Source organism: Ectothiorhodospira shaposhnikovii (assembly GCF_016584105.1).
In the GTDB taxonomy this organism is placed as follows: Bacteria; Pseudomonadota; Gammaproteobacteria; order Ectothiorhodospirales; family Ectothiorhodospiraceae; genus Ectothiorhodospira; species Ectothiorhodospira shaposhnikovii.
Window position 1 is genome coordinate 1 of sequence record NZ_NRSM01000003.1, and the last position, 56,960, is coordinate 56,960.

54 protein-coding genes (1 of these 54 running past the window's edge) are annotated in these 56,960 nt (G+C 62.1%); 27 read left to right on the forward strand and 27 right to left on the reverse strand.

All coding sequences use genetic code 11. The annotated features are described in order from the left end of the window. Window positions 1-119: 119 nt before the first annotated feature. Genes CKO35_RS02345 through kdpF form a run of 6 tightly spaced genes read right to left on the reverse strand, consistent with a single transcriptional unit; the run spans window position 120 to window position 8,070 of the window. Window positions 120-848, reverse strand: coding sequence for a response regulator transcription factor (locus tag CKO35_RS02345; RefSeq protein WP_200172215.1), 729 nt, complete (start codon window positions 846-848; stop codon window positions 120-122). Then, entirely contained in the window at window positions 845-3,535 is a 2,691-nt protein-coding gene (locus CKO35_RS02350; protein WP_200172218.1) for a sensor histidine kinase, read from the reverse strand. Before CKO35_RS02350 ends, CKO35_RS02345 begins: the two co-directional genes overlap by 4 nt. Further along, the gene (gene kdpC, locus CKO35_RS02355) at window positions 3,532-4,137 is read right to left on the reverse strand and encodes a potassium-transporting ATPase subunit KdpC (protein WP_200172220.1); all 606 of its coding nucleotides are present in this window, start codon (window positions 4,135-4,137) and stop codon (window positions 3,532-3,534) included. The genes CKO35_RS02350 and kdpC overlap by 4 nt, the downstream gene beginning before the upstream one ends. 11 nt (window positions 4,138-4,148) lie before the next feature. Beyond that, window positions 4,149-6,209, reverse strand: coding sequence for a potassium-transporting ATPase subunit KdpB (gene kdpB, locus CKO35_RS02360; protein WP_200172222.1), 2,061 nt, complete (start codon window positions 6,207-6,209; stop codon window positions 4,149-4,151). Continuing rightward, window positions 6,209-7,981 carry a potassium-transporting ATPase subunit KdpA gene (kdpA, locus tag CKO35_RS02365; protein WP_200172224.1) on the reverse strand — a complete coding sequence of 591 codons (1,773 nt, stop codon included), beginning with the start codon at window positions 7,979-7,981 and terminating at the stop codon, window positions 6,209-6,211. The genes kdpB and kdpA overlap by 1 nt, the downstream gene beginning before the upstream one ends. Then, window positions 7,978-8,070, reverse strand: a complete 93-nt coding sequence (kdpF, locus tag CKO35_RS02370; RefSeq protein ID WP_200172225.1) for a K(+)-transporting ATPase subunit F — start codon at window positions 8,068-8,070, stop codon at window positions 7,978-7,980. The genes kdpA and kdpF overlap by 4 nt, the downstream gene beginning before the upstream one ends. Window positions 8,071-8,358: 288 nt before the next feature. On the opposite strand from kdpF, the gene CKO35_RS02375 reads away from it, so the two are divergent. After that, entirely contained in the window at window positions 8,359-8,940 is a 582-nt protein-coding gene (locus CKO35_RS02375) for an RDD family protein (protein WP_200172227.1), read from the forward strand. 506 nt (window positions 8,941-9,446) lie between these two features. Then, entirely contained in the window at window positions 9,447-11,051 is a 1,605-nt protein-coding gene (locus CKO35_RS02380) for a sensor domain-containing diguanylate cyclase (protein WP_200172229.1), read from the forward strand. Between the two features lies 1 nt (window position 11,052). Here CKO35_RS02380 and CKO35_RS02385 read toward each other — a convergent pair whose 3' ends face one another. From CKO35_RS02385 to CKO35_RS02395, 3 genes are read right to left on the reverse strand one after another with little or no spacing between them, the layout of a single operon-like run. Beyond that, on the reverse strand, window positions 11,053-12,420 hold the full coding sequence (locus CKO35_RS02385) for a sigma-54-dependent transcriptional regulator (protein WP_200172231.1): 1,368 nt from the start codon (window positions 12,418-12,420) through the stop codon (window positions 11,053-11,055). Next, window positions 12,420-13,877, reverse strand: coding sequence for a sensor histidine kinase (locus tag CKO35_RS02390; protein WP_200172233.1), 1,458 nt, complete (start codon window positions 13,875-13,877; stop codon window positions 12,420-12,422). The genes CKO35_RS02385 and CKO35_RS02390 overlap by 1 nt, the downstream gene beginning before the upstream one ends. Window position 13,878: 1 nt before the next feature. After that, on the reverse strand, window positions 13,879-14,751 hold the full coding sequence (locus tag CKO35_RS02395; protein ID WP_200172235.1) for a substrate-binding domain-containing protein: 873 nt from the start codon (window positions 14,749-14,751) through the stop codon (window positions 13,879-13,881). A 187-nt stretch (window positions 14,752-14,938) separates the two neighbouring features. Here CKO35_RS02395 and CKO35_RS02400 point away from each other — a divergent pair, with 187 nt between their 5' ends. From CKO35_RS02400 to mobB, 6 genes are all read left to right on the forward strand, one after another. Then, window positions 14,939-16,204 carry a 4Fe-4S dicluster domain-containing protein gene (locus CKO35_RS02400; RefSeq protein WP_200172237.1) on the forward strand — a complete coding sequence of 422 codons (1,266 nt, stop codon included), beginning with the start codon at window positions 14,939-14,941 and terminating at the stop codon, window positions 16,202-16,204. Window positions 16,205-16,231: 27 nt separating this feature from the next. Continuing rightward, the gene (locus tag CKO35_RS02405) at window positions 16,232-18,718 is read left to right on the forward strand and encodes a molybdopterin-dependent oxidoreductase (protein WP_200172239.1); all 2,487 of its coding nucleotides are present in this window, start codon (window positions 16,232-16,234) and stop codon (window positions 18,716-18,718) included. A gap of 30 nt (window positions 18,719-18,748) precedes the next feature. Continuing rightward, window positions 18,749-19,510, forward strand: a complete 762-nt coding sequence (locus CKO35_RS02410; protein ID WP_338031742.1) for a 4Fe-4S dicluster domain-containing protein — start codon at window positions 18,749-18,751, stop codon at window positions 19,508-19,510. Window positions 19,511-19,524: 14 nt separating this feature from the next. Continuing rightward, window positions 19,525-20,664: an NrfD/PsrC family molybdoenzyme membrane anchor subunit gene (gene nrfD / locus CKO35_RS02415; protein ID WP_200172241.1), complete on the forward strand. Its 1,140-nt coding sequence runs from the start codon at window positions 19,525-19,527 to the stop codon at window positions 20,662-20,664. A gap of 79 nt (window positions 20,665-20,743) precedes the next feature. Then, window positions 20,744-21,619: a TorD/DmsD family molecular chaperone gene (locus CKO35_RS02420; RefSeq protein ID WP_200172243.1), complete on the forward strand. Its 876-nt coding sequence runs from the start codon at window positions 20,744-20,746 to the stop codon at window positions 21,617-21,619. 56 nt (window positions 21,620-21,675) lie between these two features. Beyond that, a complete protein-coding gene (mobB, locus tag CKO35_RS02425) occupies window positions 21,676-22,206 on the forward strand; it encodes a molybdopterin-guanine dinucleotide biosynthesis protein MobB (protein WP_200172245.1) in 531 nt (176 codons plus the stop codon). 84 nt (window positions 22,207-22,290) lie between these two features. On the opposite strand, the gene CKO35_RS02430 is transcribed toward mobB, so the two are convergent. From CKO35_RS02430 to CKO35_RS02440, 3 genes are all read right to left on the reverse strand, one after another. Further along, complete coding sequence (locus tag CKO35_RS02430; RefSeq protein WP_200172246.1) at window positions 22,291-23,541, reverse strand: MFS transporter; 1,251 nt, start codon at window positions 23,539-23,541, stop codon at window positions 22,291-22,293. Window positions 23,542-23,649: 108 nt separating this feature from the next. Further along, on the reverse strand, window positions 23,650-24,264 hold the full coding sequence (locus CKO35_RS02435; protein WP_200172249.1) for a thioredoxin family protein: 615 nt from the start codon (window positions 24,262-24,264) through the stop codon (window positions 23,650-23,652). A 63-nt stretch (window positions 24,265-24,327) separates the two neighbouring features. Next, a complete protein-coding gene (locus tag CKO35_RS02440; protein WP_200172251.1) occupies window positions 24,328-26,421 on the reverse strand; it encodes a protein-disulfide reductase DsbD family protein in 2,094 nt (697 codons plus the stop codon). Window positions 26,422-26,615: 194 nt separating this feature from the next. Between CKO35_RS02440 and CKO35_RS02445 the strand changes: the two genes are divergently transcribed. From CKO35_RS02445 to pnp, 8 genes are all read left to right on the forward strand, one after another. Beyond that, window positions 26,616-27,110 (forward strand): disulfide bond formation protein B, encoded by a 495-nt coding sequence (locus CKO35_RS02445; protein WP_200172253.1) that lies wholly within the window; start codon window positions 26,616-26,618, stop codon window positions 27,108-27,110. Between the two features lie 315 nt (window positions 27,111-27,425). Beyond that, the gene (gene rimP, locus CKO35_RS02450) at window positions 27,426-27,881 is read left to right on the forward strand and encodes a ribosome maturation factor RimP (protein WP_200172255.1); all 456 of its coding nucleotides are present in this window, start codon (window positions 27,426-27,428) and stop codon (window positions 27,879-27,881) included. A gap of 68 nt (window positions 27,882-27,949) precedes the next feature. Beyond that, window positions 27,950-29,455: a transcription termination factor NusA gene (gene nusA / locus CKO35_RS02455; protein ID WP_200172257.1), complete on the forward strand. Its 1,506-nt coding sequence runs from the start codon at window positions 27,950-27,952 to the stop codon at window positions 29,453-29,455. 96 nt (window positions 29,456-29,551) lie between these two features. After that, window positions 29,552-32,302 (forward strand): translation initiation factor IF-2, encoded by a 2,751-nt coding sequence (infB, locus tag CKO35_RS02460; RefSeq protein WP_200172259.1) that lies wholly within the window; start codon window positions 29,552-29,554, stop codon window positions 32,300-32,302. A gap of 41 nt (window positions 32,303-32,343) precedes the next feature. Then, complete coding sequence (gene rbfA, locus CKO35_RS02465; protein WP_200172261.1) at window positions 32,344-32,733, forward strand: 30S ribosome-binding factor RbfA; 390 nt, start codon at window positions 32,344-32,346, stop codon at window positions 32,731-32,733. Continuing rightward, the gene (gene truB, locus CKO35_RS02470; protein ID WP_200172263.1) at window positions 32,730-33,656 is read left to right on the forward strand and encodes a tRNA pseudouridine(55) synthase TruB; all 927 of its coding nucleotides are present in this window, start codon (window positions 32,730-32,732) and stop codon (window positions 33,654-33,656) included. Before rbfA ends, truB begins: the two co-directional genes overlap by 4 nt. Before the next feature lie 104 nt (window positions 33,657-33,760). Next, on the forward strand, window positions 33,761-34,030 hold the full coding sequence (rpsO, locus tag CKO35_RS02475) for a 30S ribosomal protein S15 (protein ID WP_200172270.1): 270 nt from the start codon (window positions 33,761-33,763) through the stop codon (window positions 34,028-34,030). Between the two features lie 49 nt (window positions 34,031-34,079). Continuing rightward, entirely contained in the window at window positions 34,080-36,170 is a 2,091-nt protein-coding gene (gene pnp, locus CKO35_RS02480; protein WP_200172272.1) for a polyribonucleotide nucleotidyltransferase, read from the forward strand. 58 nt (window positions 36,171-36,228) lie between these two features. Here pnp and CKO35_RS02485 read toward each other — a convergent pair whose 3' ends face one another. Together CKO35_RS02485 and CKO35_RS02490 are read right to left on the reverse strand one after the other, a co-directional pair. Beyond that, a complete protein-coding gene (locus CKO35_RS02485; protein ID WP_200172274.1) occupies window positions 36,229-36,783 on the reverse strand; it encodes a glutathione peroxidase in 555 nt (184 codons plus the stop codon). A 55-nt stretch (window positions 36,784-36,838) separates the two neighbouring features. Further along, complete coding sequence (locus CKO35_RS02490) at window positions 36,839-37,198, reverse strand: cytochrome b5 domain-containing protein (RefSeq protein WP_242466971.1); 360 nt, start codon at window positions 37,196-37,198, stop codon at window positions 36,839-36,841. A 199-nt stretch (window positions 37,199-37,397) separates the two neighbouring features. Between CKO35_RS02490 and CKO35_RS02495 the strand changes: the two genes are divergently transcribed. The 5 genes from CKO35_RS02495 (at window position 37,398) to CKO35_RS02515 (ending at window position 39,605) form a co-directional block, all read left to right on the forward strand. Further along, a complete protein-coding gene (locus tag CKO35_RS02495) occupies window positions 37,398-37,580 on the forward strand; it encodes a type II toxin-antitoxin system HicA family toxin (RefSeq protein ID WP_200172277.1) in 183 nt (60 codons plus the stop codon). Between the two features lie 38 nt (window positions 37,581-37,618). Then, the gene (locus CKO35_RS02500; protein ID WP_200172279.1) at window positions 37,619-38,029 is read left to right on the forward strand and encodes a type II toxin-antitoxin system HicB family antitoxin; all 411 of its coding nucleotides are present in this window, start codon (window positions 37,619-37,621) and stop codon (window positions 38,027-38,029) included. 124 nt (window positions 38,030-38,153) lie between these two features. Next, complete coding sequence (locus tag CKO35_RS17860) at window positions 38,154-38,558, forward strand: hypothetical protein (protein WP_242466972.1); 405 nt, start codon at window positions 38,154-38,156, stop codon at window positions 38,556-38,558. 44 nt (window positions 38,559-38,602) lie between these two features. Next, window positions 38,603-39,205 carry a hypothetical protein gene (locus tag CKO35_RS02510; protein WP_200172281.1) on the forward strand — a complete coding sequence of 201 codons (603 nt, stop codon included), beginning with the start codon at window positions 38,603-38,605 and terminating at the stop codon, window positions 39,203-39,205. A gap of 46 nt (window positions 39,206-39,251) precedes the next feature. Beyond that, complete coding sequence (locus tag CKO35_RS02515) at window positions 39,252-39,605, forward strand: hypothetical protein (protein ID WP_200172284.1); 354 nt, start codon at window positions 39,252-39,254, stop codon at window positions 39,603-39,605. A gap of 94 nt (window positions 39,606-39,699) precedes the next feature. On the opposite strand, the gene CKO35_RS02520 is transcribed toward CKO35_RS02515, so the two are convergent. Genes CKO35_RS02520 through CKO35_RS02540 form a run of 5 tightly spaced genes read right to left on the reverse strand, consistent with a single transcriptional unit; the run spans window position 39,700 to window position 41,999 of the window. Next, a complete protein-coding gene (locus CKO35_RS02520; protein WP_242466973.1) occupies window positions 39,700-40,041 on the reverse strand; it encodes an alanine:cation symporter family protein in 342 nt (113 codons plus the stop codon). Then, a complete protein-coding gene (locus CKO35_RS18415) occupies window positions 39,942-40,469 on the reverse strand; it encodes an antibiotic biosynthesis monooxygenase family protein (protein WP_420870731.1) in 528 nt (175 codons plus the stop codon). Before CKO35_RS18415 ends, CKO35_RS02520 begins: the two co-directional genes overlap by 100 nt. Next, the gene (locus CKO35_RS02530; RefSeq protein WP_200172526.1) at window positions 40,447-41,043 is read right to left on the reverse strand and encodes a DUF2269 family protein; all 597 of its coding nucleotides are present in this window, start codon (window positions 41,041-41,043) and stop codon (window positions 40,447-40,449) included. The genes CKO35_RS18415 and CKO35_RS02530 overlap by 23 nt, the downstream gene beginning before the upstream one ends. Before the next feature lie 27 nt (window positions 41,044-41,070). Continuing rightward, window positions 41,071-41,532 (reverse strand): hypothetical protein, encoded by a 462-nt coding sequence (locus CKO35_RS02535; protein WP_200172288.1) that lies wholly within the window; start codon window positions 41,530-41,532, stop codon window positions 41,071-41,073. An 11-nt stretch (window positions 41,533-41,543) separates the two neighbouring features. Next, complete coding sequence (locus tag CKO35_RS02540; protein ID WP_200172290.1) at window positions 41,544-41,999, reverse strand: MarR family winged helix-turn-helix transcriptional regulator; 456 nt, start codon at window positions 41,997-41,999, stop codon at window positions 41,544-41,546. A 574-nt stretch (window positions 42,000-42,573) separates the two neighbouring features. Between CKO35_RS02540 and CKO35_RS02545 the strand changes: the two genes are divergently transcribed. Then, the gene (locus CKO35_RS02545) at window positions 42,574-42,768 is read left to right on the forward strand and encodes a hypothetical protein (RefSeq protein WP_200172292.1); all 195 of its coding nucleotides are present in this window, start codon (window positions 42,574-42,576) and stop codon (window positions 42,766-42,768) included. 58 nt (window positions 42,769-42,826) lie between these two features. On the opposite strand, the gene CKO35_RS02550 is transcribed toward CKO35_RS02545, so the two are convergent. Together CKO35_RS02550 and CKO35_RS02555 are read right to left on the reverse strand one after the other, a co-directional pair. Next, a complete protein-coding gene (locus CKO35_RS02550) occupies window positions 42,827-44,233 on the reverse strand; it encodes an alanine/glycine:cation symporter family protein (protein WP_200172294.1) in 1,407 nt (468 codons plus the stop codon). 119 nt (window positions 44,234-44,352) lie between these two features. Further along, on the reverse strand, window positions 44,353-45,315 hold the full coding sequence (locus tag CKO35_RS02555) for a hydrolase (RefSeq protein WP_200172296.1): 963 nt from the start codon (window positions 45,313-45,315) through the stop codon (window positions 44,353-44,355). 181 nt (window positions 45,316-45,496) lie between these two features. Here CKO35_RS02555 and CKO35_RS02560 point away from each other — a divergent pair, with 181 nt between their 5' ends. From CKO35_RS02560 to CKO35_RS02580, 5 genes are read left to right on the forward strand one after another with little or no spacing between them, the layout of a single operon-like run. Further along, window positions 45,497-46,189, forward strand: coding sequence for a class I SAM-dependent methyltransferase (locus tag CKO35_RS02560; protein WP_200172298.1), 693 nt, complete (start codon window positions 45,497-45,499; stop codon window positions 46,187-46,189). 49 nt (window positions 46,190-46,238) lie between these two features. Further along, window positions 46,239-47,690 (forward strand): circularly permuted type 2 ATP-grasp protein, encoded by a 1,452-nt coding sequence (locus CKO35_RS02565; protein WP_200172300.1) that lies wholly within the window; start codon window positions 46,239-46,241, stop codon window positions 47,688-47,690. Window positions 47,691-47,723: 33 nt separating this feature from the next. Continuing rightward, window positions 47,724-48,674, forward strand: a complete 951-nt coding sequence (locus tag CKO35_RS02570; RefSeq protein ID WP_200172302.1) for an alpha-E domain-containing protein — start codon at window positions 47,724-47,726, stop codon at window positions 48,672-48,674. A gap of 24 nt (window positions 48,675-48,698) precedes the next feature. After that, complete coding sequence (locus CKO35_RS02575; protein WP_200172304.1) at window positions 48,699-51,257, forward strand: circularly permuted type 2 ATP-grasp protein; 2,559 nt, start codon at window positions 48,699-48,701, stop codon at window positions 51,255-51,257. Then, on the forward strand, window positions 51,254-52,129 hold the full coding sequence (locus tag CKO35_RS02580; protein ID WP_200172306.1) for a transglutaminase family protein: 876 nt from the start codon (window positions 51,254-51,256) through the stop codon (window positions 52,127-52,129). Before CKO35_RS02575 ends, CKO35_RS02580 begins: the two co-directional genes overlap by 4 nt. Before the next feature lie 70 nt (window positions 52,130-52,199). Here CKO35_RS02580 and CKO35_RS02585 read toward each other — a convergent pair whose 3' ends face one another. From CKO35_RS02585 to CKO35_RS02610, 6 genes are all read right to left on the reverse strand, one after another. After that, complete coding sequence (locus CKO35_RS02585) at window positions 52,200-53,831, reverse strand: cation acetate symporter (protein ID WP_200172308.1); 1,632 nt, start codon at window positions 53,829-53,831, stop codon at window positions 52,200-52,202. Next, a complete protein-coding gene (locus tag CKO35_RS02590) occupies window positions 53,828-54,136 on the reverse strand; it encodes a DUF485 domain-containing protein (protein WP_200172310.1) in 309 nt (102 codons plus the stop codon). The genes CKO35_RS02585 and CKO35_RS02590 overlap by 4 nt, the downstream gene beginning before the upstream one ends. Before the next feature lie 183 nt (window positions 54,137-54,319). Continuing rightward, the gene (locus CKO35_RS02595) at window positions 54,320-55,126 is read right to left on the reverse strand and encodes a proteasome-type protease (RefSeq protein ID WP_200172312.1); all 807 of its coding nucleotides are present in this window, start codon (window positions 55,124-55,126) and stop codon (window positions 54,320-54,322) included. A gap of 93 nt (window positions 55,127-55,219) precedes the next feature. Then, window positions 55,220-56,014: a hypothetical protein gene (locus tag CKO35_RS02600; RefSeq protein WP_200172314.1), complete on the reverse strand. Its 795-nt coding sequence runs from the start codon at window positions 56,012-56,014 to the stop codon at window positions 55,220-55,222. Between the two features lie 148 nt (window positions 56,015-56,162). After that, window positions 56,163-56,483, reverse strand: a complete 321-nt coding sequence (locus tag CKO35_RS02605; RefSeq protein WP_200172316.1) for a high-potential iron-sulfur protein — start codon at window positions 56,481-56,483, stop codon at window positions 56,163-56,165. A 345-nt stretch (window positions 56,484-56,828) separates the two neighbouring features. Beyond that, window positions 56,829-56,960, reverse strand: the 3' portion of a protein-coding gene (locus tag CKO35_RS02610; RefSeq protein ID WP_200172318.1) for a DUF3833 domain-containing protein. The gene runs 438 nt beyond the window's last position; 132 of the gene's 570 nt are visible here — the last part of the coding sequence; its start codon lies beyond the right edge, outside the window; it ends in the stop codon at window positions 56,829-56,831.

A 56,960-nucleotide genomic window follows, 5' to 3' on the forward strand; every position in this document is an offset into this window, starting at 1 on the left:
GTCTTGGGAGGGTGGGGAGGGCGGCACCGTGCATAATGAAGGGGATCAGAAGGGAAGGGCCTGTTTGGTGTGGGCCACCGCCAGCATGTAGCCGAATACCAGGACCGCCAAGAGCCAAGCTACGGCCCGGCCGGCATCATGCCGGGCTCGGTCAAGCGATATCCAATACCGACTTCCGTGATCAGATAGGTGGGGCGGGCGGGATCCGGTTCAATTTTTTTTCGCAAGGTTCGAATAAATACCCGCAATGAATCGGATTGATGGGTGTTTGCGGTGCTGCCCCAGACAGTTTTCAGGATCTGCTTGTGAGTGACCACTTGGCCCTGGCGATGGGCCAGGCAGACCAGCAGATCATATTCGGTGGGTGTCAGGATGATTCGATGGTTATCCCTGTGCACTTCGTGCCGCGCCAGATGAATTTCCAGTGCCCCGCAGCGCAGTACCGGCTGTTCGGGGCGGGATTCATTCCGCTGGTCCCGGTGGCGGAGCGCCACCCGGATTCGGGCCAGCAACTCGCCGGTGCCGAAGGGCTTGGTCAGGTAGTCATCCGCTCCCAGGTTGAGTGCTGTCACCTTGTCATTTTCATGGCCACGGGCCGAAAGTACGATGATGGGCATCTGGCTCCAGGCGCGGATGCGAGGGATGACTTCAATACCATTCATGTCCGGTAATCCCAGATCCAGGAGTATCAGGTCCAATTGGCATTGTTCAAGCAGTGCCAGGGCATTCGAGGCTTTGGCGGCGTGGGTGATCTCAAAGCCGTGCATCTGCAGGGTGGACACCAGCACAGCGGCCAGGGATGCGTCGTCTTCCACGACCAGAATGCTGGGCTTGACCAGGGATTTCATGCGTTGGCTTCGGCGGCTTCGGTGGCATTGGTGGACGGCCGGGGCAGTGGCGGCCAGCCGCTGACCGGGAGGGAGAATCTGAACACCGCCCCGCCGCCGGGATTGTCTTCGATCCACAAGCGTCCACGATGGGCCTCGACAATGGCTTTGCAGATGTTCAGGCCGATACCCAGCCCGCGGCTGTCCGAGGCATTGGGACCCCGATAGAATTTCGTGAAGACCCGTTCACGGTCCTCCTCGGGGATGCCGGGCCCCCGGTCACTGATACTGAAGATGATCACGCCGCTTTCCTCGGTCACGCTGATACCGACCGGTGACCTGTCGGCAGAATAGGTGATGGCATTCTCTAGCAGATTGCTCAATACCTGTTGAATCAGCACGGGATCCATTGCGGTGGTAGGCAGGGACTCATCCAGAATGCAATGAATGGGGCGATTCGCCAGGTGGGATCGCATGCGATTGAGGGTGGCGTTGACCACATCATCAATCTCCTGCCAGCTCAACTGAACCATCCGCTCTCCCTGTGCCTCCAGTCGACTCATGCTGACCAGGTCTTCAATAAGCTTTTCCATCTCCACGGCTTCGTTAACGATACGATGTAAAAGATCCTGCCAGACTCCCGTGGGGCAGTCCGCCGGCATGGATTGTAGAGAAGAGGCCGCCCCGAGGATGGTGGACAAGGGAGTGCGAAGATCATGGGAGACCGAACTGAGTATCGCCGAGCGCAGCCGTTCCGTCTCAACCTGGACCTCGGTATTGCGGGAGATCTCGGACAGGTATTCCCGCTCGAGGGCGATGCTCACCTGTAACAGACAGGCCTTCAGCAAACGCCATTCTTCCGCGGGCCAGAGTGGGTCTTGAGAGTTATTGGTCCGGTGCAGTATGACCACTCCCAGGGTGCGCCCCGAGCCACCCAGAGGTAGTAGCAGGCCTGGGTTGCCCGGTAGGGTATCGGTCCCACGCCCCGCAGGTACGCCGTTGTTCAGTACCCACTCGGCCAGGGCCAGTTCGTCCTTGGTCAGATCCCGGATAGGCGGCAGGTTAACGGGGCCGGGGTTGATACGCCCTTGTCTGTCGGGCAGCAGCATCCTTACATGGATAGGAAATATCTCGCGCAGTTCGGCCTCGGCGACCTGTACGAGACGGGTTTGGCCACTTTGTCTGCTCAGTGTGCGAGCCAGCTTGGACAGGCGTTCCGCGCGCTGTTGGAGATCCTCGGCGATCCGGGCATGGCGACGGACGCGAGCGGTCAGGGTCGTGATCGTGAGGGCGACGAGACCCATGACACCAAAAGTGAAGAGGTACTGGATATCATCCACGACCACCGTGTAGAAAGGGGCAGTAAAGAACAGGTCGTAAAGCAGCACGGCAAGGCCTGAACTGATCAATGCCACCTTCAAGGGCGCGCGGACCGCAGCGAAGACGACGGCTGCCAGGTAGGCCATGATGATATTGGCCTCCGCCAGTCCCATCTCCCTGAACCCAAAGGCGATGCCCGTGGCTAGGGCCAGGGCGCTGCCGGCTTCCAGCCAGTGGTGAGGCAGGACCGGGTGGGTTTCCGATCTTTGTGTGATGGTGCGCGGAGGCCGATCATCCTTTCCCGCGCTGACCACATGCACATCGAAGCTGCCGCCTTGGCTGAGTAGACGTCGGGTTATGGAGCGACCGAACCGTCGCCGTCGGAGAAATGCCTCGTGGCATCCGACGATGATCTGAGTAAAACCATGTTGCCGGGCGTGGGCTACGATGCCATCCACTGCGTTCTCGGCGGATATAGTGACCGTATCCGCCCCAAGACGACCGGCATGGGCAAGGTGCTCATTGACCTTATGTTGAATCTCCGGGTCTTCCGAACTCAGGTCCGGCGTCTGTACGTACAGAGCGGTCCAAGGGGCCTGAAAGGCCGAAGCCATGCGTTGTGCAGTGCGCAGAACCCGTTCCGTGGTCTTGCGCGGGGCGATACACACAAGGATGCGTTCACCACTGCTGATATGCTGCCTGAGGCGTTCGCTTCCCGTTTCCCGATAACCCTGCCGGCCGACGCGTTCAGCAGTGCGTCGCAGGGCCAGTTCCCGCAGGGCAAACAGATTGGTGCGACGGAAGAACTGCCCCATTGCACGCTGTGCCTTCTCGGGGGCATAAACCTTGCCCTGATGAAACCGTTCCAATAGTTCCTCGGGGGGTAGATCAATCAGTTCCACATCATCGGCCTGATCAAACACACTATCTGGCACCAGTTCCTGAACCACAATCCCAGTCAGGCGCTCCACCAGGTCATTCAAGCCCTCCAAATGCTGAACGTTCATGGTGGTCCAGACATCAATGCCCGCCCGCTGCAATTCAGCGATGTCCTGGTAGCGTTTGGGGTGCCTGGCGTCCGGGGCGTTGCTATGGGGCAACTCGTCCACCAACAGGATTTCAGGCTTTCGTTCCAGAGCGGCCTGGAGGTCGAACTCCTGCATGGTCAGCCCCTGATAAGAGGTCTTTCTGAAGGGTAGCTGTTCCAGGTGTTGCGCAAGCTGGTCGATTTCCTCCCTTCCATGAGGCTCTATATAACCGGCCACCACATCCTGGCCTGCCTGTCGGGCACGGACGGCCACTTCAAGCATGGTGTGCGTTTTACCCACACCCGCGGCATACCCAAAATAGATCTTCAGGCGACCGAAGCCGCTCCTTGATCGGGTCATGGGGTGCTCACTCCGGTGACACCCCCCATGTACCGATGATCCAGGGCTCGATTCAGGCTCACCACGTGCACTGTCCGCTCGCCGAAGAGACCCAGCCAACGCCCTTGCGCATGGGTCTCGATGAGATCATGAATGGTTTCAAGAGGCATGTTTCTGGCCATGGCTACCCGCTCCGCCTGGTAGAGGGCAGCGGCCCGGCTGATGTGAGGGTCTAGCCCGCTGGCAGAGGCCGTGACCAGGTCCACCGGCAGCGGTCTTTCGGGATTCTGACCTTCCAGACCTCGCAACGCATGGATGCGAGCCTGAACTTCCTCGATCAGGCCCGGTTCGAGAGGGCCGAGGTTGCTGGCATCGGAGTTCAGGCCGTCGTAGGGAGTATCTCCGGTCAAGGAGGGACGGGACCAGAAATACGCCGGCCCTGCAAATGCCTGTCCCAAGTGGTAAGCACCTATCTGATGGCCTTGGTCTTCCATGATGCTGCCGTTGGCCTGGTGAGGAAACAGCACCTGGGCCATGCCGGTGATGGCCAGGGGATAGGCCACGCCCGTCAGCAAGATGAGCAACGCCATGAATACCAGGGAACGTTGAATGATCAGTCTCATGATGGTTTCTCTCAGAAAAGACCCGATGCCACCAGCAACAGGTCGATTATCTTGATGCCTGCCACCGGCAGCAGCAGTCCACCCAGGCCGTAGATGATCAGGTTTCGCCGCAGCAGCCCGGTGGGTCGCGCTGGGGTGTATCGGACACCGTGTAGCGCCACCGGGGTGAGCAGCGGGATCATCAAGGCATTAAAGATCACTGCTGCAAGAATGGCCGATTCCGGGCTGCCCAGGTGCAGTATGTTCAGGGCATCCAGTGCCGGGAAGGTGGCTGCCAGCACCATGGGAACGAGTACCAGAAAGCGTGCCACATCGTTGGCGAGACCGAAGCTGGTGACCGCGCCTCTGGCCATCAGGATCTGCCGGCCGATGCCGACGATATACCGAATCTTCGTGGGATCGGCATCCAGATCCAGCATGTTCCCGGCCTCTTTGGCCACCTGTGTGCCGGAACCCATGGAAATACCCAGGTCGGCCTGGGCCAGGGCCGGGGCGTCATTGGTTCCATCACCACTCATGGCGATCACTTTTCCCTGGGTCTGGTACTTACGAATCAATGCCAGTTTGTCCTCGGGTGTGGCCTCAGCGACGAATTCGTCCACGCCCACCTCGGCGGCGATGCCGGCGGCAGTGAGGGGGTTGTCACCCGTAATCATCACCGTGTGGATGCCCATCTTGCGCAGTTCGGCAATGCGCTCACCGATGCCTGGCTTGATCTTGTCTCTCAGAGCGATGGTCCCCAGCACTTGCTGGCCTTCGGCCACGACCAGGGGGGTGCCACCCTCACCAGCGATGCGTCGAACCTCGAAATCCAAAGCTTCGGGCCACGTGCCACCCTCTGCCTGCAGGTGTTTGCGAATGGCATCGGCGGCACCCTTGCGCACGGTACGTCCCTCTTGCGCCATGTCGATGCCGCTCATGCGCGTCGTGGCGCTGAAAGGGATCAGTCTTGCTGTTGCGGGAAGGCTGGGGGGGGCGAAGCCCTGCTCCCTTTGTACCAGTGACAGGATGCTTCGCCCCTCTGGCGTATCGTCGGAGATGGAGGCCAGCCCGGCAGCCTCTGCCAGAACCTGTGCCGTCACGCCGGGGGCGGGGATCAGCTGCCAGGCCTCCCGGTTGCCCAGAGTGATCGTGCCAGTCTTGTCCAGTAGCGCGACCTCCACATCCCCTGCCACTTCCACCGCATGACTGTCGGTGGCCAGGACATTGTGTTGGCCCAGGCGCGTCAGGCCGGAAAGGCTGATGCAGGAGAGCAAGGCACCGATGGTGGTGGGCAGCAGACAGACCAGCAGACCGACGATGACGATCAGCTCCAGAGGGCTGCCGCCGCCATAAGCAGCACCGAAATGGGATATGGGCAGAATGCTCACCACAACCAGCAAGGAAACGATGGTCAGGAATATCAGGAAGATGAACAGGGCCAGTTCGGTGGGCGTCTTGTGCCTCTGACTGCTCTCCACCATGGTCACCATTCTGTCAATGAAGGTGCCTTCACGGGTATATCTCAGTTTTACAATGAGCCAGTCGGAAACCACCCGGGTACCGCCCAGGACCTGATGACGGTCTCGGCAACCTTCTCTGATGACCGGCGCGGACTCCCCGGTGATGGCACTCTCGTCGACGGTAGCCACGCCCTCTTCGACCACGCCGTCTGCGGGGATGAGTTGTCCGGCCTGTACCAGAACCCAGTCACCGGTTTGCAGGTCGCCGACCATGACTGGTTCTCCAGGGGCATCGCGGTGCGGCGCCGTCAGGCGATAGGCCAGCCCTTGTGGCTGTGAACGGCGCAGTTCCTGAGCGTGAGCGCGCCCTCGGGCCATGGCCACGCTCTGCACCCAGTTGCTGAACAGGACCGTGAGCCATAGCCATAGCGTGATGCTGGCCACCATCGGGAATTGCCCCACCGCCATGCCGAAGGCGGCCAGTATGCTCAGGATCAATCCCAGGCAGGCGCTGACCCAGACGACGAAGATGATGGGGTTTCGCAATTGCTGTCCAGGCCCCAACAGCCGCAGACTTTCCCGCAGCACACGGGCATCAAAAAAGATTCCAGACAGTCCTACCGTATTCATCAAAATGCCTCCGGATGGGCGAGCAGGACGGCTTCCAGGATGGGGCCGGCGATTTGAGCCGGCAGGAAACCCAGTCCACCGATCACGATAAAGGTCAGTATCAACAACAGGGCAAACAGAGGGGTGGTGGTGCGTACGCTATTCCTTTCGTCCACGGTGGCTGATTTCTGTGCCAGATACCCGGCAATAGCCAGGGCCGCGAGCATGGGCGCAAAGCGGCCGATCAGCATGACCATGGCAAGGCTCAGATTGAACCATGGAGTGTCGGCATTCAGGCCGGCGAAGGCACTGCCATTGGTAAAGCCGGCTGACGAGTACGCATACAGCAGTTCACTGAATCCCCGAGGGCCGCCATTGGTCATGTGATCCGTCAAACCCGGCATCAGCAGTGATGAGGTGATACCCAGCAGTACCGCCGCCCCAGGTAGCAGGATGCCCAAGGTAGCCAGCCGGATCTCCGCCATGCCGAAAGGCTTGCCCATGAACGAGGGCGTGCGGCCCACCATCAAACTAGCTAGAAACACGGCCAGTAGGGTGAAGAGCAGTAGATTCTGCAGCCCTCCCCCGACGGCACCGAACACCGGGCCACCGATCTGCATGCCCGACATGATCACTGCCGTGCTGATGGGCAGGTAGGATGCATGCATGGAATTCACGGAACCATTGGAAGTCACCGTGGCAGACACCGCCCATAGGGAGGACTGGCCGATCCCCAGTCTGGCCTCCTTGCCTTCCATATTGCCGCCGGGCTGTTCACTGCTGGCAATCTGATCAACGCCCAGCACTTCCAGGCGCGGTGAACCCATCTGTTCCGTGGCGGTGACGATGGCCACCGCGGTGAACCAGAATGTCAGCATCACACCCAGGAACAGCCATCCCTGTCCAGGATTGCGCGACATGCGTCCAAAGGTGAAGGTAAGTGCCGCCGGGATCAGAAGGATGGCCAGGGTCTGTAGCAGATTGGTGAGTGCAGTGGGGTTTTCCAGGGGATGGGCCGAATTGGTACCGAAAAATCCACCACCATTGGTGCCCAACTGCTTGATGGCGATCTGGGAGGCTGCGGGACCCAGGGGGATCGTTTGTTGGGTGGGCAACGTTTCCAGGTGGCCGGTTTGCAAGTCTGCGGGCGCATGGGCGATGACCGTATCCACCTTGGTATAGGGACTGAAGGTCTGCACGACCCCCTGGGAGATCAGTACCAGAGCCAGCAGGGTCGCCAGGGGCAGCAGCACGTACAGGTGGCAGCGCACCAGATCCACCCAGAAATTCCCCAGATGACCGGTCCCGTGGGCGGTGATGGCACGGATCAGTGCGATCAGGACCACGATGCCCAGGGCGGCGGACAGGAAATTGAGTACACCAAGGCCCATCATCTGCGTGAGGTAGGAATATGTCACTTCGCCACTGTAGTTCTGCCAGTTGGTGTTGGTGATGAAACTCACTGCCACGTTGATGGCCGAATGCACGGCGGGTGGCGGAAGGTTTTCCGGATTGGCCGGCAGCCACCCCTGAAGCATCTGCAGGAGAAATAGAAAACCGATCGCTACGAGTGACATGACTAGTAGCGATGCACTCCAGCTCTTCCAGCCCTGGGGCTGATCCGGATCGATCCCCATGAGGCGATAGGCTGCCTGTTCCACGGGTTTCAGAAGGGGGGTCAGCAACACCCGTTCGCCGGAAAACACTCGGGCCATGTAAAGGCCCAGCGGCCAGGCCAGCAGTAATAGCAGGCCAGTGAAGATAAGCAACTGGGCCAGTGCAATCATCGTCATAGGAATGCCTCCGGGACAAACATGGCGTAGATCAGATAGCCCAGCAGGCCAACTGCCATGAGCCCGAACAGCGTGTAAAGGATCGTCATGATGCCTCCAGAGCGTGAATGACTTGTCGCTGGAGGGAAAGATTAGGTGTTTCGGCCTTAACGTGGTGTTAAGGGGGCGGGGTTCGCCGATAGGCGCGCTATCAGCTGTACAATGATGAGGTGCCCAAGTGAATTATTGTGGGACGGCCCAGGTCTTGCCTGTTCTCTCCATTATTGTTGTGGGCATGCCAAGACCGGGTTTTCTTCAATGCCTGGCTGTACGCAGGCAGACCGACCGAGCACAGAGCAGTCCTTTTAGCCAGCTTCGACGATACAGGGAGCGTCACCATGTACTGCACGCAATGTGGTCACAACAACGATCATTCGGCACGTTTCTGCGCCGGTTGCGGGGCGTCCCTCGGGACGCAGCCGTTGCCGGCCGACATGGCGGAGGGAGCGGGCGCCGCTGCTGCGCCCGCCTCAGCCTCGGTCAGGGATGCCGGATTCTGGTATCGCCTGCTGGCATTCGTGATTGACATGGTCATCCTGACCCTGATCACCATCGTGGTGGCGGTTCCGCTGGGTTTTGCCCTGGGGGCATCCATGGCGGCAAGCGGGGCCACTGGCCAGGAGATCACTCTGGTTGCGGAAGGTATGGGTAATCTGCTGTCCCTGCTGCTGGGGTGGCTCTATTACACGGTGTTCGAGTCCTCGAAATGGCAATCCACCCCCGGCAAGCGGATGCTGGGCCTGCGGGTGACGGACATGGACGGCAACCGGATCGGCTTTGGTCGCGCCAATGGCCGCTACTGGTCCAAGATCCTTTCGGCGCTTTTGCTGTTCATCGGCTATCTGATGATCGCCTTTACCCGGCGCAAGCAAGGTCTCCACGACCTGATTGCCTCCACGCTGGTGGTCAGGCAGTCGTAGATCAGCCCTCATTGTTAGCGGCCTCATCTGCAGGTCCTGGGATGCTCCGGACGGGACACCCCGCACAAAGCGGTATTCCGGGAGCGTGAGGGTGATGCGGGGTTGTCCAGGCCGACATTCCCGCGAAAGCGGGAATCCAGTTGCGGGGGCTCCCCCTGGGCTCCCGCTTTCGCGGGAGTGACGGCGGTGCCGGCGAGGGTTAGTGACGACGGTGCCTGGCGTAGTGACGACGGGGCTTGGCGAGGGTCCGTTCTGGAATGACGGCAAGAGTTTTTCATCCGTACCCGTCATTCCCGCGAAAGCGGGAATCCAGTTGCGGGGCCTCCCCCTGGGCTCCCGCTTTCGCGGGAGTGACGGCGGTGCCGGCGAGGGTTAGTGACGGCGTGAGGATGGCGCTGTTTGGTAAGATGGGCGGGAGCAGGTCGCCGGCATGGCGCCTGCGGCATACCTTCCTCTCCCTGTCCCTCAATCCAGGGGCAACCAGTCAAAACAGGGGCGCCGGCGGCATGAGCCTCCAGAAGACGCTGTTCGGAAAACTGGTCTTGCTGACGCTGGCGATGGTGATCCTGCTGGGCTCCCTGGTGTCGGTCGTGCTGTATCACAGCGGCCTCGACTCGGCTCAGGCCGTCATTCGCAACAAGAACATGGCCGCCGCTCACCATATTCGGGGCTATGTACAGCCGCTGCGGTCCGTCGTGCAGTACCTGGCCGCCAAAGATGCCGTGCGTCAGGCCATGGATACGAACTACCGTGACGAGTCGCAACTCCTGGAACTGTTCCGTGTGCTGCAGGATGCCAATCCGACCATACACTTCATCTTCGCAGCCTACGAGGACGGTCGGTTGGTCATCAATGATTATGTGCCGCCCCCCGGATTCGATCCCCGTATCCGCCCCTGGTATGAGGCGGGGGTGCGAGCGGGCCCGGCATTGTCGGGCGGCATCCCTTACCGTGAAATCAAGTCGGACGAGTGGCTGGTGTCGTTCAGTCAGGTATTGCTGGACGAGGATGGCGGGCTACGCGGCGTGGTGGCAATTGATGCTTTGGTGGATGCGGTGATGGAGGTCATCGGCGCCCGCGATCCCTCCTTCACCACTGCCCGCAACCTGGTGCTGGATCATGAGGGCAGGATACTGTTTCATGCTCAGGATGGCTTGATTGGTACCCGGTTTGCCGGTTGGGACAGCCTGGCGCCGATGATGGGGGAGGGAAGCGGTCAGCTCTTCCTGGCAGTGGATCAAAGGACCTGGATGGTGCAGTTCATTCATGAAGAGCCCCTGAACTGGACCGTGGTCACCATGGTGGAGAAGCGGGAAGTCCTGTTGCCCATCATGTTGCGCATCCTGCAAAGCGTGGCCGTGGTGCTGTGTATCGCGTTGTTGCTGTCCGCCTCCATGGCACGAAACCTGAGCGCCCATATCGTGGGGCCGTTGCGTCTGCTGGAGCAGCGGGTTCGGGATGTGGTCGATGGCAAGGCCTTGGGACAGACACGACAGTCGGTGCCGCTGGCGGGATTGAAAAACGAGATCGGTACCATTTCTCAGGCCATCGAGGCGGTGACGGAACACGCCTTGTATCAGAAGAATCGGGAGCTTCAGCACAACAATGCGTTGCTGGAAAGGCTGTCCCAGACCGACTCCATGACCGGCCTGATGAATCGTCGCAAGATGAACGAACAGCTGGAGCAGGAGTATTCGCGGGTCTGTCGCTATCAGGGCACCTTCGTACTGATGCTCTTCGATATCGATCATTTCAAGCAGATCAACGACACCCATGGCCATCATGTGGGCGATTTCGTCATCCAGGAACTGGCGGCCCTGGTGCGCAGCATGGTTCGCGCCACCGACAGCGTGGCGCGGTGGGGGGGCGAGGAGTTTCTCATCCTGTTTCCTGAAACGGATCAGGCCGCGGCAATGAACATTGCCGAGAAGATCCGTGCCGCCATTGCCGCCCATCGATTCCCGGTTCCCAGACCGGTCACGGTCAGCATCGGCATCTGTCAGCACAGACCGGACACGAGCCTGCAGGAGCTGCTGATTGCCGCCGACAAGCTGCTTTACCAGGCCAAATCCGGGGGGCGTAACCGCATCTGCGTGGGATGTTCGGAATAAGTCAATGCCCCGGCCCATCAGCCCCCAGCCCCAGCCGCCGCATCTTTTCCCACAGATTCTTGCGGCTGATGCCCAGGGCCTGGGCGGTCTGGGTGATCCTGCCCTCGTTGGCCCGCAGGGCCTCCAGGATGAAGGCCCGCTCACAGCGTTGCAGATGGGTGGATAGATCAAAGTCCTGATGGGTTGCCGCCGGAGCCGATGTCCCGGTGTCCCCGGCGTGGGTTTCCGATAGGCCCGCGTCACGCTCCCTGAAAATATCACTCCCCTGGATCACCGGTGAATCGGACAGGATGCAGGCCCGTTCGATGGCGTGCTTGAGTTCCCGCACGTTGCCCGGCCAATCATGGATCGACAGGGTATCCATCGTCTGGGGCGTGATCACACAGCGCTTGCCCTGTCGGCGGGAACAGTCCGCCGCGAACCCCTGGGCCAGCCAGGGGATGTCCTCCCGTCGCTCCCGCAGCGGCGGGACGTGCAGGTGAATCACGTTGATCCGGTAGTACAGGTCCTCCCGGAAACGGCCCTGTTCCACTTCCTCCCGCAGATTTCGGTTGGTGGCGAAGATCAGTCGCGCCTCGAATCGTCGTGGACTGTGGCTGCCGATGGGCATCACCTCCCGTTCCTGCACCGCCCGCAGCAGCTTGGCCTGCATGGACAGATCCAGTTCGCCGATCTCATCCAGGAACAGGCTGCCGCTCCCCGCGGCCTCGAACAGCCCGGTACGGCGGCGGTCTGCACCGGTGAAGGCCCCCTTCTCATGGCCGAACAGCTCGGCCTCCAGCAGGGGATGGGGCAGGGCGGCGCAGTTGATGGCCAAAAAGGGGAATTCGGGGGTACCGCCAGACAGATCATGCAGGCGTCGGGCAACCCGTTCCTTGCCCACGCCCGATTCTCCCGTGATCAGTATGGTTCCGGCCTGGGCGGCCACCCGGGGCAGCAGGGACTCCAGTTGCCGCATCTGCGCGGAGACGCCCAGAGGCGGGAAACCCTCCCGGTCTTCTCGCTCGGGACACAGGCCCGCCACCTTTTCCATCAGCCGGTTCAGATCAAAAGGTTTGGTGACATAGTCCGCCGCCCCCGCCTTGAGTGCCGAGACCGCCTCCTGAATGGCGCCGTAACCGGTGATGAGGATGACCGGTGGTGCCGTCGGCAGACCGTTGACGGCCTCCAGCAGCGCACGGCCGTTCATCCCGGGAAGACGAATGTCGCTTAGGACCAGGTCCACCGGCCGGGCGGACAGGCGGGCCAGGGCGTCTTCGGCGGAGCGGCACCAGAGGGCGTCGTAGTGTTCCAGGCGGAAACGATCCAGCAGGGACTCACCCATGATGGCGTCGTCTTCCACGATCAGGATGCGTGCCTTCGTCTTCATCAATCCTCCTCGTGGCACAGGGGCAGTCTTACCGTGAAGCCGGTGCCACTCTCGTCGCTGTCCACGGCGATCTGTCCTCTGAGCTGCTGGACGATCTGGTAGCTCACCCACAGGCCCAGGCCGTGGCCGCGAGGGTGATCTCCGGCGAAGGGTTCGAACAAGTGACCGAGGCGTTCCGGCGGGATGAGGGGGCCTGCGTTGATCACCTGGATGCTCAGGTATTCGCCCGTGATGTGGGCGCAGACGGTGATGATCTCGCCTGGCGGCGTGGATTGCAGGGCGTTGAGCAGCAGGTTCAGCACCACCTGCCTGACCAGGGTGGCCGGCAAGGGCAGGGGCACGTCCGGCAGCGCCACGTGCCAGTCAAAGTTCACCCGTTGTCGGTGGGCGTCGGCGGACACCAGGGTATGCAAGTCTTCAAAGTCCTGCAGGGACAGGGGCTTGCCCGAGGGGCGGGCCTCCACCAACAGGGCGGAGACCGTGTCCCGGATCTGCAGCAGGCCCCGTTCGATGAGGGACAGGGTACGGGCCGTCTGCTCGGCATCGCCACCGTAGCGCTTGAAGGTATCTACCGCATTGAGCATGCCCCCCAAAGGGTTGTTGATCTCATGGGCCACGCCGGCGGCCAGGCGCCCCACGGCCGCCAGCCGTTCGTTCACCATCACCTCCTGCTCCAGGGCCTCTTTCTGCCGCAGTTCATAGAGCATGCGCCGAAAGGCCACGCCGGCACGGCCGATCTCGTCCCCCGACTCTTCCAGGTCCAGGGCGGCATCCTCGGGCAGGCCGGCCCCCACTTGCGCCATGCCGTCGGCCAGCTTGATCAGCGGTCTGGCGGTGCGCTGCCCCCAGTACCAGGTGAGGGGCAGGATCAGGGCCAGCAGGGCTAGGGTGTAGATCACCGATTGCTGCACCAGACGGGCGGCGCGGGCACGCATGCCGTCCCGGGAATAGCCCAGGACCAGATGTCCCAGGGTGACGCCGTCGGCCACCACCGGCAGCACCAGGGCCAGTGTGTTTTCGTCCACCACCAAGGGCCGCGCCCCGGGCAGGGTGGGGGATGCCCGTACCCAGGGGGCGATGCCGCGAAACCGGGGCAGGGCCTCGGGCTCCGCGTTCACCGGATAGCGGGCGGGATCGGAGCTGGCCATCACCCGCAGGTCCCGGTCAAACAATACCAGGGCGAAGGGCAGGCGCTCCGCCGCCCGCTCGTCAACCCCGGACAGCGGTGACCGCAGCAGTTCAAAGGCCCGCCAGACGTCATCCTGTATCAGGGGCACCACCAGGTTCTGGGTGAGAGTAATGCCCAGCAGCCGGGCGTTTTCCTCCAGGTCATGCTGCAGTTCATCCCGTTCCCGCGGCACCTGCACGGCGGTGAGCAGGGTGGCCGTGATCAGCACCAGGACCACGGCCCGCAGGGGGATCTTGTAGCGCAGGCTGAGATCGCGCAGCAGCAGCATGTCAGGCCACCCCGTCCGCCATGCGACCGATGTCTTCATAGAGGTCGGGGGCCGCGGTCTCGAAACGGTCCAGGGCCAGTTCTGCCAGCAGGGCTCGGCCGTCCGTATCCCGGTGCATCCCGTTGAGCACCCGTTGCATGGATTCGCTCAACGTCGGCGCCAGGTGCCGACTGGCCACCACCGGGGGAAAACCGAAGGGGTCCGAGCGTTCGATGACACGGGTGTCGTCGGTGATCCCGGGGGCGCGGCGGGAGAGCACGTCCCAGACGTAGCCATCCACCGCGCCCGCATCCGCCAGCCGGACCGCCACGGCCTCGATGACCCGGCGGTGGGCCAGGGTGAAGAAACTGCGGCCGAAGAGGGTCGCCGGGTCGAGGCCCTGTTGTTGCAGGCGATGGCGCACATAGAGATAGCCGGAATTGGAGTCCGGATCCGAATAGGCGAAGGTACGACCCCGCAGCCGGTTCAGGTCCTGGAGGTGGGGGTCCTCGGCGTGGCGGATCAGGTAGGCACGGTAGAGGGGCGCGCCCTCGTAGACCGGTACCGAGACCAGGGCCAGGCGGTGCCGATGACGCCAGTAGGGATAACCGCACAGCCAGCTGAAATCGATGCGCCCCTCCAGCAGCAATTGCAGGATCTCGTCATAGCTGCGTCGCTGCACGAACTGCAATGGCCGTTCCAGGCGCCCTTCCAGATACCATCGCCAGCGCCCCAGAAAACCCACCTGGTCATCCAGGAACACCGGCGTGAGGCCGAAGCGGATGGGCTCATCGGCGCCGGCACGTGCCCAGCCCAGGGCGCCCAGGCAGCCCAGCGCCTGCAGGGTCCGGCGCCGACGCAGGGAAAAACCGGTCTCGGTGGCAGGTTCGCCCATGTCGTACAGACTCCTGGTTACCGCGTGGTAACGCTTTGTGCCGGGTGTTACCCGATGGTGACGGGTTAGCGGGTGCTCATGTTACCGCATGGTAACGGGACCCTCTGGATGATTTTGATGATTGTCAAAATCATCTTTGAAAACAGTCTGGTATAAAACCAGGCATTTTTTGTGCTTTACATATGCCATGCAAGCATATTCTTCCCTGCCCGTCGCCGTGCATCGTACCTTGCACCCCGCCCGGGGACTGCAGTTGGCGGTGATGACCTGCCAGACCCTCTCCATTCGCCTCGGCGGCTGTGACGCCTGTGTGCGGGTCTGTCCCGTTCAGGCCCTGCGGCCGTCGAGCGCCGACGCGGTGCCGGAACCCGCCGAGGGTTGCACCGGCTGTGGCCGTTGCGTGGCGGCCTGTCCCATGGGCGCCTTGTCCCTGGAGGGGGTCGGGTCCGAGGCGTCGCCGGCCACGCATCTGGAGTGTGAGCAGGTTCCGCCTTCTGCGCGCCTGCCTCGATCACGGATGGTGCCCTGTCTGGGCGGGCTGGATGCGGCCGCCCTGATCCACGCCCATCGTCTGGCGGGGGAGGGACCCCGGTTGGTGGATCGTGGACTCTGTGCCCACTGCCCTTCCGGTGGCGGGGCAGAGATCCATCCGTCCCGGGCGACCCTGGATCAGGCCCGCCATCTGCTGGAAACCATGGGGGTCCCCCTGTCTCAACTGCCGCGCCTGCAATCGGCCCCGGCCCCGAGGGCTTGCGGGGTGACGGCACAAGATCCCTCGATCCCCGACGCCTCACGCCGGGCCTTTCTGGGCCGCCTGGGGCTGGAGGCGGGGCGTTTGATGGGCCATACCGTACCGGCGATGTCGCTCGTCTCCCCGGCGACCGGGACGGCGTCACTCACGGCACCCCCAGCCTTGTCCCGCGTGCCGTCGGCCCGGCCTTCGGATGCCCGTCTGCGTCTGCTCAACGCCTGTCTGGAACTGGCCCGGCAACAAGCTTTACCCATGCCCCATGGACTGTTCAGTGCCATGGAAGTCGGTGATGACTGCCGCGGCCATGGGGTCTGCAGTTCGGTCTGCCCCACCGGGGCCCTGTTTCGTCGGCAGGAGGAAAGCGGGTCCACGGCATTGATCTTTGATCCCTGTCACTGCATCGGTTGCGGGGCCTGTGAGCGGGCCTGTCCGGAGCAGGCCCTGCGGATTGAGGCACGGCGGGACGATGACTGGTGCTTGCCGGAAGTCCTGCGCGAGTTCGGTTCGCGCACCTGCCGCCGCTGCGGCAATCCGTTCCAGGCCCTCAGCGATGAGAGCGAATGTGTCCCCTGCGTCCGTTCCCAGGCCTTTGCGAGATCCCTGTTCCGGCAGATGGCCGAACGTGAGGATTCGGCCCGGATAGCGGATCCATGTCATCCCCCGGAGGCTGCTCCGGATGTGCCCGGTGTGTCCCGGGCCTGAGTCAACCCTGAGTGAGGAGGGATCTCAATGAAGCTGCTTGAAACCTTGATCAATCGGCGCCGTTTTCTCAAGGCCACCGGCGCCGTGGCGGGTGCCGGGGTGGTGGCCGGTGGGGCGGGGGTGGTCCCCGGCCTGACGACCCTGTCCCATGCCCGGTCGCCGGCGCCGTCGGCCGACACCACCATCACCAAGAATATCTGCCATCAGTGCCCGGCCCGTTGCGGCATTGATGTCTACACCACCGGGGGCCGGGTCCACGCCATCTACGGAACCTCGGACCATCCCATCTCCAACGGCAAGCTCTGCCCCAAGGGTCCGCTGGGGGCCTACATCCTCTATGACCCCGATCGTTTCAAGGGTCCGATGAAGCGCACTAACCCGAACAAGGGCCGGGACCAGGACCCCGGCTTTGTGCCCATCAGCTGGAACGAGGCCCTGGACATGGTGGCCGACCGTCTCAACGGGCTGCGTGAGCGGGAGGAATCCCATCGCTTCGCCTTGCTCTACGGGCGTGGCTGGGGCGCTTCCTGTGCCGGGCTGCTTGGCAATTTCGGCAAGCTTTACGGCTCCCCCAACGTGGCCATCGGTCATTCCTCCATGTGTTCCGACGGTAGCATCATCTCCAAAAAGGCGGTGGACGGCATCGGCGGGTACAACAGCTATGACTACAAGAACGCCAACATGCTGCTCATGTTCGGTGCCGGTTTCCTGGAGGCCTTCCGCCCCTACAACAACAACATGCAGGTGTGGGGTTACATCCGCGGTGTGAAGGTGCCCAAGACCCGCATCACGGCGGTGGATGTACACATGAACACCACCCTGGCCGGTTCGGACCGGGCCCTACTCATCAAGCCGGGGACGGACGGTGCCCTGGCCCTGGCCATCGCCCATGTGATCCTTGTCGAGGGGCTGTGGGAGAAGGCGTTCGTGGGTGATTTCAGCGACGGCGTCAACCGCTTTATCCCTGGCGAGACCGTGGACCCGGACAGCTTCGAGGAGAAGTGGGTGAAGGGACTGGTGGAATGGTGGAATGCGGAGCTCAAGGATCGCAGTCCCCGCTGGGCGGTCCAGATCACCACCCTGTACGAGCGGGATATCCTGGCCACCGCCCGGGAGTTCGGTACCACCCGTCCGGCCATCGCCCTGTACGAGCGGGGAGCCCATGCCCACAGCAATGGCATCTTCAACGGCATGGCCATCCACACCCTCAATGCCCTGGTGGGGTCCCTCTACGCCAAGGGCGGCCTGGCCTACCAGGTGGGACCCTCGTACGGTCCCTTGCCGGTGAACGCGGATGATTACCTGGATGACTGGGCCAGAACCGGCGGCTGGAAGGCGCAGCCCCGCATCGACCTCAAGGGTCATCCCGACGGCTACCTGCTGGCCAACAACATGATGCAGGAGATAGGGCCCAACTCCCTGCAGGGCAAGCCCTACAAGCTGGATACGATCATGTTCTACCTGAACAACGCCATCTGGACGGCGCCGGACGTGAAGGCCTGGGAGGAGGCCCTCAAGGAGCTGTTCGTCATCGAAACCTCCCCGTTCCCCAGCGAGACGGCCATGTTCGCCGACGTGATCCTGCCGGACCACACCTATCTGGAGCGGTTACAGGATGCGCCCACCTATCCCTTCCAGGGCTGGCCCATGACCCAGTTGCGGGTGCCGGCGGTCAAGCCCCTCTACGATACGAAATACTTCGGTGATGTCCTCATCGAACTGGGCAAGCGGATCAAGGGGTCCATGGGCGAGTACTACCAGGCCCTGGACAACACCGAGAACGTCATCCGCCACCTGGCCAAGGGCTTTGAAAGCGATCCCGGCGACAACGGCGTCAATTCCTTCGAGAGCTGGAAGGAAAAGGGGGTCTGGTACAAGCGGGTCTACCCCTATCGCCAGATTGATGGCGAGTTCTATGAATGGGACGGCCAGGACCATGCCCGTCTCATGTCCGCCGATGAAGTCAGGGGCGCATTGTTCAAAACCGCGTCCGGCAAGTTCGAGATCCGTTCCGGCTGGCTGGAGGCCCATGCGGACTGGATCGCCGCCAAGACCGGTCGTGACCCGTCCCGGCTCATGTTCCCCATCTGGGAGGAACCCAGCCATCCCGGCGGTGGTGATCTTTACATGGTCACCCCCAAGGTGGCCCTGCACGCGGAAGGGCGTGGCGCCAACCTGCCGGTGGCCATCGCCAACATGCAGCCCACCCTGGGTGGCCGCAATACCATCTATATCGAGATCAATCCCAAGACCGCCCGGGCCCGAGGCATTCCGGACGGGTCGCGGGTGCGCATCAGTTCCGATCTGGGCGCCATCGAGGGGTACTGCAAGTACTACGAAGGGGTGCGTCCGGACACCCTGGTTTTCCCGATGGAGCATGGCCATTGGGCTCACGGACGCTGGGCCAAGGGACGCAAGCCCGGCCACAGCGGCGAGATCACGGTGAACCAGTCCGACCGCATCACCGGCCAGTGCAGTTACTACACCACCAAGGTTCGCATCGAGCGCGCCTGAGCGCGCCGGCGGTCAGAGGAGACATGAGACATGGCGAAATGGGGAATGGTCATCGACCTGGACACCTGCACCGGCTGCCAAGCCTGTACCACGGCCTGTGCCATGGAAAACAGCCGCCTGCCGGGAGAGAACTGGCAGGACGTGCTCTTCTATCACGAGGGCAAGTATCCCAACGTGCAGCTCAAGTGGCTGCCCCGTCCCTGCATGCATTGCGAAAACCCCTCCTGCGTCTCGGTGTGCCCCACCAGGGCCACCTACAAGGACCCGGAGGGCGGGTTCGTGCTCATCGACTGGAACCGCTGCATCGGCTGCAAGTACTGCCAAGTGGCCTGTCCCTACGGGGTGCGCTTCTACACCGATGAAAAGGCGGTGGTACAGCCGGATATCCGCACGGTCTTCCCATCGGAGGAGGGCCGCCAGTGGGATCCGCCCTGGAAGGGACCCCAGGACGACCCCCGTCGGGGCATCGGCATCCAGCCCCACGGGGTCGTTTCCAAATGCACCTTCTGCTACCACAAGGTGAGCCAGGCCCCCACGGGCGTGCCGGACCTGGACGAAGACATCCCGGAACTGAAGGAATACGTGCCCGCCTGTGTGCGGGTGTGCGCCCCCAAGGCCCGTTTCTTCGGTGACCTGGACCATCCGGAGAGCCGGGTGAACAAACTTATCGCCGATCACCGGGGCACCCGGCTGAAGGATGAAACCGGCAACAAGCCCCAGGTCTATTACCTGTCGGGCGGCGCCTCCGCCGCCGTGCCGTCACTGCGCGCGGTCCACCAAGACAAGGCTTGAGAGGAATCCAGACCATGACCACTGCAACCATGGACAACAAGGGCATCCAGATGCCCATCCTGCTGGTGGCGGGGATCGGTTTTCTGATCACCGCCGGGCTGGTGATGTTCAATCTGTCCAGCCAGGGCCATGCGGCCTTCAATACCTCCAACAACGGCCTGTTTTGGGGTTTCCCCATCGTCGTGTATGACTTTTTCCTGCTCACCTCCACCGGCATCGCCATGGTGGCCTGCTTCGGCTTTCTGTTCACCGGCGAGACCTTCCGGCCTCTGTTCGCCCGCAGCCTGTGGCTGGCCCTGGCGGGTCTCAGCGGCGGGGTGGCGGTGCTGATGATGGAATTGGGCTACCCCCTGCGGGCCATGTTCCTTATTCCCTTCAGTTTCGCCTTCAGCTCCCCCCTGTACTGGAAGGTACTGGCGGTGATCGGTTTCACCGTCTGCCTGTTGCTGTTGATCTGGCGTGCCCGGGCCACCCAGTCCACCCTGGACAGTCTGCGGGGGCTCACCCGGCTGACGTTGCTGTTTGCCATCCTGGTGACGGCCCTGGCGGGGGTGGTGTACGGCTCCCAGAGTTTCCGTCCCTTCTGGGCCTCCGGTGACATCCCCGCCGCCTTTATCGTGGAATCCGTCGTTGGCGGTCTGGCCTTCGTCTATTTCTTCACCCTGTTGGCCTACGGTTTCCAGGCCAACAGGGTACCGGAGTCCATTCGCACGGTGTTTGCCGGGCGCATGGGGGGCGTCTTTGCCTGGGCCATCGTGCTACATCTGGTGTTCGTGGTGGGTCGGACCGTCAACGGCTTGTACGGTAACGTGGAAGGTCTGCAGGCCTGGCAATACATTGTTTCCTCACCTCTGTACTGGATTGAACTGGCGGCCCTGATGACGGCCCTGGTGATCATGTTCAGCCATGCCCTGCGGTGCAACATCCTGATCCAGGTGGCCGCCGCCGTGCTGGTGATGGTGGGGCTGTTCATCGGTCGTTACGAGTACATCATCGGCGGCCAGATCATCCCTCTGTTCAAGGGTAGTTGGGCACCGCCGGTGCTGTCCTATGCCCCGTCGTTCACGGAGTGGCTGCTGCTGGTCATGGCGATCTTCCTGGCCAACGTGGTCAACTCCCTGGGCGGGGTGCTGGGGATCACCCGCGGCCGCTGAGGACCACGTTCCCGTCACGCCCCCGGGTACCGGATGCCCGGGGGATCTTGCAGTCACGGCAAGCCACCAAGGTGATTCCATGTACGACGCCAGCCGAGAGATCGAACGCGCCACCTATTATCTGTGCCTGTCCCGGGCCTTTGCGGTTCCGGCCCCCGGTACCCTGAGTGCCCTGCGGGACGCCCTGCCGCGGGATCTGGAAGCGGCCGCCGGAGTTTGCGGCTATGCCGTTCAGACCCCGCTGGCGGCTCTGGGCGACACCCTGCGGGGTCTGGATGACCAGGGTCTGCTGGTGGTGTATTCCCGTCTCTTTCTGATGCCGGGCGCGGACCATCCCAGTCTCAATACCGCCAGTTACCTGGATGGCACCATTGCCGGCGGTTCGGTGCATGCCATGCAAAGTTGCTACCGGCGTTGCGGTCTGGACACGGGCGAAGACTTTCACGATCTGCCGGATCAGATCAGTGTGCAGCTGGAGTTCGTGGCCTGGCTGCTGGCGGCCCGTGCCGAGGCCGCGGCCGGGGAGGGCGAACCTCCGCCGATGACGGCCGATGAGTTTCTGCGGCATTTCGTGGCCCGCTGGGTCACGCCGCTAAGGCTGGATATCGAGCAGGCCAGCCACCGCTTCGAACTGCCCGACCATCCCTATACGGCCCTGGCCTGCCTGCTGGAGGCGGCGTTACAGGCGGACATGGCCGGCCATGTGCCGGAGTCCTCCGTCCCATGCCAAGGTGGCGAGGACGTCGATCCGGAGATCGCCCGCCTGCGCGCCCAGTATGCCGGTCGCCACCTGAGCGAGGCGGACATGGCGGTGATCCGGGAGCGACTGGCGGCCGACGGCCTGCCCGCCGAACATGTGGCGATCCCCGTGGACGAGCGGGATCAGGTCATGGGGCTGGCAGCCATGTGCCCTCCGGGTTTGCCGGGAAGACGGCGATCCTTTTCCGGCCGGTAAGTGAAGTGACCCTACTCAACGGATCCGAAGGCCTTCGGCGGGAGACAGAACACCTCATGGAGCATTCCCCACCCATCCTGGGTTTTGCCGCCTGGAGCGGTACCGGAAAGACGACCCTGCTGGTGCAGTTGATTCCCTTGCTGCGGGAGCGGGGCATCCGGATTGCGGTGATCAAGCATGCCCATCACAGTTTCGACGTGGATCAGCCGGGCAAGGACAGCCACGCACTGCGCAAGGCCGGTGCCGAGCAGATGCTCATTGCCTCCACTCAACGGTTTGCCCTGATGGTGGAGCAGCCCGAGCCCCGGGAGCCGGATCTGTGGGAGCTGATCGGGCGCCTGGATGCGTCCCGCACCGATCTCATTCTGGTGGAGGGATTCAAGGCAGAGTCCTTCCCCAAGCTGGAGCTGTTTCGTCCTGCTCTGGGCAAGCCCGCCCGTTACCCCCGGGATCCGGACATCATCGCTGTGGCCACGGATGAACCGGTGTCGGTGCAGACCGCTTTGCCCGTGTTGTCGCTCAATGACGTGACGGCTATCCGGGATTTCATCCTGGACTGGATGAATGAACGGGATGCCGTGGGATAGCCATCAGCCTGTTGCCTTGGTGACTGCTCGCCGGGTCCCGTATCTTGTGCCTCAAGAAAGCATGTGGGATGGATGTCGTTCATCTCACGAAGACTGCGCCGCTTCCTCGGCCCGCGGGTCCAGGTGCATGGTTTCCTGGGTGGCGCCCTGGATGGCCTCCAGACCGACGAAGGTATGGCGTACTTCCTCCACCGGTGGCTGGACACGGGTTCGCCACACGGCATGCACGGCCATACCGGAATAAATGAATACCAGGAACAGGAACAGCCAGCCCGGCTCGCCCCATTGCATCAGCGGCGCCGCCACCGCCGGACCCAGGGTGGCGCCAGCGCCGAAGATCAGCAGCAGGCCGCTGGATACCGCGATGAAATTGCCTTCCGCCGCCCGGTCGTTGGCATGGGCCACGGCCACCGGATAGATCGTGTGCATGGCGCCCCCCAGCAAGGCCACCATCAGGATCACATGGGCCGGTTCACGAAGCTCCAGGCTGTAGAGCAGGAAGGACATGCCCGCCCCGGCCAGGGCGATGCCCACCACCACCCAGCGCCGGTCCAGTCGGTCGGAAAGGCGCCCGATCGGCACCTGCATGAGAGCACCACCGACGATGGCACCGGCCACCAGCAGGGCGACGGCCCAGACCGGCAGACCGATGCTGTTGGCATAGACCGGCGCCAGGGTGCCGAAGGCCCCGTTGGCCAGGCCGACGCCGAAACAGGCCACCACGGCAATGGGGGACACCCGGATGAGCCGCTTGAAGTCCAGCTTGACCTCGTGCAGCGGTGCCGGTGCCCGGCTGGAGCTCAGGGCGGTGGGGATCAGGGCCAGGCAGGCCAGGATCGCCACGATCACGAAGGGTTCGAAGCCGCCCGGCTGATAGAGCATCACCGCCAGCTGGCCGAGCACCGAGCTGGCCAGGTTGACCACCATGTAGCGGGCAAAGACCCGTCCTCGGGTCTCGCTGCTGGCGCTCTCGCTGAGCCAGCTTTCGATGATCATGGTGGCGCCGGCAAAGGCGAAACCGGTCATGGCGCGGACAAGAATCCACGCCAGGGGCGAAACGTAGAGGACGTTGATCAGGGCAGTCATCGCCACCAGCGCCGCCATCACCCCGAACACCCGGATATGACCGACTTTGGCCACCAGACGCGGCACGTACAGACAGCCGGCCACGTAGCCAGCGGCAAAGGCACTGCCGATGAGGCCGATCAGGGCGGTGGGGAAGCCCTCCAGTTCGGCGCGGATGGGTAGCACCAGGCCCAGCATGGCACCGGCGGCAAACAGCAGGCCTGCCCCGAGCAGCAGGGCCCGGGTTCTGATGGGGAGATGTTCAACCATGTCGAAAATCGGCGCATGGGCTTGTTTTTCAGTATCCGGATGCTGGCCCATGCGTCAAGTTCCAGGCCCCCGCCTGAGCGGGCGGCCTGGAAGGGTCCGGGGGTGGTTTCAGTACTTGATGGTGCAGCCGTAGGGGCGGGTGACAGGCTGCGCCACGTCGCGACCGGCCGCCAGATCTTCCAGTGCCGCCACCACGTACTGGGTGGCCTCCGGAATGTCTTCCGGGTTGCTGCTGGGGTTGGAGTCGATGCCGCCCATGTAACGCAGGATGCCTTCCGCGTCGATGATGTACATGTGCGGGGTGACGCGGGCGTCATAGGCCCGGCCCATGTCGCCGGATTCATCCAGGAGTACCGCCGAGGGATACGCCTCCCGGCTTTGGGTCAGCTCATCGGCCCGGGCCGCCGACACATGCCCCTGGGAGCCGGGTTTCGAGGAAATGACGGTCAGCCAGACTGCGTCATGCGTCTCCCGGGCCAGCCGCTGCTGGTTCTGCATGTTGCCCGGCTGGTAGTGTTTGATGACGAAGGGGCATTCGTGGTTGGTCCATTCCAGCACCACCATCTGGCCTCGGTAGTCGGCCAGGTTGTGGGTATTGCCGGCGGTATCCACCACGCTGAAATCCGGTGCCGGTTCCCCTACCCGGGGCGCGGCGAAGGCCGGGATGGTCAGCCCCAGCAGCAGGGCTATGGCCAGCAGCAGACGGAAGCTCGGATGTTTCATGATTCATCTCCTCATCATGTTGGCAGAAACGGGATGGAGCCGGTTTCGGGCCGGTTCCGATCCTCACAGTGATTCCAGGGCCTGGACCACCAGCGCGGGCGTCAGGACCTGGGGCAGCAATTGTGGGTCGCCGCCTTCCCGGGGGTAGAGCACATACAGGGGGACGCCGTTTCGTCCATGCTCCGCCAGATAGGCGGTGATGGCCGGGTCACGCCGTGTCCAGTCCCCCTTGAGATAGCTGACCTGATGCGTATTCAGGGCTTCGCGGACGGTCTCCGTGTTCAGGGCCACCCGCTCGTTCACCAGGCAGGTGACGCACCAGTCGGCGGTCATGTTGACCAGAACGGCCCGTTGCGGATCGGCACGCAGGGCCGCCAGCCGGTCGGCACTCCAGGGTTCCCAGTGGGCTTCGGCCTGAACCCTCGGTTCAGCCTCGATTTGCGCGGCGGTGATGAGGGCCATGGCGGCCATGCCCAGGCCCAGGCCCACCAAGGCATGCCGCAGCAGGCGTGTGCCGGTGCCCCCGGCGGGCCTGCCGACGAGCCACAGGGCGAAGGCCAGCAGCACCATGCCGGTCAGGATCACGGCCAGGGCGTTGGCGTCGGTCTGGCGGGCCAGTACCCAGAGCAGCCAGACCACGGCCAGATAGAGGGGAAAGGCCATGGCCTGCTTGAAGGTTTCCATCCAGGGGCCCGGTCGCGGCATGGCCCTGGCCAGGCGGGGGCTGAAGCTCAACGCCAGCATCGGCAGGGCCAGTCCCACGCCCAGGGCCAGGAAGATCCCCATGGCCATGGGCCAGGGCATCAGTACCGCCACGCCCAGTGCGGTGCCCATGAAGGGTGCGGTGCAGGGACTGGCGACCACGCAGGCCAGTATCCCTGTGTAAAAGGATCCGCTCAGGCCGGAATGCCGGGTCAGCCCCTGGCCCAGGCCCATGATGCGGGTGCCGAAATCAAATACCCCGGACAGGGAAAGGCCCAGGGCAAACAGCAGGTAGACAAGGACACCCACGAAGAGGGGGGATTGCAGCTGGAAACCCCAGCCGATGGCCTCACCGCTCGCCCTCAGGCCCAGCAGCAGGGCGGCCAGCACGGCAAAGCTCAGTACCACGCCGGCGGTATAAGCCAGTCCATGGAGACGCTGGTCATGTCCGGTCCCGGCCACCAGGCTCATGGCCTTGATGGACAGTACGGGAAAGACGCAGGGCATGAGGTTCAGCAGCATCCCGCCGACCAGGGCCAGCAGCAGGGCGACCAGCCAGCCGGTTTGGTGGTCGGGGAGGGGATGGGGGGCCTCGTTGGCATCAGTGGTGAATGTCTCCCCCACGGCGCTCAGTGCGTAGGCCCTGGCATTGTCGATATCCACCAGCACCAGGGGCAGGGCGTCCGGAACTTCGGCGGCAAAGGGGGACAGTGGCTGGGTCACCCTGATTTGATCGTCATTGATGTGGATATCAGCCGGCCGGGAATGGTCCACCAGATTGTCCTCGGCGACGAACACCGCCCAGCGCCGCGGTTCCTGGGGCAGGAACTGATCCGGTCCGATCAGGACATTGAGCCGGCCGCCTTCAGTGGTGAAGCGGGCCGGCCAGTCGACCGGTCCTGGACGGCGTTGCTCCGCCCACTCGAACAACGGCGCGGTGTGTTCATTCCTGGCCGGGGGTGACATCTCCACCGGCAGGCTGAGCTGAAGACGGGCGTCTCCCGGGATGCAGATTTCCTCGCAGACCAACCATTCGGCCCTGGCCTGCAGGACAACGCGGTCACCGGCTTCAAGGGTGTCCGGCATCTGCAGCGTCACCGGCAACAGGTGTTCGCCCTCATAACCGTAGTTGATCAGGTGGGCGAACGGAATGGCTTCGGGGTAGGGCCAGTCTATGCCGGAGACCTGGATGCCTTCCGGCAGGGTCCAGTGGATGCGGGTGGGTAGCCCCGAATCACCGGGGTTCTTCCAGTAGGTATGCCAGCCGGGGTCGGGGAGCAGTCGCAGCCCTGCATGCAGGATGCTTCCCGGTTGCACGCTGGTGGTGGCCGCGATCAGTTCCACCTCGATGTGGTCGCGATGCACGGGGCCGGTGTCGGTCTGGGCCATGGCCAGTCCCGGGAGGAGCCACAGCAGCAGACAGAGCATTGGCAGTTGCCGGGTGGACATGGTCATCAGGCATCCCATGGGGGTTGGTGGATGATCAGCGCGACGGTCAGTGCTCACATGAGTCTTTGGTGCCATGGCGACTTCTTGGTTCCATGGGGTGTGCCGTGTCTGGCTCGCCTCTTTTCCCCGGTCACCGATTCGGTCATCATGTGCCGCAAGCCCAAACGGCAACCATACCCCCGCGTGGGAGAAGAGAAGCCATGTTCGCACCTGCGGTTCGCCCTATCTGGTTAGTGATCGTTCTATTTTCGGCGATATCCGCGGCATTGAGCATCGGTTTGACCGAGTGGTTTAGCCTGCACCCCTGTCACCTGTGCATCTTCCAGCGTCTGCTGTTCATGGTGCTGACCGTGCTGGCGTTGGGCGGGCTGGTGTTCGGGGCGTCCCTGCCCGGGGTGATCCCGGGCATGCTCGCGCTGGTCGTGGCTGGTGCCGGCATGGGGGTGGCGGGTTACCAGAGCTGGCTTGAGCGCCAACCGCCGGATCTGGGGTTTTCCTGCGTGGGGCCCGAGATGGGGGTGATCGAGCGCTTGGTGGAATGGTTGGGACAGCTGGCACCCTCCCTGTTCCTGGCCACCGGGCTGTGCGACGACATGGGTCCCCAGTGGTTGGGCATTTCCTTTGCCAATGCCTCGTTCGCCGTCTATCTGCTGGTGTTCGGCCTGGCCGCCTGGGCGCTGTGGCGCAGCCGTTAGCCCTTTACGCGGTGTGTGTTTGTGGGTTAGGATACGCATCCTTGATGACGCATGCCTTTAGATCATGGGCCCGGGCCGATGGCGGTGTCAGACGTGATGAATCCGGCGGATTGATTCTGGTTTCAGTGCTTGATCCGGCGTGAGTCTTGAGTTTTTGTTTGTTCAAGGCCCCTGATGGGGTTTTTTTGTTGGCTGGCCAGCAAAAGTTGTCGGTCGTCCGGCAGGGCGGCATGGCAAGGAGGCATCCGGTGCGGTGCCGGGCCGGCGAGTATTCTTGAATGGGCCGCAGGCCCATTTTTTGTTTGTGGAGAGTGCGTGAGTCACGACGCCCAGGAACTGAAGCAGTTGATTACTCCCGTCGTTGCCGGGCTCGGTTTCGAGCTCTGGGGGCTGGAATACCGTGTGCAGCGCAACAGCGCCTTGCTGCGCATCTTTATCGATGGCCCCAATGGCATCAATCTCGATGACTGCGCCGCGGTCAGTGACCAGGTCAGCGGTGTCCTGGATGTGGAAGACCCCATCCCCGTGCCTTACCGGCTTGAGGTTTCATCCCCCGGGATGGACAGGCCGCTGTTTACCCCGGATCAGTTCCGACGCTATCAGGGCGAGGATGTTCGAATCCGCCTGAACTGGCCGGTCGAGGGGCAGCGGAATTACCGCGGCCGGATTTCCGGTGTCGAGGAAGCCGCGGTGATCCTGGATGTGGAGGAAAATCCCGTGCGACTGCCTCTGGAAGCCATCTCCCGGGCCCGACTGGTGCCCAAATTCTAGATAATCCGTGTCCTGTCCGGCGGGGGCTGCATCCCGGCCCAGCGGGACAGTCCTGTGGAGACGTACTGATGAACAAAGAAATCTTGCTGGTGGTGGACGCCGTCTCCAACGAGAAGGGCGTCGAGAAGGCAGTGATCTTCGAGGCGATCGAGGCCGCCCTGGCCTCTGCCACGCGCAAGAAGCACGGTGGCGACATCGATGTGCGCGTCAGCATCCACCGGGACACTGGGGATTACGAGAGCTTTCGTCGCTGGTTGGTGGTGGATGATGAGGACCCCGAGTTCGAATCCCCTGATCGGCAGATCCTCTACTCCTATGCCATCCAGAAGAACCCCGATGTCCAGGTGGGTGACTACGTTGAGATGTCCATCGAGTCGGTGGACTTCGGTCGCATCGCCGCCCAGACCGCCAAGCAGGTGATCGTGCAGAAAGTGCGCGAAGCCGAGCGCGCCAAGGTGGTGGATGAGTTCCAGAGCCGTGTCGGCGAACTGGTGATGGGTGTGGTCAAGCGCTCCGAACGCAATGGCGTGTTTCTGGATCTGGGGGGCAATGCCGAGGCCTTCATTCCCCGAGACGAGATGATTGCCCGTGAGTCCGTTCGCCCCAACGACCGCCTGCGCGGCTATCTCAAGGACGTGCGCACCGAGGCCCGCGGCCCCCAGCTGTTCGTCAGCCGTACCGCCCCCGAATTTCTGGTGGAACTGTTCAAGCTGGAAGTGCCGGAAGTGGGGCAGGGCCTGATCGAGATCATGGGTGCGGCCCGTGATCCTGGGATGCGCGCCAAGATCGCGGTACGGTCTCTTGATCCCAGACTGGACCCGGTGGGCGCCTGCGTGGGCATGCGTGGCTCGCGGGTGCAGTCCGTGTCCAATGAGCTGGCCGGAGAACGCATCGATATCATTTTGTGGGATGACAATCCCGCCCAGTTCGTGATCAACGCCATGTCCCCGGCCGAGGTCCTGTCCATTGTGGTGGATGAGGACAATCGGGTCATGGACATCGCAGTGGCGGAAGAAAAGCTTTCTCAGGCCATCGGCCGCGGCGGGCAGAATGTTCGCCTGGCCTCCCAGCTGACCGGTTGGGAGCTCAACGTCATGAGCGAAAAGCAGGCGGTGGAAAAGAGCGAGAGCGAATCCGCCGAACTGCAGCAGATGTTCATGGCGAGCCTTGACGTGGATGAGGAGGTCGCCGCCATTCTGGTGCAGGAAGGTTTCTCCAGCATTGATGAGGTGGCCTACGTGCCCACCGCGGAAATCATGCAAATCGAGGAATTCGACGAGGATATCGTCGAGGAACTCAGACGTCGGGCGCGTGATGCCTTGCTGACCCGGGCCATCGCCACTGAAGAGAAAGTGACCACGGGCGAACCGGCACCGGACCTGCTGGAGATGGATGGCATGGATCGGGAGCTGGCCTACCGGCTGGCATCCCGTGGGGTCTGCACCATGGAAGACCTTGCGGAGCAGTCGGTGGATGACCTGGTAGAACTGGCACAGATCGATGCCGAGCAGGCCGCCGGCCTGATCATGGCTGCCCGTGCCCCCTGGTTTGCGGACCAGCCAAAAGACGCATAAGACAGTTGGACCGGCGTGCGCCAGCCGTGCGCATGCCCCGCGACTTCGGGTCGCGGCCAGGGTTCGCGGAAGCATTCAGATCGGAGGTAACGGCACATGACCGACGTTACGGTGAAACAATTGTCCGAAGTAGTGGGGACGCCCGTGGAACGGCTGCTGGAGCAGTTGTCCGAGGCGGGTGTGCCCGTTGCGGATCCCGATCAGACCGTCACCGAGGAGCAGAAACTGCAGCTCCTGGAGCATCTGCGCAAGGTTCACGGCAAGACTTCAGAGGCTGGCCAGTCCCGCCGCATCACGTTGCGGCGCAAGAGCACCACGGAACTCAAGGTGACCAGCGCCCAGGGGCGTGCCAAGACCGTGAGCGTGGAAGTGCGCAAGCGTCGTACCTACGTGAAGCAGGGCGAGGCGGATGCCGCACTGGCCGAGGCGGAGCAGGAATCCCTGGTGGAGGAAACCTTAAGCGAGATGCCGGAATCCCCGTCTCCGGTTGAAAAGGCTCCTGCCGTCGAGGCGCCGCCCGCCGCAGAGCCGGCTCCGGTCGCGGCGACGGAGGTCGAGCCGACCCCGCCGCAGCCACTGCCGACACCCGAGGAGTTGGAGATGCAGGCCAAGGAAGCGGCGCGCGCCGCCGCCGAAGCGGAATTGCGCCGTGCCGAGGAAGCCCGGCAGGCCGAGGAAGACGCGGCTCGCAAGGCGGCGGAAGCACTCAGGGCCCGGGAGATGGAAATGATCAAGGAGGCCGAGGCCATGGCCCGCCGCGAGGCGGAGTTGCAGACGCGCCAGGCCGCCGAGGAAGCCGCTCGCAAGGAAGCCATGGAGCGCGCGGCCGCAGCCGCGGTTGCCGCTGCAACTGCGCCTGGTCCGGTCACCGCCCCCGCCGCTCCCACAGAAACCACCGCGGCACCGGCATCGGACAATCCCCGTCGCCGCCGCCGTGGCAAGGAGCGTGAAGAGGTCGGCAAGTCCAAGCGGGAAGAACTGCATGTGGCCAGCGACAAGCGTGGCCGCCGTGGCAAGGGCAAGGCAGGACGCGCCGGCTCTGCCTCGGCGCCGACCGGCAAGCACGGCTTCGAGCGCCCCACCGCGCCGGTGGTGCGCGAGGTCAGCATCCCCGAGATGCTGACGGTGGGCGAACTGGCCCAGAAAATGGCCATCAAGGCGCCCGAACTGATCAAGACCCTGATGGGCATGGGCGTGATGGCCACCATCAACCAGTCCATCGACCAGGACACCGCCACCCTGGTGGTGGAGGAGATGGGTCACATCGCCAAGCCCATGCAGGAGGCCGAGGTGGGCGAGGAGCTGACCCTGGAGACCGAGGAGATGGGCGAAGCCATGTCGCGTCCTCCCGTGGTTACCGTCATGGGGCACGTGGACCACGGCAAGACCTCGCTGCTGGACTACATCCGCCGCACCAAGGTGGCCTCGGGCGAAGCGGGCGGCATTACCCAGCACATCGGTGCCTACCATGTCCCCTTCAAGAAGGGTACCGGGGTGACCTTCCTGGATACCCCCGGCCACGCGGCCTTTACCGCCATGCGTGCCCGCGGTGCCAAGGTCACCGACGTGGTGGTGCTGGTGGTGGCCGCCGACGACGGCGTCATGCCCCAGACCCTGGAGGCAATTCAGCACGCCCAGGCCGGCGAAGTGCCCATGGTGGTGGCGGTCAACAAGATCGACAAGCCCGAGGCCGATCCGGACCGGGTGAAGAACGAGCTGTCCCAGCACAACGTGATTTCCGAGGAATGGGGTGGTGAAACCCAGTTCGTCCATGTCTCCGCCAAGACCGGTGACGGCATGGAGCGTCTGCTGGAAGCCATCCACCTGCAGGCCGAGTTGATGGAACTCAAGGCGCCGAAGGAGGGTCCGGCCCGGGGCGTGGTCATCGAATCCCGTCTGGACAAGGGTCGTGGCCCCGTGGCCACCGTGCTGGTGCAGGCCGGCACCCTGAACAAGGGCGACGTGATCCTGGCTGGTCAGGAGTTCGGCCGCGTGCGTGCCATGTTCGACGAGAATGGCAAGCCCGAGAAGACGGCCGGCCCCTCCATTCCCGTGGAGGTGCTGGGTCTGTCCGGTGTGCCCAATGCCGGTGACGACATGCTGGTGGTGTCCGACGAGCGCAAGGCCCGCGAAGTGGCCCTGTTCCGTCAGGGCAAGTTCCGCGAGTCCAAGCTGGCCACCCAGCAGGCCGCCAAGCTGGAGAACCTGTTCAGCCAGATGCAGGATGGAGCCGCTTCGGTGGTCAACATCCTGCTCAAGGCCGATGTGCAGGGTTCCGCCGAGGCCTTGCGCGACTCCCTGGAGAAGCTGTCCACCGACGAGGTCAAGGTGAAGATCGTGGCCGCCGGCGTGGGCGGGATCACCGAGTCCGACGTCAACCTGGCCAAGGCCTCCAATGCCATCATCATCGGCTTCAACGTGCGCGCCGATTCCGGCGCCCGCAAGGCGGTGGCGGAGCAGGAAGTGGATCTGCGCTACTACAGCGTGATCTACGAGGCCATCGACGATGTCAAGCAGGCCCTGACCGGTCTGCTCTCCCCCGAACTGCGGGAGGAGATCGTGGGTCTGGCCCAGGTACGGGACGTGTTCAAGTCGTCCCAGTTCGGTGCGGTGGCGGGCTGTCTGGTCATCGAGGGTGCGGTACGTCGTGGCAACCCCATTCGTGTGCTGCGTGACAACGTGGTCATCTATGAGGGCGAGCTGGAGTCCCTGCGTCGCTTCAAGGACGACGTCAATGAAGTGCGGACCGGCACCGAGTGCGGCATCGCGGTGAAGAACTACAATGACGTGAAGCCCGGCGACCAGATCGAGGTCTATCAGCGGGTGGAAGTGGCACGGACGTTGTGATCGTCCGTCCCTGATACACCACGGCCTGGAGAGGTTGCGAAATGCCTAGAGAATATTCCCGCGCCCAGCGCGTGGGGGATCAGATCCAGCGGGAGCTGGCCGAGCTGGTGCGCGAAGAGCTCAAGGACCCCCGGGTGGGGATGCTCACCATCGCCGGGGTGGAGGTGAGCCGGGACCTGGCCCATGCCAAAGTCTTCTTCACCGTGCTCGGGGATGACGAGGCCATCAAGGTGACCTCCGAGGGTCTGCGCAAGGCGGCCGGCTTTCTGCGCAGGGAACTGGGGCGGCGCATGCGCATCCGCTCCGTGCCCGAGCTGCATTTCCACTATGACGACACCCAGCGCGAAGGTGCCCGCATCTCCGCGCTGATCGATCGGGCCGTGGCCGAAGACAAGGCCCGCCATCGGGATGATGCCGACGACCATTCATGAGCAAGCCAAGAATCCAGCGCCGTGACGTTCACGGCCTGATCCTGCTGGACAAGCCGGTGGGGTATACCTCCAACCAGGCCTTGCAGCGGGTGAAGTATCTGTTCAAGGCCAGAAAGGCCGGGCATACCGGCAGTCTGGACCCCCTGGCCACCGGTCTTCTGCCCCTGTGCTTCGGCGAGGCGACCAAGGTATCCGCCTTCCTGCTGGATGCGGACAAGCAGTACCGCACCGTCTGCCGACTGGGGGTGACCACCACCACGGCGGACGCGGAAGGGGAGGTGACCGAGACCCGTCCGGTGCCCGAGTTGGATGATGATCTCATCGAGGCCGTCCTGGAGCGGTTCCGGGGTCCCATCGAGCAGATTCCTCCCATGTATTCCGCGCTCAAGCATCAGGGACAGAGGCTCTATGATCTGGCCCGCAAGGGGCAGGAAGTGGAGCGGGCGCCACGCCCGGTGACCATCCACCAGTTGCATTGCCTGGCCCGGACCGGGGACACCCTGACCCTGGACGTGTCCTGTTCCAAGGGGACCTACATCCGCACGCTGGTGGAAGATATAGGTCGGGCGCTGGGGTGCGGGGCTCATGTGATCGAGCTGCGGCGGGTGGGGTTGACGCCCTTCGAGACCCCCCGGATGGTGACGCTGCAACAGCTGGAGGCACTGGCCGAGCAGGGTCCCGAGGCCCTGGATGGAGCACTGCATCCGGCCGACGAAGCCCTGATGCACTGGCCCGAGGTTCACCTGGATGCGGACAGTGCCTTTTATCTCACCCAGGGGCAGGCGGTGTTCGTGCCCGGCCTTGCCCGGGCCGGATGGCTGCGGCTCTATGGACCGGGTGATCGCTTCCTGGGCATTGGTCAGCTTCAGGATGACGGCAGGCTGGCACCCAAGCGACTGATGATCCCCACGAATTCAGAGTGAAACCCTGTTCCAAACAGGGGGCGCGTGATAGAATCGCGAGCCTTCATCGTATGTAACGAACCTGGCCAAGAGGGTGCCGGGTTCAATTCCAGGAGTCTTAAAGCATGTCCCTTAGCAGTGAAATCAAGTCCGGCATCGTGGAAAAGTACCAGCGCGGCTCTGCCGACACCGGTTCCCCGGAAGTTCAGGTGGCCCTGCTGTCCGCACGTATCCAGCACCTGATGGACCATTTTGCCAAGCACAAGAAGGATCACCACTCCCGTCGTGGCCTGCTGAAGATGGTCAACCAGCGCCGCAAGCTGCTGGACTACCTCAAGGGCAAGGATCAGGAACGTTACCAGGAGCTGGTGAGCAGCCTCGGCCTGCGCCGCTGAGTCTCGGCCGGAGCCTTCGAACAAGAACCAGTCAAAACCGGGATTCAACGTGCCGTCAATAAGCAAGTCGTTCCAGTACGGTCAGCATACCGTTACCCTCGAAACCGGCGAAATCGCCCGTCAGGCCTCCGGTGCCGTCATGGTCAATGTGGCCGGCACCGTGGTGCTGGTCACGGCCGTCGGCCGCAAGGAGGCAGTGCCGGGCCGGGATTTCTTCCCCCTGACCGTGAACTATCAGGAACGGACCTATGCCGCCGGCCGTATCCCGGGTGGGTTCTTCAAGCGTGAAGGTCGCCCCTCCGAAAAGGAGACCCTGACCTCCCGCCTGATCGATCGCCCCCTGCGCCCGCTGTTCCCCAAGGGCTTCACCAATGAAGTCCAGGTGGTGGCCACGGTGATGTCCCTGAATCCGGAAGTGGATCCGGACATCCCGGCCCTGCTGGGTGCCTCCGCCGCGGTGGCCCTGTCCGGCCTGCCGTTCGCCGGTCCCATCGGTGCCGCCCGGGTGGGTTATGTGGATGGTCAGTATGTCCTCAACCCCGACCTGTCCCTGCTCAAGGAGTCCGCCCTGGATCTGGTGGTGGCCGGTACGGCCAACGCCGTGATCATGGTGGAATCCGAAGCCGCCATGCTCTCCGAGGAGGTGATGCTGGGTGCCGTGATCTACGGTCACGAGCAGATGCAGGTGGCGATCCAGGCCATCCAGGAACTGGCCGCCGAAGCCGGCAAGCCGGCCTGGAACTGGCAGCCCGCGCAGGACAACACCGACCTGCGTACCCGCGTGGCCGAAGCCTGTCATGCCGACCTGACCGCCGCCTACCAGGTGGCTGAAAAGCAGGAACGCACCCAGCGCATCGCCGAAGTCCGTGAAGCCGTGGTGGCCCGCCTTGCCGATGGCGAGGAAGGCTCCCCCCTGGCCGAAGAGGTCAAGGAGATCTTCCACGGTCTGGAAAAGCGCATCGTGCGCGATCGCATCCTGGACGGCCAGCCCCGTATCGACGGCCGCGATACCCGCACCGTGCGTCCCATCGACGTGCGTGTCGGCGTGCTGCCCCGTACCCACGGTTCCGCCCTGTTCACCCGCGGCGAGACCCAGGCCATCGTCACCGCCACCCTGGGCACGGATCGGGATTCCCAGATCATCGATGCCATTGAGGGAGAGCGTCGCGAACGCTTCATGCTGCACTACAACTTCCCGCCCTACTGCACCGGTGAAACCGGCATGGTGGGCTCGCCCAAGCGCCGTGAGATCGGCCATGGCCGTCTGGCCAAGCGGGGCGTGCAGGGCGTGATGCCGGCGGAAGGCGACTTCCCCTATGTGCTGCGCGTGGTGTCCGAGATCACCGAATCCAACGGTTCCAGTTCCATGGCTTCCGTCTGCGGTACCAGCCTGGCCCTGATGGATGCCGGCGTGCCCCTGAAGGCGCCGGTGGCCGGTGTGGCCATGGGCCTGATCAAGGACGGCGACCGCTTTGCGGTGCTGACCGACATCCTGGGTGATGAAGATCACCTGGGTGACATGGACTTCAAGGTTGCCGGTACGGAAGAGGGCGTCACCGCCCTGCAGATGGACATCAAGATCGACGGCATCACCCGTGACATCATGGAGACCGCCCTGGCCCAGGCCCGCGAAGGTCGCCTGCACATCCTGGGCGAGATGAACAAGGTCATCAGCACGCCGCGGGTTGAGATGTCCGCCTATGCGCCGCGCTTCATCACCCTGCGCATCAATCCGGAGAAGATCCGCGACGTGATCGGCAAGGGTGGCGCCACCATCCGTGCCCTGACCGAAGAGACCGGCGCCACCATCGACATCGATGACAGTGGTGTGGTCAAGATCGCCTCCGTGGACAAGGAAGCCGGTGAAGAAGCCCGTCGCCGGATCGAAGAGATCACCGCCGACGTGGAAGTGGGTCGGATCTACGAAGGTCGCGTGGCCAAGATCATGGACTTCGGCGCCTTCGTCACCATCCTCCCCGGTCGTGACGGTCTGGTGCATATCTCCCAGATTTCCGAAGAGCGCGTGGAAAGCGTTTCCGAGCGTGTCAAGGAAGGCGAGACCGTCAAGGTCAAGGTCCTGGAAGTGGACAAGCAGGGCCGCATCCGCCTGAGCATGAAGGCGGTCAACGAGGCTTCCTGACGTTGAGTCCCCAAAGCCCCTCTCCCTGATCAAGGGGGGAGGGGCTTTTTTTTGCCTTTCATTCCCGCAGCAGTCTTTCCACCGCCGCCTCAAAACGCCGGGAATCCGGCGACACCATGCTGGAGAAGGTGGCCACCACCCGTCCCTCCCGGTCCACCAGATACTTGTAAAAATTCCATCTCGGCGCCCGGCTTTGCCGTGCCAGTTCCTGGAAGATGGGATGGGCCGTATCACCCCGCACGCTGATGGGGGCGAACATGTCGAAACTCACGCCGAAGTTCTGAAAGCAGACCCGGGCCGTATCCGCTTCATCATCCGCTTCCTGACGAAAGTCGTTGGACGGAAATCCCACCACCTTCAGCCCCTGGTCCGCATATTTGCGATGCACGGCCTCCAGGGCGGAAAACTGTCCGGTGAAACCGCAGTGACTGGCGGTGTTCACGATCAGCAGTGGGTGTCCGGCGAACCGTTCCCGCAGGCTGACCACCTCGCTGGAGTGCAGGCGCCGCAGGTCATGGTCAAACAGATCACCATGGCCCGGCGCTTCCCGGGCAAGGAGGCCGGGACCCCAGGGCAAGGTGATCAGCAGGGCGGTCAGGAAAAATCGACGCATGGCGGGGCTCCGGGTGGGTGTGAGCTTTCAGACCCCGGCGCAAAGCCCAAGTTCTCTAGTCGGTTTCTTCCAGGGTGCCGATGAGATAGCGCTGGAGCAGGCGCGCCGCCAGACTGCTGTGGGGTTCGCCGTAGCTCTTGGTTTCCCAGGCCTCGGTGCTCTCCTGCCCGCACCAGACCAGCATCATGCCCGCCGGTCCGGGATGATTCGGCACGTAGGGGGTGAGGTCATAGACCTTGCCGTGAATGGCCATCCAGCAGTCATCCGGACTGTGGTGCTCCGCCACCTCTTCGAGGGTGAAGACGGGGAGCGCGGCTTCGGTTTCATTCGCCGTGGCCGGCGTGAGGGCCATGGCCGCCAGCAGACAGAGCATCGGCGGCAGCGTGAAGGGAAGACGTGGGTGCGGGAGTCTCATGGCAGGCCTTTTTTCTTTGAGGGAGGGAGACTTCATCTCCAGCATGCACCGATTTGCCTGCCAAAGCCATGCGGCAGCGCAAGGATGGCCGGGGCTGGATCATGCGGATGACCGAGGCGCGGTATGCGTTGCCGTTTTGTTGACGGAAGGTAACTCCAGAGTTATGTTCACAAGGGAGCGTTGAAACAGGAGCAGGGTGGTGCAGAGCAGAGACCTGATCAAGGCACTGGAAGCTGATGGTTGGTATCTCGACCGCATTAAGGGCAGTCATCACGTCTTCAAGCATCCAACCAAGCCTGGATCAGTACCCGTGCCACACCCGAAGAAGGATCTGCCCATCGGTACCGTTAACAGCATCATGAAGCAAGCCGGGCTGAAGTAACCTCGCGGGCATGCTTCAGCTTGGCAGGAGAGAGAGCCATGCAATATCCCATCGCCATCGAATGGGGTGACGAACACACCGCCACCGGCATCGTATTCCCGGATATTCCCGGCGCGATTACCGCTGGCGATACTGTCGAGCAGGCCTACGAGATGGCTGTCGAGGTTGCGCATATCCAGTTGGAAGAGCTGGCCGCGATGGGTAAGGCGATTCCCATGCCCGGGAGTATCACCGAGCATCGCCAGAACCCCGATTTTGCTGGCTGGGGGTGGGGGCTGATCGAGATCGATCTCACCCCCTATCTGGGCAAGACGGAAAAGATTAACGTCACCCTGCCTGGCCGCGTGGTGAAGCAGATCGATCAGTATGTGACCCTACATGGCATCAAGAGTCGATCAGCCTTTCTGACCCGAGCGGCCCTGCATGAGCTGGAGCGTAACGCCGGATGAGCTTTATGACATATCCGGTGTATAAGGTCTCTGCCATCGTCAGAGAAAGTCCGCTTCCAGTGCGAGGAGATGAAGGCCACCGAACTCGACGATGCTCCCCTGACCGCACGCAGCATCGGTCTATGTGTTTTACAACACCAGCACATGGACACTGAAGCAGCTTCATTCCACAGCTACCAACAACCCGCACACCCTGCTGGCCAATGTGGATGAGTACCTCGGCGGGTTCAGCGACAACGTCAAGGAGATCATCGCCGCTGACTACGGGCAAAGCATTGAAATAGGGACAACAATCAGGTTATGTTCATTCAAACACGCTTGCCAAGGAAACCTCTGCATGGCTTCACAGTGGCTAAAGGAACCTGCACAGGTAATCTACACCTACCAAAGCGCCGCTCATGGCCTGCCTGGACCGCCGCCAAAGATACAATCCCCACTTAAAGACGTGCGGTACATGGCTTCGTCCAACAGACGTTTATCCGCCACGCTGCGCACAGGGGATAAACGCTTATGTGTTATGTTTTATTAAAACCGTTTTAGAGCTGAGAGCAAATCAACCAAAGGAGAAGTATATTGGGAACAGTAATCGGGCACGGGAATACTGGTAACAGTCCATTGGTGAGTGTTGGAGAAGGGGATTCGCAGGTATCTCTCAAGGTGTATCAGGACATTTACCATCAAGTCACAGGTCGAACTGAGCAAATAGTAAAACGCCACTCAGATAACTTGCTTGTCGAATTCAGTGAAGTGCAGCAGCTTCATTATAAAATTATGCAGTTGTGCGACGTTCACAAGATAATTGCGAGTAACGAGTCTATCGCTGTCTTCCATTCAAAGGAGCGGAAAGAACAATTTACTTCTTTCGAGCGGTTTAAGGCGTACAACTCTGGTACTTCTAGTCCGACGGTGAGCGTTGTTCTTAAATACAATTTCTCCATTATCCCGGCTGGTCTTGAGCGCCCACAGGAGTATGTTGTAACCATCCGCCTGACGTCTCGCGTCGCGATGCTGGCCGAGCTTACGGCAGAGGCCCCTCCTTTCATTCCTAGAAGATTTTTCGGGTATGCAGCTGGAAATACGGCTGAAATCACTGTGGAGTATGCTGATTATACCGTCGCCCGGGGATTCCTAGAGGCATTTGATGAATGGGTTGTCGGTTGTCGGTTGTCGGTCTGAACCCGATAACCCATTGCTTAAGTTCGCGCAACGTTGGTCCTACCTAGTGCCGAAACTCCTGCAGTTGGGGGCAGCAGCTGGAATCGCGTTTTATGCTCTTAGAACGGTTCCTGATGTTTTGGTAACACCAGTTGATGCTCAGTTAACCGCGAGATTCTTCATTATATTCTATGCAGGTTTCTTCATAGTGAATCGCATCGCCTTTATGGCGGGGAGCATGATGGAAGACGCTGTTGATAGCTACTCAACTATATCCTACCTCAAGCTAAATAACGGCGATCGCAAATTGATCGAGAATTTTTCAAAAAAGCGACGCCGCGTATTCGGGAAATTCTTTGTCGGGTGCTTGGTCACCGTAGCACTAGGGATTCTCTCTTCAAAGCTCGCAACACTCATTTGAGATGAAACATAATCGGATAGCCGGGGGGGGGCTCCCCCGGCGTCCACAACACCCCGCCCGCATGCGGGTCCGCACGGGGCGTTTCCTCCGAAGTTCAGAGGATGACTCGTTTACCAAAGGCATATTCCGACAGCTCTTTTCCCCGTAGAAATTCCAGGTCAGCATGGTGGTGTAGGAAAACAGCACGATGGAGCGTAGCACCACCCAGGCCGGGCAGGCCGAGGGAGAACGCGCTGGTGGTGAGTTCGGCCCTGGTCTGGCCGTAGTAGCTGATCAGGATGTCGAGGGCGCCGATCACACAGATCAGGGCCATCGTGGGCACGATACGTTCCGCGGTCACCGCGATGCGCTTGATGATCCCCAGGGTGACGGCGTCCACCAGAAGCATGACGCCGATGCCGGTGACCCAATTGGGGATGCCCAGTCCGGTTTCCATGGCATGTGATTTGCGGTGGGGTTTATCTTAATTTGAGGAATAAAAAGATGGTTGAAGCGAGTTTTTGGCATACGCTGTAACTGCTCTTGAACTTCAGTGCTTTCAAGAGCTGTTCGCAAGCTCTCAGCGCTTTCCCAGTGACTTATTTCTATCCATAAGCGTGATCGTCCACTTCCTTGATTTAACTCTGCACTAATGAAGCCTGGCTTGCTAGACATGATTTCTGCCATATGTTCCCATTCATCTGTAAGTTGTCGTTGGCACGTGCTCTTACGAATAATATAGCCCTGTATGGAAACAACAGGTTGCGTATTATCTTCTGCTCCAAGCTGGTATGGGAGGTGACGATGTCCAGGCCCAGCACATCCTGCTAGAAGCAGTAGGGCTAGAATAGCAAAAATATGTTTAATCAAAGATGGCCTTATCATTTTTTGAATCTCCGTTTTTAAAAATAAATGGTAGTAGAAAGGTTAAGGTGCCGGCAATAAAGAATGAGATAATTGTTCCAGCAATAAACAGGTCCCATGTATAAGGGCGCAAGACGCCTAGCATGATAATGACTAGAACTAATGGCAGATCTAGATAGTGTGTAAAGTTTGGTAGGTTGCGCTTTCGAAGTTGTATAAGTTCTGGGGTTAACTGACCAATTAGTAGTGATTTCTTGGCTTCCCTGTTGATCTTTATAAAGGCTAGGCGTGTAACTGTATTGCCTTCGATAAACTCGAATAAAAATAGGATTACCATGCCAACAAGCCATGGGTGTTTAAAAAAACTGCTTCCATAATACAAGGCTATCAGTGCGCTACCAGAAATAAGTAATAGCAAAGCACCTGGTACCGTTAGACCGTCATAGAAGACGCGTATGAATCGCGCTGCTTCAGCGAAGGCAGCTACATCGTTGACTTGTTTGGAGCGAACATCTGCTAACCAGACACCTATAAGGCCGCTAGCCATCACGACAGCACCAAGTAGGTGCAACAGCTTCAAAAGGATATATTCCATCATATTTCACCTCTCTATTGTCACCTCTCAATTGTGATCTGGCTTGATAGGTTTGCTTAGGATAGTGCCATCACGAGCGTTCAGACCCAGTAGCAGGAAGTTGGCACCTCCAGCAATGAGCTCAAGCACTTGGACGGTATAGAACCATACATCGAAGATTTCAGCCTGAGCTTTCCAGGATAGGTAAATAGCAGCAGGTATCAGCACCAATAAACCATTGAGGGTAATGAAAGGCATGCGGCGTTGTTTTTGTGCAAGAAGCGGGTGATGCTCTTTTTTACTCAAAGCAAAGCCACTGCCGCCAGTGATCATTAAAAGCGGAATCAGAATAAAAAGCCCCCACACTATGCTTTGCTTGACCCAGATTACTGCTGGAAATGATAGGAAAAGTTCTGAGATGAGTGTGGACACCCAAAAAGTGGCGATGATGAGCATGGCAAGAAGTCCGGCAAGAGCGTGAATGCGAACTAATATTAGTTGAGGTTTCATGATTTGGCCCCTTACTTATTGGTTTCGTGTAGTTCGCTGATGCGGTTGAGTACTTTCAGCGTGGTGATCAGCTCTTTCGTGGAAAATACTTGCCCCACCTCTTTGGCATGCTGACTCCAGTCCGTTGCGATGCGTTGATACAGCGCTTGCCCCTTATCAGTCAGCTGATAAAAAGGTGAACGCTTGTGATAAGGGTTGGGTTGTTTTTGAACTAGCTCTTCATCAAGCAGTAGGTTGAGTTGTTTTTGCGCGCCCTGTCGAGTGACCCCCATATTGAAAGCAATTTGTGGCGCAGTAAGTGCCATTGGGGACAGGGCGAGAGCCCCCAGCATCTGCCAGCGGGCACTGGTGAGGCCAAAGGAGGCGGCAAAGCTATCCCCCCAAGTGATCATCTGCCCGTTGGTGCGAAAGGTCTGCAGGATCACGGCAGTAAAGTCATCTGGCGGTGTAAGCAACTGATCAGACATTAAGCGCCTCGTGAAAACCGGTTGTCATGTGGGGTTGATTTTACACAGTGGAAACCGGTTGTCAATATTGAATGCGGTCGGCGGCTACTGGCCAGGCACCAAGTAAACTCAGATGGGGCGTTGGTCTGTCAGCAAAATTCGAATAATTGGCTAATCGGATAGCCTGGGGTCCCCGCGGCCTCCACAACACCCCGCATGCGGGTTCGCGCAGGGCGTTTCCTCCGTAGTTCAAGGGCCACGCAAACATGCTGCCTTTCAACGCTGGTTACCCAACAAATCGCAAGGCTGTTTCACTCGATCGGGCGCATTACGTCCGTTGAGACACGCGGGTCTCTTTTGTTGCCGGAGGTTCGGGCCTTCACCCTGTCTTACCCATTGCGGCGAGTATTTGGCTACTACGCCGTCTGCTAATGGGATGGTCAGTCACCCCATGGCGAGGACTGAACCCCGCACGGATGCATCAGGATCGGACGGAAAACCTCGATGACCGCACCGGACCCTGCGTCAGCGCAAGGATGGCCGGGGCCGGATCTGCTAGGGTGACGGGCGCCATCGGAACAAGAGGGTCTGTGTCGTGCGTATCGGTATTGGAATCCTGGTCTTTCTCGCCGGCCTGGCCGGCATCTTCTACGCCCTGCCCAGGGTACCCCCGGAACTGGGCATGTTCGGGGTGCTGTGGCAGCTGTCTCCCTACCTGGGGGTCATGATCGTGGGCCTGGGCATCTTTGCCTACGGCCGCAGCGAGGACGCCTCCATCGAGCGTCAGTAAGGACCAAAACCCCCTCTCCCAAAGAGGGAGAGGGGTGAAGGGCAGGGGGCTTGCGGCTTCAGCCGGGGCCTTCCTTGTCATCCTGCCCGTTCTCTTTCTCCTTGCGCATTTCCTCCTTCTGCTCCTTGAGGTATTGCACCTTCTCCTTGGCAAGCACTCCCGCCAGCAGGAGGAGGGCGATCAGGTTGGGCGCCGCCATCAGGCCGTTGAGGGTGTCCGAGATATCCCAGACCGTGGTCAGGCCTCCGATGGCACCTAGATACAGCACCCCTATGAAAATGATGCGGTAAGGCAGGATGACCCGTTTGCCGAAGGCATATTCCCAGCTCTTTTCCCCGTAGAAGTTCCAGGTCAGCATGGTGGTGTAGGAAAACAGCACGATGGAGCACAGCACCACCCAGCCACCCAGGCCGGGCAGGCCGAGGGAGAACGCGCTGGTGGTGAGTTCGGCCCCGGTCTGGCCGGTCTGTATCACGCCGGTCACCAGGATCACTAGGGCGGTCATGGTGCAGATCACCAGGGTGTCGATGAATACTTCCCACATGCCCCACAGGCCTTGGGCAAAGGGCTTGTTGCGGGCCTGGGCGTGGACGATGGACGCGGAGCCCAGACCGGCCTCGTTGGAAAAGATGCCGCGGGCAATTCCGTAGCGGATGGCGCCGGCCACCGTGGCACCGGCAAACCCACCAATGGCCGAGGCCGGGGTGAAGGCGCCGCCGATGATCTGTGCGAACGCACCGGGGATCTGGTCGTAATAGCTGATCAGGATGCCGATGGCGCCGATCACATAAATCAGGGCCATCGTGGGCACGATGCGTTCCGCGGTCACCGCGATGCGCTTGATACCCCCCAGGGTGACGGCGCCCACCAGAAGCATGACGCCGATGCCGGTGACCCAGTTGGGGATGCCCAGTCCGGTTTCCATGGCATGGGCCATGGTGTTGGCCTGTACCATGTTGCCGATGCCGAAGGCGGCCAGTCCCGCCAGGATGGCGTAGACCATGGCCAGCCATTTCCAGCGTTTGCCCAGGCCGTTCTCGATGTAATAGAAGACGCCGCCGGAGACCCGGCCGTCATCGTCCACCCGGCGATATTTCAGGCCCAGCGTGGCTTCGGCCAGCTTGGTGGCCATGCCCACCAGGGCCACCATCCACATCCAGAAGACGGCACCTGGCCCCCCGAGGGCGATGGCGGTGGCCACGCCGGCGATGTTGCCGACGCCGATGGTGGCCGCCATGGCCGAGGATACGGCCTGGAACGGGGTGATGGCGCCCTTGTCCTGGCCGGACTTTCTACGGAACAGGGTGGCAAAGGTGCGTTGCCAGGCGAAGCGCAGATGGGTGAACTGGAAAAAACCCAGGCGGAAGGTGAGATAGATGCCGGTGCCTACCAGCAGGATCATGAAGGGAGGACCCCATACGATCCCATTGAGCCAGTTATTGAAGTCAATCAAGGTCTGAAGCATCTATTGTGTTCTCCTGTTGGGGGCGGTGCTGAAATCTGTACGGCGTCGGTCTTCGGGACGGACGCGGCCTGGTCCGCTGCCGCGTCGGTGATCGTTCCCATCAACCGATGCCGATCCAACTAACCCGGCGTATTCGAAAAAATCCCGCCAAGCCATTCGCCGGCCCGGCGTTCCGGCCAGTAGCGTCCCACGCCTTCGACGAAGCCCACATGCCCGCCCGCCCGGCTCAGTTCCAGGCGGACGCTTGATGACAAGTCATCGGGCGTGGGAATGGTCTCCGGTGTCATGAACGGATCATCACGGGCATGCAGGATCAGGGTCGGACGCCGGATCCCGCGCAGATAGGGTCGTGAACTGCAGCGGGTGTAGTAATCATCCACGTCGGCGAACCCATGCAGGGGTGCGGTGACGGCGTTGTCGAACTCGCGGAAGGTCCGCAGCCGGGGCAGGGCGGTGCAGTCCAGGGGCATGGGCATGAGTCGGCACTTTCTCCGGGCCGAGCGCTTGAGTCTCCCCACCAGATACCATTGGTAAAAGCGTGAGAAACCCTGTTCCATGCGTCGTGCCGACCGGTCCAGGTCGAAGGGAACGGAGATGGCGACGGCGGCGGAGAGGGGGTTGTCCTGGCCGGTTTCCCCCAGCCATTTAAGCAGGGCGTTGCCTCCCAGGGAGACGCCGATGGCTGCGACGGGACGTGCCGGTTCCTGCTGCAGCAGATGATTCACCAGCCAGGCCATGTCCCCTGTGTCACCAGCAAAATAGCTGCGGGGCAGGCGATTGGGTTCCCCGCTGCATCCCCTGAAGTGCATGGTCAGTGCCTGGAATCCCTGGTCATGCAATCGTCGCATGAGCCCGCCGGCGTAGGGGGAACGACTCGAACCTTCCAGTCCGTGAAACAGGATCACCCGGGGGCCGGGCTGTTCCGGGGCCCAGTCAAGATCGATGAAGTCACCATCGGGCAGTTCCAGGCGTTGCCGTCGCAGCGGGATCGCCGGTCGCCGACGCATCAGGGTGGGAGCAAGGGTCTGCAGATGGGCGCCCGGCAACCACCAGGCAGGGCGAAAGTCACCATCAATCAGCATCGTTCCGGAATCCTTGGCAGGTGTCACATTGGATCAACAGCACCATGTTACTCCTTTGCATTGTCTTCTCTCATCTGCGGGCTTCCCAGCACCAACGGGGAACGGATACATAGTATCCTGACTTGAATCCACCGCCTTGACTCGTTAAAACAGGCTAACACTCCAAAAGTGATCAGACCTCATGGACCTTTCCTCGATCCGCAGTGCCTACCGCCGTTATGCCCGCTACTACGACCGGGTGTTCGGACCGATTTTCGCCGGGGGGCGGCGCATGGCCGTGCACCTGGTCAATAACGGTCCCGGTCAACGCATTCTGGAAGTGGGTGTCGGTACCGGTCTGTCGTTGCCGGAATACCGCCGGGATGCCCGGGTGGTCGGCATCGACATCAGTCCCGACATGCTGCAGCTGGCCCGGGAGCGGGCCCGGGACGGGGCATTGCCCCAGGTGGAGGCCTTGCTGGAGATGGACGCCGAGTCGCTGGCGTTTCCGGACAACAGCTTTGACGGGGTGGTGGCGATGTATGTGGCCTCCGTGGTGCCCAATCCGGACAAGCTGATGGCGGAGATGCGTCGGGTCTGCGTGCCCGGCGGGGATGTGGTGGTGATCAATCACTTTGCCTCCCGCCATCCCTTCCTGCGGCGGCTGGAGCAGATGCTGCGTCCGCTCTCGCGTCTCATGGGTTTTCGTCCCGACATGGAACTGGAAAGCCTTCCGGAATGGCCGGATCTGCATCGCGTGGGGGTGCACAAGACCAATCTGTTTGGTTACTGGAAGCTGGTGCATTACCGCAGCAGTGATGCCCCGGTGCCGCTTCAGGGAGGGGGTGATGGCACGACGGTCGCGGTCAAGGCTACCGCCGATCAGCCCGGCTGAAGCGACACCGTCAATCGCCGGCCCCATCCAGGAACCACGGAAATAGCCCATGACCATCGACTGGAAGTCCTACGACCCGGCCGGATTCTATGATGAACTCATCGCCGCTCCGGGACAGGCACGCGAGGCCGCGCTCACCCTGACCAATTATCTGCGTTCCCTGAGCGATGAGGAATTGCATGAACGCAAGGCGGCGGCCGAGCACGCCATCGTGGAGATGGGGATCACCTTCACGGTGTACACCGAGGGAGGCAACATTGATCGGGCCTGGCCCTTCGACATCATTCCCCGCATCATCACCCGGAGTGAATGGGCGCGGGTGGAGGCGGGACTGGCCCAGCGGCTCACCGCCCTGAATCTGTTCATCAACGATCTTTACAACGAACAGCGCATCATCAAGGACAAGGTCTTTCCCAAGTCGGTCCTGGCCAAGTCCAGGAACTTTCGCGAGCAGTGCATCGGTATCCAGCCCACCCATGGTGTCTGGGCCCACATCTGCGGTTCCGATCTGGTGCGGGATGCCGATGGTACCTTCTACGTGCTGGAGGACAACCTGCGGGTGCCGTCGGGGGTGTCCTACATGCTGGAAAACCGCCAGGTCACCAAGCGGGTCTTTCCCGAGCTGTTCGACAACTACAGCATCCGCCCGGTGGACGAGTACCCCTCCCAGCTCTTCGACATGCTGGCGGCCCTGTCCCCGCGCCCGCTGGATTATCCGGCAGTGGTGGTGCTGACGCCGGGCATCTACAACTCCGCCTATTTCGAACATGCCTATCTGGCCCAGCGCATGGGTGCTGAACTGGTGGAGGGGGCCGATCTGGTGGTGGGGGATGATGACTGTGTCTACATGCGCACGGTCGCGGGCCTGGAGCGGGTGGATGTCATCTACCGGCGGATCGATGACCTGTTCCTGGACCCGGAGGCCTTCAATCCCGATTCCATGCTGGGGGTGAGGGGGCTGATGCGTGCCTGGCGCAAGGGCAATGTGGCCCTGGTGAATGCCCCTGGTGCCGGCGTGGCGGACGACAAGGTGGTCTATGCCTTCGTGCCCAAGATGATCCGCTACTATCTGGACCAGGACCCGATCATTCCCAACGTGCCCACCCATCTGTGCATGGACCCCAAGGAGCGGGAGTATGTGCTGGCCAACCTGGAGCATCTGGTGGTCAAGCCCGCCAACGAGTCCGGTGGCTACGGCATGATCGTCGGTCCCCATGCCACCCGCAAGCAGCGCCAGGAGTTTGCTGAGCTGATCCGCAAGGATCCGCGCAACTACATCGCCCAGCCCACCCTGAAGCTGTCCACCTCGCCCACCCTGTGCGATGGCCGGCTGGAACCCCGGCATCTGGACCTGCGTCCCTTCATCCTGCAGGGGGTGCGCACGGATGTGACTGCCGGTGGTCTGACCCGGGTAGCCCTGCGCAAGGGCTCCCTGGTGGTCAACTCCTCCCAGGGTGGGGGGAGCAAGGACACCTGGATCGTGGATACGGACACGGATTGAACCCGCTTTTTACCAACCTGCAGGCCTGACACCATGCTTTCACGTGTTGCCGAACGTCTTTACTGGATGGCCCGTTACATCGAGCGGGCGGAGAATACCGCGCGCATGGTCACGGCCTTCAACCATCTGGCCCTGGACATGCCGCGCAGCGTGCGCCTGTCCTGGCGGGGCATGGCGTCCATTACCGGCAACGAATCCATCTACGAGAAGAACTACCGCAAGTATGATGAGCGCAATGTGGTGAAGTTTTTGCTGGCGGACGACGACAACCCCGGGTCCATCCTCAATGCCCTGCGGGCGGCCCGGGAAAACGTGCGTACCACCCGGGATCTGGTCCCCAGCGAGGTCTGGGAGACGGTGAACGAGCTGTATCACCACGCCGATTCCGCCCTGGACACGGGGATGAGCAAGCGGGGACGCTATCAATATCTGGCCAAGGTGATCAGCCATTGCCAGCAGCTCACAGGCATGCTGGCAGGCACCATGAGCCATGACGCCGCCTATGACTTCATCCGCGCCGGCCGCAATCTGGAGCGGGCGGACATGACCACCCGCCTGCTGGATGTGGGCGCCATGGGGCTTTTGAGCAACGACCCCCAGGACGAGGCCGCCATGGCCCAGTTCGAGAGCCTGTTGTGGGTGAACATCCTCAAGTCCCTCAGCGCCTTTCAGATGTACCGCCAGCATGTGCGGCGACGGGTGAGCGGCGGGGATGTACTCAAATTCATTTTCCAGAACCGTGAATTTCCCCGTGCCGTGGCCCATGCCCTGGGGGAGGTGGAAATCAGCCTGACCAACCTGCCTCGAAACGAGACGCCCTTGCGCCTGGCCATTCAGGTCAGGCGTCATGTGATGGAAGCCAATGTGGACAAGCTTCTGGAGGCGGATGAGCTGCACCGCTTCATCGACCAGCTGCAGCAGGAGATGAACGAATTGCACAATATGATTGCCGATACCTGGTTCAGCCTGGACAGGGCCGCCTGACCGGGCGCCGCCCCGGCCTGTCTCATGTCTGTCCACGCGCCCCTGTCGCTGCTGGCCCCGGAATACGCCCTGTCCGGGAACCGCTTTGATGAACTGCTCACCCCCGAGGGTGCCCCGCGTCCGCAGTGGGAGCCGATCATGGGTGCCCTGGCGCAACTGGGGCCGGAGGGACTGGCGGAGCGAGCCGCAGACATCGGACGTCTGCTGCGGGAAAGCGGAGTCACTTACAACGTCTATTCCGATCCCCGGGGGGCGGAGCGGCCCTGGCCCCTGGACCCGGTGCCCATGGTACTGGAGAGCAAGGAATGGGCCGTTATCGAGAGCGGTCTGATCCAGCGGGCCGAACTTTTGAACCTGATCCTCAAGGATCTCTATGGTCCCCGTGAACTGATCCGCAAGGGGCTGCTGCCTCTGGATCTGATCTACGGCTATCCGGGGTTCCTGCGCCCCTGTGTGGGCAGTCTGCCCCCGATTTCCAATCCCCTGGCCCTGTATGCGGCCGATCTGGTGCGACGTCCCGACGGGCATTTCGTGGTCCTGGGAGATCGCACCCAGGCCCCTTCCGGGGCAGGATACGCCCTGGAGAACCGGATGATCCTGTCCCGGGTGTTCCCCAGTCTGTATCGGGATGCCCAGGCCCATCGGCTTACGCGGTTTTTCCAGACCCTGCGCCTCAGCCTGGCCACCCTGGGCGCCCCCCCCATGGGACAGAAGGAACCGCGGGTGGTGCTGCTCTCCCCCGGTCCTCTCAATGAAACCTGGTTCGAGCATGTGTACCTGGCCGGCTACCTGGGATACACCCTGGTACAGGGGCAGGATCTGGTGGTCTCCGAGGGACGGGTCTGGTTGCGTTCCCTGAACGGCCCTGAGCCGGTGGATGTGATCCTGCGCCGGGTGGATGACAGCTTCTGCGACCCGCTGGAACTGCGTCAGGATTCCTGGCTGGGGGTGGCGGGCCTGCTGGAAGTGGCGCGGCAGGGCAGGGTGGCCATCGTCAATCCCCTGGGTAGCGGCGTACTGGAATGTCCCGCCCTGTCCGCCTATCTGCCCGCCATTGCCCGCCACCTGCTGGGGCAGGATCTGATCCTGTCGACGGTGGAGACCTGGTGGTGCGGTGATCCCCGGCAACGGGATCATGTCCTGTCCCGGCTGGAACGATTGGTGATCCGTGATCTGGAGCCGGGGCGCAGCACCGCCCTGTTCGGTGATGCCCTGTCCCACCCGGAGCGGGAATCCCTGAAGGATCGCATCCGCGCCAACCCCGGTGGTTTTGTGGCCCAGGAGCGACTGGAGCTGTCCACCCTGCCGACCTTCGGCCCCGAGGGGGACCTGGAGCCCCGTCGGGGCTGGTTGAGAACCTATCTGTGTGCCCGCGACGGTGATTACGTGGTGATGCCCGGTGGTCTGTCCCGGGTGGCCGGTTCCCGTGATGCCGCCTGGGTCTCGAATCAGGCGGGCGGGGTCAGCAAGGATACCTGGGTACTGGCCTCCGAGGCCGAGCCGTCACCGGCCCTGGTGGGGGCGATGCCCATGGTGGGTGGGCTGGGTACCCCGACATCGTTGTCGGGACGGGTGGCGGAAAATCTGTTCTGGATGGGACGCTATGCGGAACGGGCGGAGGGCACCCTGCGACTCATGCTGGTGGTGCTGATGCGCCGTCGCCTGGTAAGGGAATCCGGTGGGAACGGTGCCCAGGATGCCGCCCTGCGTATCCTGCTGCGGGCACTGACCCATCTGACGGCCACCTATCCCGGCTTTGTCCTGGAGGATGCGGAAACTGCCCTGGCCGATCCGGCGCCGGAGTTGCTGGCACTGATCCTCGATCGTGAACGCATCGGCAGCCTGAGCTTCACCCTGCAGGCCCTGTTGCGGGCCGGGCATGAACTCAGGGATCGCATTTCCGGTGACAGCTGGCGGGTCATCTCGGCCCTGCGGGAGCGCAGCAATGCCCTGGGGCAGTGGCAACCTCGTGATCCGGAACATCTGGCGCGCCATCTGGATGAACTCATTACCCACCTTCTGGCCATGTCCGGTCTGGCCCAGGAGAGTACGCCCCGGCATCTGAACTGGGTCTTCCTGGATGCCGGACGCCGTCTGGAGCGGGGACTGATGCTGGCCGGTCTGCTGCGGGCCACCCTGGTGCGCCCCTGCGCCCCGGATGACGAGCCGCCGTTGCTGGAAGCGGTCCTGAACTATGCCGAGAACACCGCCGCCGATCCCTACGCCCTGCGTCCCGAGGCCCTTCTGGACAGCCTGCTGTTCGATGAACGCAATCCGCGTTCCCTGGGGTTCCAGCTGGCCTCACTGGAGTGTCATGGGGCCGCCATGCCCCGCACCGAGCGGGATGAGCGCCTGACCCCGGTGGAGCGTCCGATCCTGGAGGCGCGCAACGAGCTGCGCCGCCTGCATCTGCGTGAACTGGTCCTCACTGATCCGGAAGGCCATCGTCAGGCCCTGGATCAGTGTCTGGCGCGTCAGCAGCACCTGCTTGGCAGTGCCTCCGATGCCTTGAGCCGGTCCTACTTCGATTTCACCCGCAGCCAGCATCTGCTGGTCTCCAATCTGCCCGAACCGGGAATATGAATTACCGTATCCGGCACGTCACCCGCTATCGCTATCCCGGTACCGTGAGCCTGTGCCACAACGAGCTTCATCTGGCGCCGCGGGATACGGCGAGCCAGACCCTGCAATCCCTGGAGCTGCGGGTGAACCCGTTGCCGGGCTACCAGGGGGAGCGGGTGGATTTTTTCGGCAACCGGGTCCATCACTTCAGTATCCAGCAAGGCCATCAGGAACTGGAAATCACCGCCTGCAGCCGGGTGACCCTGTTGCTGTCCGGGGGGGAGCCCCGTGGTCTGCAGTCCTGGGAAACGGTGCGCGACCGGCTGGGACAGGAGGATACGCCCGAGGTCCTGGATGCCCGCCAGTACATCCTGACGTCTCCCCTGGTGCCGTTGTTGCCGGAACTGCGGGACTATGCGGCTGCCTCTTTGCTGCCGGGGCGGCCCCTGCGGGAAGCGGTGGAGGAACTGATGGGGCGGATTTTCCAGGATTTCGAGTATCGACCGGGGTTCACTTCCGTGAGTACGGAGCTGCCCGTGGTGATGCGGCATCGTTGTGGTGTCTGCCAGGATTTTGCCCATCTTGCCCTGGGTTGTCTGCGCAGCCATGGGCTGGCGGCACGGTATGTCAGTGGCTATCTGGAAACCCTGCCCCCCCCGGGGCAGGAGAAGCTGGAAGGGGCCGATGCCTCCCATGCATGGTTTTCCGTGTATATCCCGGGTGAGGGGTGGCTGGATCTGGATCCCACCAATAACCTGATTCCCATGGACCGGCACATCACCCTGGCCTGGGGGCGGGACTACACGGATGTCACCCCGGTCAAGGGGGTGCTGTTCGGCGGAGGGAATTCCCACGACCTGGAGGTCCGGGTGGATGTGGTGAGGGAGGCATAGAAAGGCAGTTCAGGGACGCGCATGAAAAAGGCCCTTCTCCCGGGGGAGAAGGGCCTTGACGCGGACTGCCTTAGTGCTGCGAGGCCTTGTCGATGCCGATGCCCGTCTGGGCACGGATGTACTGGGCTTCGAACAGCTGCTTGTCCACCGCCGCCCGCTTGGACTTGTCCATCAGGGAGAAGGCCCAGATGCCGACGAAGGCAATGGTCACGGTGAACAGGGCCGGGTTGCTGTAGGGCACGATGGCCTGTTCATTGCCCAGTACCTGCACCCACACGTTCGGACCCAGGACCACCATCACCACTGCGGAGATCAGGCCCAGGGTACCGCCCAGGACCGCACCCAGGGTGGTCATGCCGCCCCAGTACATGGACATGATCAGCACCGGGAAGGTGGTGGAGGCGGCAATGGTGAAGGCCAGACCCACCAGGAAGGCGATGTTCTGACTCTGGAAGGCGATCCCCAGCAGTACCGCGATCACGCCCAGCACCAGGGTGGCTGCGCGGGACACCCGCATTTCCTGCTGCCCCGTGGCGTTCTTGTTGATCACGTTGGCGTACAGGTCATGGGAGATGGCCGAGGCGCCCGCCAGGGTCAGACCGGCCACCACCGCCAGGATGGTGGCGAAGGCCACGGCGGAGATGAAGCCCAGGAACAGGTCGCCGCCCAGGGCATGGGACAGGTGGACCGCAGGCATGTTGGAACCGCCCAGCATGTTGCCGGCCTCGTCGAAGTAGGCCGGGTTGCCCATCACGAAGGCGATGGCGCCCATACCGATGATGAAGGTCAGCACATAGAAGTAGCCGATGAAGCCGGTGGCGTAGAACACGGACTTGCGGGCTTCCTTGGCGCTGGGCACGGTGAAGAAGCGCATCAGAATGTGCGGCAGGCCGGCGGTACCGAACATCAGGGCGATCCCCAGGGAGATGGCGGAGATCGGGTCATTCACCAGACCACCCACATTGAAGATGCTTTCACCCTTCTGATGGGTGTCGGCCGCGGTGCGGAACAGGGTTTCCAGACTGAAGTCGGACAGGTACAGGGCCATCACCGCCATGAAGGTGGCACCGGAGAGCAGCAGCACCGCCTTGATGATCTGCACCCAGGTGGTGGCCAGCATGCCGCCGAAGGTCACGTAGGCGATGATCAGCATGCCCACGATGATCACGGCCACTTCAAAGCGCAGGCCGAACAGGGTCTGGATCAGGGCGCCCGCGCCCACCATCTGGGCGATCAGGTAGAGCAGGACGATGGTGATGCCGGCAAAGGCCGAGAACACGCGGATGGGAGTGCGCTGGAAGCGGAAGGACACCACGTCGGAGAAGGTGAACTTGCCCAGGTTGCGCAGGCGTTCGGACATGATGAACATGATCACCGGCCAGCCCACCAGAAAGCCGATGGAGTAGATCAGGCCGTCGAAGCCGGAGGTGTAGACCAGCGCCGTGATCCCCAGGAAGGACGCCGCGGACATGTAGTCACCGGCGATGGCCAGGCCATTCTGGAAGCCGGTGATGCCGCCACCGGCGGTGTAGAAGTCGGAGGCGGTCTTGGTGCGCCGGGCCGCCCAGTAGGTGACCCCCATGGTGGCGACCACGAAGACCAGGAACATGATGGTGGAGGCGTAGCTGATGCCTTCACCCGCATAGGCGTTGGCCGAGGCCATCAGCAGGGCGGCTGCCGTCAGAGCAATAAGGATCTTCATCGTGCCAGCTCCCTCACCTTGTCACTCAGCTTGTCGAACTCGGTGTTCGCCTTGTAGACGTAGATGCCGGTCAGCAGGAAGGCAAACACGATGATGCCCACGCCCATGGGAACACCCAGAGTGATGATGCTGTCGCCGAAGGGGCGGATGGAAAGCACGGACGGTGCGAAGGCCACCAGCATGATGAAGGCGTAGTACACCAGCAGCATGAGTGCGCTCAGTCCCCAGGCCAGCCTTGCCCGTTTCTTGACGAGCAGCTGGAAATCGGGATCCGCCTTGATACGATCGATCGTACTTTGGTCCATGGACCTCCCCTCTATCAGGTTGACTTTAGGTTATGTTCAAATAACTTTTTATTGCACCGCAAAAAGTCTGTTGCGCAGTTTACCCACATGCGGTCGGGCATGGGAAAAAATAGTGGGATTTGGAGACGATGTCGGCAGAAATCGGGGCCGGCAGGGGAGGGCAGGCGGTGGTACTTGGCCCAATCAGTCCTTTTTGGTCGTTTTCTTGTTGAGGGTTCGCAATGTGGCCAGTTGCGTGCCGCGGCGCTTGCGGCCCCGGTTACTCTCCCAGTCAAAACGGGGCAGATCCTGAAAGGCCCGGCGGATATTGTCATCCCAGGCTCGTTTAAGATCCATCAGATAATCATCGTCCGCGTCCAGGCAAAGATAGTGTTCGAAGGTCAGGGTATCCCGTTCATAGACAATCACCTCGATGGGCGGGCCCACGGTCACGTTGGAACGCATGGTGGAGTCGATGGACACCAGGGCGCAGCGGGTGGCGTCTCCCAGTGAGGTCTCCCGGGCGATGATGCGATCCAGAATGGGCTTGCCGTACTTGCTCTCGCCGATCTGCAGGAACCGGGTGTGGCTGGAGGTGGTGATGAAGTTACCCTGGGGATAGACCAGGTAGATCTCCGGCTTCTGCGAGCCGATCTGTCCTCCAAGGATGAAGGAGGCGTCGGCGCTGAAACCGGCCTTGGTCAGGGTTTCCTCGTGTTTTTCCCGTTCTTCCCTGTTGATGCGCCCCAGATAGGCGGCCGCGTCGGACAACCCCCGCACCGAATGCAGGCTTTCTTCGGCTTCATCCTCGATGTCCCGCTTGATCCGGGCCAGGACAGCCTGGGAAGTGGCCAGATTGCCCGCGGTCAGCAGCACGAAGACACGTTCCTTTTCCAGCTCGAAGGTGTGCATCTTGCTGTACATGGCCACCTGGTCCGCGCCCGCGTTGGTGCGCGAATCGGAAGCGAGTACCAGTCCGTCGTCAAGGGTGATGGCAAGGCAATAGGTCATGAAGGGAGGGAATCCGGCTCAAGCGTCGCTAGGCATAGTAGGCGTGGGGGAATCGGGCGTCAATCACGCCGGCCACGGGCCGGGAGCCGGTCATCAATCGTGGGTGACATCCACCCGCACGAACAACGGCATGTCCTGCCAGTCCTGCTGGCGTCGTGTAGTGGTGACGCGGGCCGCATCTTCCCGGCGGCTGGTGCCTGTGTGTGTCAGGGGGATCCATTCGCCGACCTTGCCGGAAACGGTGCTGTCGGTGGCCTGCAGATCCAGGCGTCCCCCGCCTGTCGGGCTTTCCCGTTCATACACCGCGCGGATGTCCAGATGCACCCGCCCGTCGGACAGCAGACGGGGGCGGACCAGGAAGCCCCGTCCCAGATCCCGGTATTCCACAGATTGCTCCAGGGCAAAACCGCCCTGCACGGGAACCAGGCGCTGGCTGCCCACGGGGATGGATTCGCCGCTTCGAATGAAGGCGGCATGTCCTTCCAGCACCCTCAGGGTCTGATGAGTCACGCCCCGTTCGGTGGTGGTGCGGCGGGAGATGCGGGGGGTGTCGGGTTCCATCGGCAGTGCCGGATCGAGGTCATGGCTGGCGGCACCCCGGCGCACGCTGATGTACAGGTTTCGAGGCGGGACGTCCAGGTCGGCAATGACCTGCCGGATCTCCGCCAGGGTCTGGGCGCGGGTGCGGATGATGAGGTTGAAGCCACTGCCGGTGATGACATCCCTGGGGCCCAGCAGCGGTTCTATGAGAGGCAGGATCTCTTCGGCGGGGCGGTGTTCAAGGGTGATGACCTGGGCGGTGGGCACGCTGGCCCCGGCGATGCCGGGCAGGAGCAGGGCCAGCGCCAGGAGCAGGGCCTTGCCCAGTCCGACGGACGGTGATGTCACGGGTGGATCTCCCGATGGGTTCTGACTGATACGACTGTACCGGACGAGGAAGATTCCCTGCAAACGCGAAGACCCGCGCGAGGCGGGTCTTCAATCAGCAGGGTGCCCTGCAAGGGCCACCTGCGGCCATCCCTGGTTGAGCGTCCTGTCAGCCGCGAGCCACGTAGGCGGTGCACCAGCCGTTGGCGTTCACCAGCTTGTTGGGGAATACAGCGCAGCCGCCCCACTCGGTGGCGCTGGGATCGGTGTAGAGCAGGCAGTTGATGCACTTCTGACCGTCGGCGTGGGAGGGGTGATCCACGCTGGTGTTGTCATGCTTGTAGTTCAGGGCCTGGGCTTCGGGAGCGTTTTCGTCCAGGCGCTCGGCGGCAGCGGCAGTGCTGATGCCCAGGCTCACAACCGGAATGGCGGCCAGGCCGGCGGCACCGAACTTCAGGAAGCTTCTGCGGCTGAGGTCTTGCTTCTTCATTATGGTCTTCTCCTAACGTCTCGCGATGTTTACATCATGGGGCGCAGCCGCGGGTACATGGCCCGAGCCTGGTCTGTGCCTCAGGAGGTGGCGGAAAGTGATCCGCCACTGAAGATCCCGACAAGAATGTGTGTCGCCATTCCTGATGGGCTTACAAATATAACGGAATATGACGGCCGCTAGTATCCAATATTGTGGTGTGAAGGGCTAGTCCAGATGCTTGGTCTGGGTCAAAAAAACTGTGGATGTCCCGGATCGGTCATTTCCTCAAGGGTGGGCATTGAGCCGCGCGGTGAAAATACTGGGCTCCCGCCTTCGCGGGAGCGACGGCGTGGTTTTTCCATTTCACGCAGATTCCGGTTCCCTGGCCTGCTTCTGGAAGAACAGCGTCACTTCCCCCAGACGGATGCCGAACTTGCTCATCACGGCCCGGTTCACCAGGACCCCGTCCTCGTGCATGAACATCCAGTCATCAAA

Coding starts and splice junctions, on each gene's coding strand:
- truB (WP_200172263.1), top strand. CDS start 32,730: ATGAGCAAGCCAAGAATCCAGCGCCGTGACGTTCACGGCCTGATCCTG.
- CKO35_RS02380 (WP_200172229.1), top strand. CDS start 9,447: ATGAGCCTCCAGAAGACGCTGTTCGGAAAACTGGTCTTGCTGACGCTG.
- CKO35_RS02350 (WP_200172218.1), bottom strand. CDS start 3,535: ATGACCCGATCAAGGAGCGGCTTCGGTCGCCTGAAGATCTATTTTGGG.
- CKO35_RS02390 (WP_200172233.1), bottom strand. CDS start 13,877: ATGCTGCTGCTGCGCGATCTCAGCCTGCGCTACAAGATCCCCCTGCGG.
- mobB (WP_200172245.1), top strand. CDS start 21,676: ATGGAGCATTCCCCACCCATCCTGGGTTTTGCCGCCTGGAGCGGTACC.
- CKO35_RS02555 (WP_200172296.1), bottom strand. CDS start 45,315: ATGCTGATTGATGGTGACTTTCGCCCTGCCTGGTGGTTGCCGGGCGCC.
- CKO35_RS02585 (WP_200172308.1), bottom strand. CDS start 53,831: ATGAAGATCCTTATTGCTCTGACGGCAGCCGCCCTGCTGATGGCCTCG.
- nusA (WP_200172257.1), top strand. CDS start 27,950: ATGAACAAAGAAATCTTGCTGGTGGTGGACGCCGTCTCCAACGAGAAG.
- nrfD (WP_200172241.1), top strand. CDS start 19,525: ATGACCACTGCAACCATGGACAACAAGGGCATCCAGATGCCCATCCTG.
- kdpB (WP_200172222.1), bottom strand. CDS start 6,209: ATGAATACGGTAGGACTGTCTGGAATCTTTTTTGATGCCCGTGTGCTG.
- CKO35_RS18415 (WP_420870731.1), bottom strand. CDS start 40,469: ATGATAAGGCCATCTTTGATTAAACATATTTTTGCTATTCTAGCCCTA.
- CKO35_RS02420 (WP_200172243.1), top strand. CDS start 20,744: ATGTACGACGCCAGCCGAGAGATCGAACGCGCCACCTATTATCTGTGC.
- CKO35_RS02445 (WP_200172253.1), top strand. CDS start 26,616: ATGTTCGCACCTGCGGTTCGCCCTATCTGGTTAGTGATCGTTCTATTT.
- kdpF (WP_200172225.1), bottom strand. CDS start 8,070: ATGACGATCCTTTACACGCTGTTCGGGCTCATGGCAGTTGGCCTGCTG.
- CKO35_RS02570 (WP_200172302.1), top strand. CDS start 47,724: ATGCTTTCACGTGTTGCCGAACGTCTTTACTGGATGGCCCGTTACATC.
- CKO35_RS02410 (WP_338031742.1), top strand. CDS start 18,749: ATGGCGAAATGGGGAATGGTCATCGACCTGGACACCTGCACCGGCTGC.
- CKO35_RS02535 (WP_200172288.1), bottom strand. CDS start 41,532: ATGAAACCTCAACTAATATTAGTTCGCATTCACGCTCTTGCCGGACTT.
- CKO35_RS02520 (WP_242466973.1), bottom strand. CDS start 40,041: ATGGAAACCGGACTGGGCATCCCCAATTGGGTCACCGGCATCGGCGTC.
- CKO35_RS02500 (WP_200172279.1), top strand. CDS start 37,619: ATGCAATATCCCATCGCCATCGAATGGGGTGACGAACACACCGCCACC.
- CKO35_RS02435 (WP_200172249.1), bottom strand. CDS start 24,264: ATGAAACATCCGAGCTTCCGTCTGCTGCTGGCCATAGCCCTGCTGCTG.
- CKO35_RS02540 (WP_200172290.1), bottom strand. CDS start 41,999: ATGTCTGATCAGTTGCTTACACCGCCAGATGACTTTACTGCCGTGATC.
- rbfA (WP_200172261.1), top strand. CDS start 32,344: ATGCCTAGAGAATATTCCCGCGCCCAGCGCGTGGGGGATCAGATCCAG.
- CKO35_RS02575 (WP_200172304.1), top strand. CDS start 48,699: ATGTCTGTCCACGCGCCCCTGTCGCTGCTGGCCCCGGAATACGCCCTG.
- CKO35_RS02345 (WP_200172215.1), bottom strand. CDS start 848: ATGAAATCCCTGGTCAAGCCCAGCATTCTGGTCGTGGAAGACGACGCA.
- CKO35_RS02580 (WP_200172306.1), top strand. CDS start 51,254: ATGAATTACCGTATCCGGCACGTCACCCGCTATCGCTATCCCGGTACC.
- CKO35_RS02560 (WP_200172298.1), top strand. CDS start 45,497: ATGGACCTTTCCTCGATCCGCAGTGCCTACCGCCGTTATGCCCGCTAC.
- CKO35_RS02405 (WP_200172239.1), top strand. CDS start 16,232: ATGAAGCTGCTTGAAACCTTGATCAATCGGCGCCGTTTTCTCAAGGCC.
- CKO35_RS02605 (WP_200172316.1), bottom strand. CDS start 56,483: ATGAAGAAGCAAGACCTCAGCCGCAGAAGCTTCCTGAAGTTCGGTGCC.
- CKO35_RS02590 (WP_200172310.1), bottom strand. CDS start 54,136: ATGGACCAAAGTACGATCGATCGTATCAAGGCGGATCCCGATTTCCAG.
- CKO35_RS02440 (WP_200172251.1), bottom strand. CDS start 26,421: ATGACCATGTCCACCCGGCAACTGCCAATGCTCTGTCTGCTGCTGTGG.
- CKO35_RS02530 (WP_200172526.1), bottom strand. CDS start 41,043: ATGGAATATATCCTTTTGAAGCTGTTGCACCTACTTGGTGCTGTCGTG.
- kdpC (WP_200172220.1), bottom strand. CDS start 4,137: ATGAGACTGATCATTCAACGTTCCCTGGTATTCATGGCGTTGCTCATC.
- CKO35_RS02485 (WP_200172274.1), bottom strand. CDS start 36,783: ATGCGTCGATTTTTCCTGACCGCCCTGCTGATCACCTTGCCCTGGGGT.
- CKO35_RS02395 (WP_200172235.1), bottom strand. CDS start 14,751: ATGGGCGAACCTGCCACCGAGACCGGTTTTTCCCTGCGTCGGCGCCGG.
- CKO35_RS02595 (WP_200172312.1), bottom strand. CDS start 55,126: ATGACCTATTGCCTTGCCATCACCCTTGACGACGGACTGGTACTCGCT.
- CKO35_RS02565 (WP_200172300.1), top strand. CDS start 46,239: ATGACCATCGACTGGAAGTCCTACGACCCGGCCGGATTCTATGATGAA.
- CKO35_RS02430 (WP_200172246.1), bottom strand. CDS start 23,541: ATGGTTGAACATCTCCCCATCAGAACCCGGGCCCTGCTGCTCGGGGCA.
- CKO35_RS02375 (WP_200172227.1), top strand. CDS start 8,359: ATGTACTGCACGCAATGTGGTCACAACAACGATCATTCGGCACGTTTC.
- kdpA (WP_200172224.1), bottom strand. CDS start 7,981: ATGACGATGATTGCACTGGCCCAGTTGCTTATCTTCACTGGCCTGCTA.
- CKO35_RS02490 (WP_242466971.1), bottom strand. CDS start 37,198: ATGAGACTCCCGCACCCACGTCTTCCCTTCACGCTGCCGCCGATGCTC.
- CKO35_RS02400 (WP_200172237.1), top strand. CDS start 14,939: ATGCAAGCATATTCTTCCCTGCCCGTCGCCGTGCATCGTACCTTGCAC.
- rpsO (WP_200172270.1), top strand. CDS start 33,761: ATGTCCCTTAGCAGTGAAATCAAGTCCGGCATCGTGGAAAAGTACCAG.
- CKO35_RS02385 (WP_200172231.1), bottom strand. CDS start 12,420: ATGAAGACGAAGGCACGCATCCTGATCGTGGAAGACGACGCCATCATG.
- infB (WP_200172259.1), top strand. CDS start 29,552: ATGACCGACGTTACGGTGAAACAATTGTCCGAAGTAGTGGGGACGCCC.
- CKO35_RS02550 (WP_200172294.1), bottom strand. CDS start 44,233: ATGCTTCAGACCTTGATTGACTTCAATAACTGGCTCAATGGGATCGTA.